The organism is Nocardioides zeicaulis (assembly GCF_042432345.1).
In the GTDB taxonomy this organism is placed as follows: domain Bacteria; phylum Actinomycetota; class Actinomycetes; order Propionibacteriales; family Nocardioidaceae; genus Nocardioides; species Nocardioides zeicaulis.
Window position 1 is genome coordinate 661,670 of sequence record NZ_JBHLXH010000002.1, and the last position, 41,834, is coordinate 703,503.

42 protein-coding genes and 1 pseudogene are annotated in these 41,834 nt (G+C 72.8%); 16 read left to right on the top strand and 27 right to left on the bottom strand.

Features of this window, described 5'->3' with window-relative positions; all coding sequences use genetic code 11:
- Positions 1 to 164: pseudogene (locus ACFFJG_RS17795) on the top strand (TIGR03089 family protein); the annotation flags it as partial.
- Positions 165 to 182: 18 nt separating this feature from the next.
- On the opposite strand, the gene ACFFJG_RS17800 reads toward ACFFJG_RS17795, so the two are convergent.
- The 10 genes from ACFFJG_RS17800 to ACFFJG_RS17845 all read right to left on the bottom strand — a co-directional run bounded on the left by ACFFJG_RS17800 (position 183) and on the right by ACFFJG_RS17845 (position 12,922).
- The gene (locus tag ACFFJG_RS17800) at positions 183 to 2,954 is read right to left on the bottom strand and encodes an FG-GAP-like repeat-containing protein (protein ID WP_378520114.1); all 2,772 of its coding nucleotides are present in this window, start codon (positions 2,952 to 2,954) and stop codon (positions 183 to 185) included.
- 251 nt (positions 2,955 to 3,205) lie between these two features.
- Positions 3,206 to 4,018, bottom strand: a complete 813-nt coding sequence (locus ACFFJG_RS17805; protein WP_378520115.1) for an ABC transporter ATP-binding protein — start codon at positions 4,016 to 4,018, stop codon at positions 3,206 to 3,208.
- On the bottom strand, positions 4,018 to 4,983 hold the full coding sequence (locus ACFFJG_RS17810; RefSeq protein WP_378520116.1) for an ABC transporter permease: 966 nt from the start codon (positions 4,981 to 4,983) through the stop codon (positions 4,018 to 4,020). Before ACFFJG_RS17810 ends, ACFFJG_RS17805 begins: the two co-directional genes overlap by 1 nt.
- A complete protein-coding gene (locus ACFFJG_RS17815) occupies positions 4,980 to 7,019 on the bottom strand; it encodes a glycosyltransferase (RefSeq protein WP_378520117.1) in 2,040 nt (679 codons plus the stop codon). Before ACFFJG_RS17815 ends, ACFFJG_RS17810 begins: the two co-directional genes overlap by 4 nt.
- Positions 7,016 to 8,197 (bottom strand): UDP-galactopyranose mutase, encoded by a 1,182-nt coding sequence (gene glf / locus ACFFJG_RS17820; RefSeq protein WP_378520118.1) that lies wholly within the window; start codon positions 8,195 to 8,197, stop codon positions 7,016 to 7,018. Before glf ends, ACFFJG_RS17815 begins: the two co-directional genes overlap by 4 nt.
- 35 nt (positions 8,198 to 8,232) lie before the next feature.
- The gene (locus ACFFJG_RS17825) at positions 8,233 to 9,183 is read right to left on the bottom strand and encodes a glycosyltransferase family 2 protein (RefSeq protein WP_378520119.1); all 951 of its coding nucleotides are present in this window, start codon (positions 9,181 to 9,183) and stop codon (positions 8,233 to 8,235) included.
- Positions 9,180 to 10,109, bottom strand: coding sequence for a glycosyltransferase family 2 protein (locus tag ACFFJG_RS17830; protein ID WP_378520120.1), 930 nt, complete (start codon positions 10,107 to 10,109; stop codon positions 9,180 to 9,182). Before ACFFJG_RS17830 ends, ACFFJG_RS17825 begins: the two co-directional genes overlap by 4 nt.
- A 46-nt stretch (positions 10,110 to 10,155) precedes the next feature.
- Positions 10,156 to 11,733 (bottom strand): LCP family protein, encoded by a 1,578-nt coding sequence (locus ACFFJG_RS17835; RefSeq protein ID WP_378520121.1) that lies wholly within the window; start codon positions 11,731 to 11,733, stop codon positions 10,156 to 10,158.
- Between the two features lie 86 nt (positions 11,734 to 11,819).
- The gene (locus ACFFJG_RS17840; RefSeq protein WP_378520122.1) at positions 11,820 to 12,428 is read right to left on the bottom strand and encodes a GNAT family N-acetyltransferase; all 609 of its coding nucleotides are present in this window, start codon (positions 12,426 to 12,428) and stop codon (positions 11,820 to 11,822) included.
- Positions 12,425 to 12,922, bottom strand: coding sequence for an acyl-CoA thioesterase (locus ACFFJG_RS17845; protein ID WP_378520123.1), 498 nt, complete (start codon positions 12,920 to 12,922; stop codon positions 12,425 to 12,427). The genes ACFFJG_RS17840 and ACFFJG_RS17845 overlap by 4 nt, the downstream gene beginning before the upstream one ends.
- Before the next feature lie 25 nt (positions 12,923 to 12,947).
- Here ACFFJG_RS17845 and ACFFJG_RS17850 point away from each other — a divergent pair, with 25 nt between their 5' ends.
- The 4 genes from ACFFJG_RS17850 to ACFFJG_RS17865 all read left to right on the top strand — a co-directional run bounded on the left by ACFFJG_RS17850 (position 12,948) and on the right by ACFFJG_RS17865 (position 17,162).
- Positions 12,948 to 14,216 carry an LCP family protein gene (locus tag ACFFJG_RS17850; protein ID WP_378520124.1) on the top strand — a complete coding sequence of 423 codons (1,269 nt, stop codon included), beginning with the start codon at positions 12,948 to 12,950 and terminating at the stop codon, positions 14,214 to 14,216.
- 131 nt (positions 14,217 to 14,347) lie between these two features.
- On the top strand, positions 14,348 to 15,037 hold the full coding sequence (locus ACFFJG_RS17855; protein WP_378520125.1) for a PadR family transcriptional regulator: 690 nt from the start codon (positions 14,348 to 14,350) through the stop codon (positions 15,035 to 15,037).
- Positions 15,034 to 15,459, top strand: a complete 426-nt coding sequence (locus ACFFJG_RS17860) for a DUF1707 SHOCT-like domain-containing protein (protein ID WP_378520126.1) — start codon at positions 15,034 to 15,036, stop codon at positions 15,457 to 15,459. The genes ACFFJG_RS17855 and ACFFJG_RS17860 overlap by 4 nt, the downstream gene beginning before the upstream one ends.
- Before the next feature lie 29 nt (positions 15,460 to 15,488).
- On the top strand, positions 15,489 to 17,162 hold the full coding sequence (locus ACFFJG_RS17865; protein WP_378520127.1) for a copper resistance CopC/CopD family protein: 1,674 nt from the start codon (positions 15,489 to 15,491) through the stop codon (positions 17,160 to 17,162).
- Here the strand turns inward: ACFFJG_RS17865 and ACFFJG_RS17870 are convergent.
- The 3 genes from ACFFJG_RS17870 to ACFFJG_RS17880 are packed head-to-tail and all read right to left on the bottom strand — an operon-like array spanning position 17,140 to position 19,918.
- Positions 17,140 to 17,967: a DUF8832 domain-containing protein gene (locus tag ACFFJG_RS17870; RefSeq protein ID WP_378520128.1), complete on the bottom strand. Its 828-nt coding sequence runs from the start codon at positions 17,965 to 17,967 to the stop codon at positions 17,140 to 17,142. The genes ACFFJG_RS17865 and ACFFJG_RS17870 overlap by 23 nt on opposite strands.
- Complete coding sequence (locus ACFFJG_RS17875; protein WP_378520129.1) at positions 17,964 to 18,707, bottom strand: dienelactone hydrolase family protein; 744 nt, start codon at positions 18,705 to 18,707, stop codon at positions 17,964 to 17,966. Before ACFFJG_RS17875 ends, ACFFJG_RS17870 begins: the two co-directional genes overlap by 4 nt.
- Positions 18,708 to 18,745: 38 nt before the next feature.
- Positions 18,746 to 19,918: an acyl-CoA dehydrogenase family protein gene (locus ACFFJG_RS17880; protein WP_378520130.1), complete on the bottom strand. Its 1,173-nt coding sequence runs from the start codon at positions 19,916 to 19,918 to the stop codon at positions 18,746 to 18,748.
- A 55-nt stretch (positions 19,919 to 19,973) separates the two neighbouring features.
- Here ACFFJG_RS17880 and ACFFJG_RS17885 point away from each other — a divergent pair, with 55 nt between their 5' ends.
- A complete protein-coding gene (locus tag ACFFJG_RS17885; RefSeq protein ID WP_378520131.1) occupies positions 19,974 to 20,438 on the top strand; it encodes a CoA-binding protein in 465 nt (154 codons plus the stop codon).
- On the opposite strand, the gene ACFFJG_RS17890 is transcribed toward ACFFJG_RS17885, so the two are convergent.
- Entirely contained in the window at positions 20,435 to 21,418 is a 984-nt protein-coding gene (locus ACFFJG_RS17890; RefSeq protein ID WP_378520132.1) for a Gfo/Idh/MocA family protein, read from the bottom strand. The genes ACFFJG_RS17885 and ACFFJG_RS17890 overlap by 4 nt on opposite strands.
- Before the next feature lie 9 nt (positions 21,419 to 21,427).
- A complete protein-coding gene (gene lhgD / locus ACFFJG_RS17895; RefSeq protein ID WP_378520133.1) occupies positions 21,428 to 22,630 on the bottom strand; it encodes an L-2-hydroxyglutarate dehydrogenase in 1,203 nt (400 codons plus the stop codon).
- Positions 22,631 to 22,664: 34 nt separating this feature from the next.
- Here lhgD and arfB point away from each other — a divergent pair, with 34 nt between their 5' ends.
- Positions 22,665 to 23,093: an alternative ribosome rescue aminoacyl-tRNA hydrolase ArfB gene (gene arfB, locus ACFFJG_RS17900; RefSeq protein ID WP_378520134.1), complete on the top strand. Its 429-nt coding sequence runs from the start codon at positions 22,665 to 22,667 to the stop codon at positions 23,091 to 23,093.
- Here the strand turns inward: arfB and purE are convergent.
- From purE to ACFFJG_RS17930, 6 genes are all read right to left on the bottom strand, one after another.
- Positions 23,090 to 23,629, bottom strand: coding sequence for a 5-(carboxyamino)imidazole ribonucleotide mutase (gene purE, locus ACFFJG_RS17905; protein ID WP_378520135.1), 540 nt, complete (start codon positions 23,627 to 23,629; stop codon positions 23,090 to 23,092). The two genes, arfB and purE, sit on opposite strands and share 4 nt — an antisense overlap.
- An 8-nt stretch (positions 23,630 to 23,637) precedes the next feature.
- Positions 23,638 to 24,807: a 5-(carboxyamino)imidazole ribonucleotide synthase gene (locus tag ACFFJG_RS17910; RefSeq protein WP_378520136.1), complete on the bottom strand. Its 1,170-nt coding sequence runs from the start codon at positions 24,805 to 24,807 to the stop codon at positions 23,638 to 23,640.
- Positions 24,808 to 24,850: 43 nt separating this feature from the next.
- The gene (locus ACFFJG_RS17915) at positions 24,851 to 25,177 is read right to left on the bottom strand and encodes a winged helix-turn-helix domain-containing protein (protein ID WP_378520137.1); all 327 of its coding nucleotides are present in this window, start codon (positions 25,175 to 25,177) and stop codon (positions 24,851 to 24,853) included.
- 98 nt (positions 25,178 to 25,275) lie between these two features.
- A complete protein-coding gene (locus ACFFJG_RS17920) occupies positions 25,276 to 26,283 on the bottom strand; it encodes an adenylate/guanylate cyclase domain-containing protein (protein ID WP_378520138.1) in 1,008 nt (335 codons plus the stop codon).
- Entirely contained in the window at positions 26,273 to 26,779 is a 507-nt protein-coding gene (locus tag ACFFJG_RS17925; protein WP_378520139.1) for a PH domain-containing protein, read from the bottom strand. Before ACFFJG_RS17925 ends, ACFFJG_RS17920 begins: the two co-directional genes overlap by 11 nt.
- A gap of 15 nt (positions 26,780 to 26,794) precedes the next feature.
- Complete coding sequence (locus tag ACFFJG_RS17930) at positions 26,795 to 27,595, bottom strand: biotin--[acetyl-CoA-carboxylase] ligase (protein ID WP_378520140.1); 801 nt, start codon at positions 27,593 to 27,595, stop codon at positions 26,795 to 26,797.
- 51 nt (positions 27,596 to 27,646) lie between these two features.
- Here ACFFJG_RS17930 and ACFFJG_RS17935 point away from each other — a divergent pair, with 51 nt between their 5' ends.
- The 7 genes from ACFFJG_RS17935 (at position 27,647) to ACFFJG_RS17965 (ending at position 34,114) form a co-directional block, all read left to right on the top strand.
- The gene (locus ACFFJG_RS17935) at positions 27,647 to 29,266 is read left to right on the top strand and encodes an acyl-CoA carboxylase subunit beta (protein WP_378520141.1); all 1,620 of its coding nucleotides are present in this window, start codon (positions 27,647 to 27,649) and stop codon (positions 29,264 to 29,266) included.
- Entirely contained in the window at positions 29,263 to 29,487 is a 225-nt protein-coding gene (locus tag ACFFJG_RS17940; protein WP_378520142.1) for an acyl-CoA carboxylase subunit epsilon, read from the top strand. The genes ACFFJG_RS17935 and ACFFJG_RS17940 overlap by 4 nt, the downstream gene beginning before the upstream one ends.
- A gap of 131 nt (positions 29,488 to 29,618) precedes the next feature.
- Positions 29,619 to 30,620, top strand: a complete 1,002-nt coding sequence (locus ACFFJG_RS17945; RefSeq protein ID WP_378520143.1) for a type IV toxin-antitoxin system AbiEi family antitoxin domain-containing protein — start codon at positions 29,619 to 29,621, stop codon at positions 30,618 to 30,620.
- 66 nt (positions 30,621 to 30,686) lie between these two features.
- Positions 30,687 to 32,393 (top strand): DUF885 domain-containing protein, encoded by a 1,707-nt coding sequence (locus ACFFJG_RS17950; protein ID WP_378520144.1) that lies wholly within the window; start codon positions 30,687 to 30,689, stop codon positions 32,391 to 32,393.
- On the top strand, positions 32,390 to 33,010 hold the full coding sequence (locus ACFFJG_RS17955) for a Maf family protein (RefSeq protein ID WP_378520145.1): 621 nt from the start codon (positions 32,390 to 32,392) through the stop codon (positions 33,008 to 33,010). The genes ACFFJG_RS17950 and ACFFJG_RS17955 overlap by 4 nt, the downstream gene beginning before the upstream one ends.
- 34 nt (positions 33,011 to 33,044) lie before the next feature.
- The gene (locus tag ACFFJG_RS17960) at positions 33,045 to 33,653 is read left to right on the top strand and encodes a CDP-alcohol phosphatidyltransferase family protein (RefSeq protein ID WP_378520146.1); all 609 of its coding nucleotides are present in this window, start codon (positions 33,045 to 33,047) and stop codon (positions 33,651 to 33,653) included.
- Positions 33,650 to 34,114, top strand: coding sequence for a YqaA family protein (locus tag ACFFJG_RS17965; protein WP_378520147.1), 465 nt, complete (start codon positions 33,650 to 33,652; stop codon positions 34,112 to 34,114). Before ACFFJG_RS17960 ends, ACFFJG_RS17965 begins: the two co-directional genes overlap by 4 nt.
- A 33-nt stretch (positions 34,115 to 34,147) precedes the next feature.
- Here the strand turns inward: ACFFJG_RS17965 and ACFFJG_RS17970 are convergent, their stop codons facing one another.
- Genes ACFFJG_RS17970 through ACFFJG_RS17990 form a run of 5 tightly spaced genes read right to left on the bottom strand, consistent with a single transcriptional unit; the run spans position 34,148 to position 39,322 of the window.
- On the bottom strand, positions 34,148 to 35,110 hold the full coding sequence (locus ACFFJG_RS17970) for a site-2 protease family protein (RefSeq protein ID WP_378520148.1): 963 nt from the start codon (positions 35,108 to 35,110) through the stop codon (positions 34,148 to 34,150).
- A gap of 44 nt (positions 35,111 to 35,154) precedes the next feature.
- Positions 35,155 to 36,387 (bottom strand): ABC transporter permease, encoded by a 1,233-nt coding sequence (locus ACFFJG_RS17975; RefSeq protein ID WP_378520149.1) that lies wholly within the window; start codon positions 36,385 to 36,387, stop codon positions 35,155 to 35,157.
- Positions 36,384 to 37,265, bottom strand: coding sequence for an ABC transporter ATP-binding protein (locus tag ACFFJG_RS17980; protein ID WP_378520150.1), 882 nt, complete (start codon positions 37,263 to 37,265; stop codon positions 36,384 to 36,386). Before ACFFJG_RS17980 ends, ACFFJG_RS17975 begins: the two co-directional genes overlap by 4 nt.
- A gap of 54 nt (positions 37,266 to 37,319) precedes the next feature.
- Positions 37,320 to 37,991 carry a response regulator gene (locus ACFFJG_RS17985; RefSeq protein ID WP_378520151.1) on the bottom strand — a complete coding sequence of 224 codons (672 nt, stop codon included), beginning with the start codon at positions 37,989 to 37,991 and terminating at the stop codon, positions 37,320 to 37,322.
- On the bottom strand, positions 37,988 to 39,322 hold the full coding sequence (locus ACFFJG_RS17990; RefSeq protein WP_378520152.1) for a sensor histidine kinase: 1,335 nt from the start codon (positions 39,320 to 39,322) through the stop codon (positions 37,988 to 37,990). Before ACFFJG_RS17990 ends, ACFFJG_RS17985 begins: the two co-directional genes overlap by 4 nt.
- 78 nt (positions 39,323 to 39,400) lie before the next feature.
- On the opposite strand from ACFFJG_RS17990, the gene ACFFJG_RS17995 reads away from it, so the two are divergent.
- Positions 39,401 to 39,736: a YnfA family protein gene (locus ACFFJG_RS17995; protein WP_378520153.1), complete on the top strand. Its 336-nt coding sequence runs from the start codon at positions 39,401 to 39,403 to the stop codon at positions 39,734 to 39,736.
- A 16-nt stretch (positions 39,737 to 39,752) separates the two neighbouring features.
- On the opposite strand, the gene ACFFJG_RS18000 is transcribed toward ACFFJG_RS17995, so the two are convergent.
- A complete protein-coding gene (locus ACFFJG_RS18000; protein ID WP_378520154.1) occupies positions 39,753 to 40,949 on the bottom strand; it encodes an acyl-CoA dehydrogenase family protein in 1,197 nt (398 codons plus the stop codon).
- A 122-nt stretch (positions 40,950 to 41,071) separates the two neighbouring features.
- Here ACFFJG_RS18000 and ACFFJG_RS18005 point away from each other — a divergent pair.
- Positions 41,072 to 41,834 (top strand): extracellular solute-binding protein (locus tag ACFFJG_RS18005; protein WP_378520155.1); only part of this gene is annotated, 763 nt, incomplete at its 3' end.

Sequence of the window (41,834 nt, forward strand, 5' to 3'; positions counted from 1 at the left end):
CCGGCGCCCGTCTTCTCACGGTGTCCGACCCGGCTTCCCCACCAGGTACGGCCACCTTCACCGAGCCCCTCAGACGAGGCGGCTCGCTGGTCCTCGTGCGCAACCCCGACCCCGGGCGCCTCGACTCCGTGTACGACGCGGAGCGGGCGACCGCGCGGGCGTGAGCGCGCGTCCCTCCTGACCTACCCGGCCAGGTCGTAGGCCCCCAGTCCCTCGCCGAGCACCCGGCGGTTGGAGACGCCGGACGAACGGCCCGCGTAGAGGTACACGGTGCCGGTGGCGCGGTCGCGGACCACGTAGTCGCCGGGGCCCTTGAGCTTCATGTCCTGGACCTCGATGACCCAGTCGAAGCCCGACAGGTCCGCGGGGAGCCCGGCCTGGGACGGCACGCTTCCCTTGACCGGGGCGGCCGCGGCGAAGCCGCTGCCGTTGCCCTGCCAGACCATGAGCTTGCCGCCCGCCGGGGTGCCGAGCAGGTCGGGCTTGCCGTCGCCGGTCACGTCGCCGACCGCGGAGAGGCCGCTGATGCCGGCCCAGCCGCCGCCGAGCGAGCGGCCGGGGGCCAGGCCGCCCGCGCCGTTGCCGGAGTAGAGGTACAGCTGGCCGTCGGTGCCGCGGGCCAGGACGTCGCCGCGACCGTCGCCGTCGACGTCACCGGCGTTGAGGAGCAGGTCGGTGCCGGCGAAGGAGACGCCCGTGTCGATCGGTGCGCCGAGCTCGAACGTGTCGCGGTTGCCCACGACGACCAGCTGCTCGCCCGCCACGCCGACCAGGTCCGCACCGGGGCCGCCGACCAGGTTCGCCGCGGTGATCCAGCGCATCGTCTTGAGGTTCGCCGCCGGACCGCGGGGGGCCCCGTAGGAGCCGTCGCCGCGACCGGGCAGGAGGACCATCTTGCCCTTGCCGGTGCGTCCGACCAGGTCGGGACGGCCGTCGCCGTTGAAGTCGCCGGCCACGAGCCGGTCGTAGGCACCCCATGAGCCCACCACCGGCGTGGGGGCTGCGAACCGCCCGGTGCCGTATCCGCGCTGCAGCAGGACCCGGTTCTTCGTGCGCAGGACGAGGTCGGGGCGGCCGTCGCCGTCGACGTCGCCGGCGCCGACGAGCTGCCGGTAGTTGCCGTAGCCCTTGCGGGTCGCCATCCGCTTGAAGCCGCCCTTCGACGTGCCGAGCAGGGCCACGAGGCGGCCCTTGTGGCGACCGACGAGGTCGTTGCGACCGTCGCCGTCGAGGTCTCCGACGGCGGTGAGCAGGGAGTATCCGCGCAGCGAGAGCTTGTGGACGGTGCTGCCGAACTTGCCGTTGACCTTGCCGGCGCGGATCCGCGTGACGCCCGAGCGGTCCACCGTGACCAGGTCGGCGACGCCGTCACCGGTGAGGTCGGGCGAGACCAGCACGTCGGCGCGCTGGTCCCATCCGGACCTGCCCACGACGATGCGCTGCTGGAACGAGGTGAGGCCGCCCGTCGGGATGACGAGCCCGCGGCCGTCGGAGGCGCGGCGCACCACCAGGTCGGGGTACGGCGAGGCGTCGAGGTTGTTCTGCGGGTTCGGCGCCGAGACCGCGACCGGGGCCGGAGTGGTGGGGGCGGGCGGGGTGCCCGTGCCCTGGGCGGCCTGGGTGGCATACGTGCGGATCAGCGGGATCTGGGCGTAGAGGTACTTGCCCGGGCAGGCCGTGGCCGCCGTGGGGCTGTCCCGGTGACCGTTGATGGCCGCCATCGTGGAGGGCCCGACCTTCTGCGACATCGAGGCGGGGTCGACGCCGGCGAGAGAGAGCTTCCAGGCGAACAGCTGGCCGTAGGCCCGCAGCATCGCGTCGCTCGGCGCCTGCACGTCGTAGTTGCCGATCGCGGACATCGCGAAGGCGTAGTCGTTGTAGTTGAGCGTGTGGGCGCCGACCACCGGCTTGTCGATGCCGCCGTAGCGGCCCTCCCAGATCCGGCCGAACCGGTCGACGAGGAAGTTGTAGCCGATGTCGCTCCAGCCGCGGGACTTCACGTGGTAGGCGTAGATGCTCCGGATGATCGCCGGGACCTGCGCCTCGGTGTAGTCGTTGGCGTTGACCGTGTGGTGCACGAAGCCGGCGCTGATGGTGCCGTAGCGCAGCGAGCCCTTGTTGCGGATGCTCTCGTCGGCGCCCCACTGGGCGCGCGAGTAGATGGTGGGCTGCGCGACGGCCTTCGCGGCCCTGGCGCTGGTGCTGGCCGACTGCAGCGCGATGCCGGAGCCGCCGCCCTCGAGCGCGCCCTCCTCGGCGTACTGCTGCTCGTAGGCGGTGGTGCCCGACGCGTCGGACCCGGTGGCGTCCGGCTGGTCGTCCGGCGTCTCGGTCTCGCTCCCCTTCGCCGAGCCCGGGTCGACGAGGGCGAGGGACAGGTCGTCGGGCAGCGAGGTGCCCTCGGTGCGCGCCTGCACCTGCACGTCGTCGACCTCGCCGACGAACATCGGCTCGGTGCCCGGTCGCGCGGAGGCGGCCTCGGCGCTGCCCGGGTCGGGACCGTGCTCGTCGTGGTACTCCAGGTCCTCCCAGGCGCTCCACTCGTCACCGATGCGGGTCCGCACGCGCAGGCTGATCTGGTCGTCGTCGAGGTCCTCGCCGTGCTTCCAGGTCACGCCGATGGCGGCGAAGCCGGTGACGGCCTGCGGCTTGCTCACCACGCGGGCGTCGGTGGCCCCGCCGGCAACCGTACGCCCCTGGAGGCCGGCGAACCCGCCGGTGGCCTGCGTCAGCGGCACCTCGGTCACGTGGGGGGTGACGGCTCCGGTCGGCACGGTGGCCGAGGTCAGCTCGGCGGGGGCCAGCCGACCGCCGGTGGCGCCGCCGGCCGAGCCGTGGTCACCGACGATGTCGAGCGAGACCACGCCGGAGGCGGGGGTCAGCACGACGAGCACGACGCCGAGCGCGAGGACCTGCTGGCAGAACGTGACGAGACGAGCCTGGAGAGGGCGCATGAGAAGAACCTGTTCCTGTGTGGGGGAAGGTCACACAAGGCAGAAGTTCACACCAGTCACACCAGTCACGGAAGAGGTTCCGAGTAACTACAACGGTGTAATTTCCAGTCGACACGCCGTCACATGGGTGTAATTCTGAACGATTCTCGTGGCCGCACTCCCCCGACACGCCGCGAGCGGTGCGTGAGGGGGGTTCCGGAGGTCCGGAACCCCCCTCACGCACCGCTCGGCGGTACGACGGGCGGGGCGCCTCAGATGTCGCTGGCGAGGGCCTCGTCGCGCTGGTCGACGTCGTCCTCGTCGTCGCCGTCCTCGTCACCGTCGTAGTGCAGGAACTTGATCGCCTCGTCGACGTCGCCGTCGAAGCCGACCCGGCCCTTCTCCAGCACGATCGCGCGGTCGCACATCTTCTGCACCGACCCGGCCGAGTGCGAGACGTAGAACATCGTGATGCCCGACTCGCGGATCTCCTTCATCCGCTTGAGGCACTTGCGCTTGAACGGCCGGTCCCCCACCGCGAGCACCTCGTCGGCGATGAAGATGTCGCAGTCGACGTGGACCGCCACGGCGAAGCCGAGACGGGCGAACTGGCCCGAGGAGTAGTTGCCGACCGGCATGTCGAGCTGGCGCCCCACGTCGGCGAAGGCGGCGATGTCGTCGAACTTGGAGTCGATCTCGTCCTTCGTCATGCCGAGCATGGCGGCGTTCATGTAGATGTTGTCGCGACCCGACAGCTCGTTGTGGAAGCCGGCGCCGGTGGCGATGAGGCCCGAGATCCGCCCGCGGGTGAGCACCTGTCCCTCGTCGGGCACCATCACGCCGCTGACGAGCTTGAGCAGGGTGGACTTGCCCGAGCCGTTGAGCCCCATCAGGCCGATGGACTCGCCCTGCTTCACCTCGAAGGAGACCCCGTCGAGGGCCTTGAAGGTGTCGCTGGGCGCCGGCCGGTCCTCCTCGCCGGGCAGGTGCTTGCGCCGGTCGGGGCGCAGCATCTGCTTGAGGGTGCGGTTGTACTGGTAGCGGAACGTCTTGGAGACGTTGTCCACCACGATCGAGGTCGTCATCAGAGGCGCTCCGTGATCGACTTCTCGAGGCGGGCGAAGACCAGCTGGCCGACGACGAGCAGCACCATGCCGACCGCGAGCATCACGAAGCCGCGGGTGTAGAGGTGGTCGGCGAACTCCGGCGCCGGGATCGAGGCGGTGTTGGTCGCGTTGGGCATCACCGCGCAGGGCCCGTCGCAGGTCGGGTACCAGAAGCCGCGCTGGATCAGCTGCACGGCCTCCGCCACCGGGTTGGCGAGGTAGAGCTCGTGCCAGAACCCGCCGCCGAACCGGTCGTAGCTGATCCAGTACGGGTACATCATCGGCGCGGTGAACGGCACCATGTTGATGAACGTCTGCACGATGCGCTGGAAGTCGCGGAACAGCACGTTGATGCACGAGAACATCAGGCCGAAGGCCGTGCCGTAGACCATCATCAGCAGGAAGCCGAGCAGGGCGGCCCCCATGCCGACGGCGTCGGGCACCCACAGCGGGCCGTCGCCCCAGTAGCCCACGGCCAGGCAGGCCGCGACCAGGATCACCAGCTGCGGGATCGCGTGCCACAGCGAGACCAGCATCGAGGCGACGGGGAACATCTCGCGCGGCATCGCCATCTTGGTGATGACGCCGCGGTTCGACAGCAGCGAGCGGGTGCCCGCGGTGACCGACTCGGTGAAGTAGTTGACCAGCACCATCCCCGAGAACAGGTGGATGGCGAAGTTCTGGATCCCGAGCCCGCGCCCGAGCAGCAGGCCGAAGACGAGGTAGAACGTCAGGAACCGCGTGAACGGGTTGATGTAGGACCACAGCAGGCCGAACGCCGTGCCGGCGTAGCGGGCCTGGATCTCGCGCCGGACCAGCAGGCGCAGCAGGTAGCGCCGGCGGAACACCTCGAGCACGCCCGAGGTGCGCGACGGCGGCGACAGCGGCACGTGCGCCAGGTCGTGGCGCACCTCGACCTGGTCGCCCGCGGTCGTGGTGGTCACCTGCGCTCCTCGGCGTCCGTCCAGGGCGCGAACGTCTTCTCCCACGCCTCCGGCGAGGTGATCTCGGCCAGGGCGTCGCGGTACTGCTGGGCCAGCTGCGGCCACTCGCGGTGGAAGCGGCGGTGGATGTCGAGCGTGCGCTTGAGCAGGTCGCGGTAGTGGGCGGGGTCGCGCTGGTAGAGCGCGACCGACGTGCCGTCGTTCATCGACACCACGGCGGAGTCGTACTTCACCAGGTTGTACCAGGAGGCGTCCATCGCGGGCAGCTCGGTCTCGGGGTACTGCTCGGCCATCGGGCGCACCGGGCGCAGCTGGCGCAGGGGCGCGAGCGCGGCCGCCACGAGCGTGGCCTTGCGACCCGGGATCTCGATGTCGGACTTGCCCTTCTTCGGCGGCTTCTTGCGGCGCACCTCGGGCAGGTCGTCCCGGTCGGCGTGCAGCTGCGCGTCGGACCACTGCTTGCGGAAGGCGTTGATCTCCGGGAGCTTGGTGGCCAGCTCGCCGTGCAGGGCGTGCGGACCGCGCAGCACGTCCTCCATCGCGAGGTGGCGCAGCTCGGCGGTGGAGTACTGCAGCGACGCGAGGTGCTTGATCTGGTGGTTGAGGCTCTCGCGCACCATGCGGCCGCCGCGCTCGTAGGGCGAGTGCAGCAGCGCGGCGATGATGCGGTTGCGGTGGTGGAAGTACGACTGCCAGTCGAGGCCGTCGTTCTTGTCGGTCCACGGGATGTGCCAGACCGCGGCGCCCGGGAAGGACACCGTCGGGTAGCCCGCCTGCTTGGCGCGCAGGCCGAACTCGGAGTCGTCCCACTTGATGAAGACCGGCAGCGAGAGCCCGACCTCCTCAAGCACCACCCGCGGGATCAGGCACATGAACCAGCCGTTGAAGTCGACGTCGGCGCGCTTGTGCAGCCAGCGCGAGGAGCGCAGGTTGCGGGCGCCGAAGTCCCACTGGGAGTAGCCGTCGAGCCGGGTCTGCCACCAGAAGCGCCACGGCTGGACGATCTCGCCGAAGGAGTGGAGCTGGGCACGGCTGTAGAGGTTGAACATGTGGCCGCCGACGATGGTCGGCCGCTTGGCCAGGTCGCCGAAGGTGACGGCGCGGATGATGCCCTCGGGCTCGCAGACGACGTCGTCGTCCATCATCATCGCGTAGGTCGCGGTGCCCTTGCGGACGCTCTCGAGCTGGCCGCGGGCGTACCCGCCGGAGCCGCCGAGGTTGCCCTGCACGATGACCCGCAGCTTGTCGCCGAGGCCCGCCTTCGCGGCCGGGAAGTACTCGCTCTCGGTGACCTTGTCCTTGCCCTGGTCCATCACCATGACGGTGTCGAGGTAGGGCTGGAGCTCCTCGGTGTCGCCGAGCTGGCCGAGCAGCCGGGCGCTCATGTCGGGCAGCATCGTGGTGATGCAGACGTCGACCGTGCCGTGCTCGGCCCGGTCGGCGGGGACCTCCGCGGTCCAGCGCGCCCCGTCGACGGTCGCGCCGTCGTCGCCGGCGACGACGTCGTACCAGTACCAGCCGCCGTCGACGAAGGGCTTGAGGTCGAGCGCGAACGTGAACGAGCCGCTGTCGCCCTCGACGGTCGCCGCGTCCACCCGCTGGGAGTGCCCGCGGGCCATCGACTTGTAGACCGTGACGACCGAGCCGGGACCGGTGACGTCGACGGTCAGCTCGACCGCGTCGACGACGGTGTGCCGGCGCCAGTAGGAGGCGGGGAAGGCGTTGAAGTAGGTGCCGAACGACAGCAGCTGCGAGGGCTCGAGCCGCAGCGCGGTGCGCGAGCGGATCTGGTCGGGGTGCAGCTTCCTGCCCGTCGAGGTCGACTGGCGGATGGCGGCGTTGTTGAGGTCCTTGGCGGCCTTGTCGCCACCGACGTCGTGCCGGTCGGTGTCGAGCTTGGCCTCCTCCAGGTCGACGTAGAGGGGGAAGACGTCCGTGTCGCGGTCGAGCGGCAGGATCTGCCGCTGCAGCAGCCGGGTGACGGTGCCGGTGGCGGTGTCGGTGCCGGCCGGGGTGGTGGCGGGGGTGGTGCTCATGCCTCGATGCCTCCGCTCTTGAGCTCGGCACCCTCGGTGAAGTGGGGCTTGAGCTTGTTGTCGAACATCGACAGCGCGGCGCCGATCGCCATGTGCATGTCGAGGTACTGGTAGGTGCCGAGGCGGCCGCCGAAGAGGACCATCGGCTCGGCCTGGGCCAGCTCGCGGTACTTCAGCAGCTTGGCGCGGTCCTCGGCGGTGTTGACCGGGTAGTAGGGCTCGTCGCCCTCCTCGGCGAAGCGGCTGTACTCGTGGACGATGACGCTCTTGCCGGGCAGGTGCGTCTTCTCCCGCTCGGGGTGGAAGTGCTTGAACTCGATGATCCGGGTGTAGGGCACGTCCTGGTCGTTGTAGTTGACCACGCCGGTGCCCTGGAAGTCGTCGGTCTCCACGACGCTCTCCTCGAGGTCGACCGTGCGCCACGACAGCCGGCCCTCCGAGCTGCCGAAGTACTCGTCGACGGGACCGGTGTAGACGATCGGGACCTTGCCCTTGTAGTTTTCGGCGACGTCGAAGAAGTCGGTCTCGAGGCGGACCTCGATGTTGGGGTGGTCGGCCATCCGGGTCAGCCACGCGGTGTAGCCGTCGACCGGCAGGCCCTCGTGGGTGTCGCTGAACCAGCCGTTCTGGAACGTGTAGCGCACCGGGAGCCGGGTGATGATGTCCGCGCTCAGCTCGGTGGGGTCGGTCTGCCACTGCTTGGCGGTGTAGCCCTTGATGAACGCCTCGTAGAGCGGGCGCCCGATCAGGCTGATCGCCTTCTCCTCGAGGTTGGTCGCGGAGGCCGTGTCGAACTCCGAGGCCTGCTCGGCGATCAGCGCGCGCGCCTCGTCGGGCGTGTGCGACCGGCCGAAGAACTGGTTGATCAGCGCCAGGTTGAGCGGGAGCGAGTAGACCTGCCCCTGGTACTTGCCGAACACCTTGTGGCGGTAGTCGGTGAACGCGGTGAAGCGGTTCGCGTACTCCCAGACCCGCTCGTTGGAGGTGTGGAAGAGGTGGGCGCCGTACTTGTGCACCTCGACGCCGGTCTCGGGGTCGCGCTCGCTGTAGGCGTTGCCGCCGAGGTGGTGGCGACGCTCGAGGACCAGCACGCGCAGTCCGAGCTCCTCGGCGCAGCGCTCCGCGACCGTGAGGCCGAAGAGGCCGGAGCCGACGATGACGATGTCGGGGTGGGACAAGGGATTGACTCCTGTGGGTGAGGGGCTGTGCGAGTCTACCGAGGCGGACGGGCCTCGTCGGCGAGGCGCCGCATGCCCCGCGCCGACGCCATGGCGCGGATCACGTTGCGTGCCTCGGCGCGCCCGCCGCGCAGCGGGCTGAGCGCGACGACGGCCAGGGTGATCAGCCACGGCTTGAGGCGGACCAGGGCGTTCTCCCCGTGGCGCAGGTGCACCACGAAGAGGTTGCGGTACATGTAGAACCCCTTCCAGCCCGAGAGGTCGTGCTGCTGGTTGAAGTCGAGCTGGCGCACCAGGACGGCGTCGCGGACCGCCCAGATCCGGCGGCCGGCGCGGCGGGCGCGCACGGCGTACTCGGCGTCGTCGTAGAAGATGAAGAACGTCGGGTCGGGGAAGCCGATCTCGGTGACCACCGAGCGGCGGGCCATGAACCCCTCGAAGGCGACGTTCTGCACCTCGACCATCGCGGGCATGGAGGCGCGGTCGGCCCAGACGGTGTCGACCGCCGAGCGCTTGGGCTTGATCGCGAGCGGGTTGCGCAGGTCGAAGTCGACCGCGGCCTTCTCCACCAGAGCGCCGGAGAGGTCCTCGCGCACCGAGGTCAGGCAGTCCTCGTCGACCGCCATCAGGGCGGCGAGGCAGCCGGGCGCGGGCACCACGTCGTCGTCGACGAGCCAGACCCGGTCCCAGCCGCCGTCGTAGGCCGCGCGCATGCCGAGGTGGAAGCCGCCGGCGCCGCCGAGGTTGGACTCCGTGGTGATGACCTGGAGCGGCAGGTCGGTGCGGGCGGCCAGCACGTCGGCGGTGTGGTCGGTGCTGAGGTTGTCGACCACGACGACGGCGTCCGGCGCCCGGGTCTGCGCGGCCAGGCCGTCGAGCAGCCGGGCGAGCAGGTCGGCGCGGTTGTACGTCACCACGACCACGGCGACGCTCTCCACGTCGTTCTCGGTGGTCGAGGTGCGAGCGGAGCGAGCCTCGAAGCTCACGCGAGGTACCTCCGGTGCCCCTCGAAGTCGCCGGCGATCCCGGCGCGCATCGCCCGGACGCTGAGCCGCAGCCGCGACAGGCTCGGACGGGTGAAGGTGTAGAACCACGCGGTCTTCACCACGAAGGCCAGGGCGTGCAGGGGGCCGCGGTAGTCGCGCAGGTTGACCAGGTTGTTGCGGGCCATGCAGTAGTGCTTGAGGTCGCTGGGCGAGTCGTTGTAGGTGGTGCGCCCGAACATCATGGGCGTCCCGAGGTTGCCGACGCTGGGGTGGCGCACGGTCGCGGTCACGACGGTCGCCACGTGTGCGCCGGCCTCCTCGGCGCGCAGCCGGTACTCGTGGTCGTCGCCCCAGATGAAGAACTCCTCGCGCGGCAGGCCGATCCGGTCGACGAGCTCCTTGGTCACGAGCACGCCGTTGAACGGGATCACGATGCCGTCGATGCGGTCGTCCCTCGCCGCGCGCCGTACGTCGTCGACGGCGTGCACCACCCGGGTGCTGCCGGGCAGGCGGATCGGGAAGACCAGCCGGCCGGGGTCGGCCTCGTCGACGACGAGCGGGCCCCAGAAGTCGAGGTGGTCGGTCTCGACCAGGAGGCGGTCCAGGCAGTCGACGTCGGGCAGGCCGTCGTCGTCCATCAGCCAGACCAGGTCGGCCTCGCGGTCGATGGCCCAGGCCAGGCCGTCGTGGAAGCCGCCGGCGCCGCCGCGGTTGGTGCTGAGCGTGCGCCCGCGCAGCGGGGTCTCGCCGGTGACCGACCGGCTGGCCAGCCACTCCCCCGTGCCGTCGGAGGAGGCGTTGTCGACCACCAGGACCTCGGCCAGCGCCTCCACCTCGCCGAGCCGGTCCACGAGCGTGCGGAGCAGGTCGAGGCGGTTGAAGGTGACCACGACCGCGACGATGCGGGGCAGCGGTCCGATGGTCACGGCGTACACCCTAGGGCCGCCCCGCGGGCGCCCCGCAAAGCCCGGGTCAGCACACCGCCCCGAGGTCCTCCGACTCGTTGGCGGCGTAGCCACCGGACAGCGAGCCGACCGACCCGCCGGTGACCGGCTCGGGCGTCTGCGGGGCCGCGGGCGGCGTGGTGGCCGGCGGGTCCGACGAGGTGCCGGTCGTGGGCGCCGACTCCGTGGAGGCGGTGTCCGTCGCGGCGTCGCTCCCGGCGTCCGTCGCGGCGTCGTTTGCGGCGTCGGTCGCCGGGGCTGCCTCCGCGGTGCGCTCCGGCGTACGTCCCTCGGCGCGGGCGATGGCGTCGGCCACCTTCTGCTGGACCAGCGCGATGTCGGGGTGGGCGGTGTCGATCATCGGGGGCACCAGCGACAGCGTCGCGATCTTCTGCCCCTTGGCCTTCAGCGCGAGGTCGACGAAGCGGTCGACCTCCCCGCGCGGGATGTCGGTGGAGACCATCGCCGAGCTCGCCTTGGCGATCTTCTGGAAGTTGCGGACCGCCGTCTGCGGGCTGACCTGGTCGAGCATCGCGTTCATCACGCACTTCTGGCGGGCCATGCGGGAGTAGTCGTCGGAGTCGTGGCGCGCCCGGGCGAACCACAGCGTGTCCATGCCGTCGAGGACCCGCTTGCCGGGCTCGATGTAGCGGAAGAAGGAGTCGGTCGGCAGGCCGACCGGGATCCGCTGGCGGACGTTGAGCTCGACCCCGCCGACGGCGTCGACGAGCTCGCGGAACCCCTGGAGGTTGACCATGGCCCAGTAGTTCATCTTCAGCCCGGTGATCCCCTCGACGCCCTGGATGGTCGCGTCGATGCCGGGGTTCTTCGAGCCCTCGAACAGCTCGGCGTGGTCGAGCGCCCAGGTGGACAGGCCGTTCAGGTACATGCCCTCGAGGTCGAAGCCGTCCGGGAACTGCTGGTCCATGACCGAGCCCTCGGGGAACGGGAAGTTCTGCATGTTGCGCGGCAGCGAGATCAGCACCGTCTTGCCGGTCTCGGCGTCGATGCTCGCGACCGTCATCGAGTCGGGCCGCAGGCCCCAGCGGCCGGCGCCGGAGTCGCCGCCCATGAGCAGCACGTTGTAGCGGCCGTGGTGGGCGCCGACGGCGTCGCCGTCGCCGAACATGGAGATCACGAAGTCGCGCTGCACGCCGACCACGTGGGCGCCGAAGAGCAGCGCGCCGGCGACGCTGAAGCACAGGAAGCCGTTGATGCCCACGACCGCGAGGCGGTGCTGGCGCTGGAGGGTCAGCGGCTGGCCGAGGCGCCAGGCGTCCACGAACAGGAAGGCCCACGCCACGGCGAGCGCCATCAGGCCCAGGCGCACGACCAGGAGCAGCGTGGGGTTGAACCCGGCCCAGAAGGCGACACCGTGCCAGAACCAGGACACGACCGCGGTCACGACGACGAGCACCAGCAGGCCGATCCACGTGCGCAGCGCGATCTTCCCGACGCGGCGGTTGCCCGCGACCAGCTGCGCCGATCCGGGCAGCACGAGGGTCATCAGCATCAGCGTCAGCGCACGGCGGAACCGCACGCGCTGGGCGCGGTGGAACGTGGTGAACCGCGGCTGGGGCGACCCTGGGGGCGGGACGGGCAGCATCGGGGGCCTCTCTTGCTGGGGGAAGTCAGCCCGCTCAGTATCACCAGTCACACCCGTCCCACCCGGTCACGACGCGCCGGGAGGCCTCAGACGAGGTGGGCGGGTCCCATCCCCTCGGCGTCGAGCGCGCGGACGAGGTCGTCGTCGGGGGCGCGGTCGAGGTAGACCAGCCGTACGGCGTCGGGGTCGGGGTTGCCGGCGTCCGGTCCGCGCCACACCAGGCGCAGGCCGAGCCGCTCGGCCGTGCGGCGCGAGGCGACGTTGTGCTCGAGGAGGTAGGCCAGCACCGGTCGCGCGGGCTCCACGTCGTGCGCGGCCGCGAGGGCCGCCTGCCCCATCTCGGTGGCGTACCCGCGCCCGAGCACGCGCTGGTCGAAGCGGTAGTAGAGGTTCCACCAGCCACGGCCCGTCACGTCGGCCGCGACCGCCTCGTCAGGGAGCGAGCACCCGCCGCGCCCGACGACCGGGCCGCCCTCGGCGTCGCGCACCGACCAGTACGCGAGCCCGTCGCGCGTGAAGCGGACCCGGCTCGCCTCGACCATCACCGCACCCGCGGCCGGGTCGGTGACGACGCCAGTGGGCAGGTGGCGCCAGGACGCGGGGTCGGCGTGGAGGGCGAACAGGTCCGCGGCGTCCGCGGCGACCGGCTCGTCGAGCAGCAGGCGCTCGGTGCGGACGTGGCGGTGGTCGCTCACTCCTCGCGGCCCCGGTCGATCTCGGCCTTGCGGGCCAGTCGGTGCGCCCGCCGGATCTCCGCCTCGCGCTGGCGGCGCACGTCGGACGGCGTCTCGGTCTCCAGCGGCGGCACCCGCCGCGGGCGGCCCTCCTCGTCGATGGCCACGAAGACGAAGTAGGCGCTCGCCACGTGGAGCGGCGCGTCGGCCGCGTCGCCCCACGGCTGCGCCTCGACCCGCACGCCGATCTCCATCGACGACGTGCCGGCCCAGTTGACCTGGGAGTAGGTCGTGATGATGTCGCCCACGTGCACCGGCTCGAGGAACGTCATCTCGTCCATGGCGGCCGTCACCGCCGGACCGCCGCTGTGGCGGTAGGCCACCGCACCCGCCGTGGAGTCGGCCAGCTTCATGATGTCGCCGCCGTGGACGTTGCCGAGCAGGTTGGCCTCGGTGGCCGAGGCGATGATCCCGAGGCTCACCTTGCTGTAGGACGTGGGGCGGGCTCGTGTCACGACGAGCACGGTAGCGTCCCTCCTCATGGCAGACCGTCCCAAGGGCTCCGGCGTCCCCGAGGAGGGGACCCCCGAGTACGACTGGCTCTACGGCCGCTCCTCTTCCTCTTCCTCGTCGTCCTCGGCGTCTTCCTCGGCGTCTTCCTCGGCGTCCTCGGCCTCCGACGCCACCCGGCAGGTGCCCGCCGCCCCGCGCCCCGACGAGACCCGCGTGATGCCCGCCGCCCGGCGCGACGCCCGCGGTCCCGGCGGATCGGGTGGGTCGGGCGGGTCGGGCGGGAGCGGTCGTCCGCCGTCGCGGCCCCAGCCCACCCCCGCCGGCGGCTCGCGTCCGCGCCGCCGCCGGCTCCCCCGCCTCGGCCTGCGCCTGGTGCCGCTGCTGCTCCTGCTCGTCGTGGTCTACCTCGTCGGCGTGCCGCTGTGGTTCTACGGCAAGATCGACCGGGTCGACGCCGAGCCGGGTGGTGACCGCCCGGCCGACCAGCCCGGCACCAACTACCTCATCGTCGGCTCCGACAAGGCCGACGACCTGACGCCCGCACAGCGCAAGGTGCTGCAGACCGGCGAGCGCGGCGGCACCAACACCGACACGATCATCGTGCTCCACACCGGCGCCGGTGGCCGCACGATGATGTCGATCCCGCGCGACACCCTCACCGAGGTGCCGGGCCACGGCACCCAGATGATCAACGCCGCCTTCGCCATCGACGGCGCGCCGCTGCTGGTCGCGAGCGTCGAGAAGCTCACCGGGATCCACATCGACCACTACGTCGAGCTCGGCTTCGGCTCGGTGATCAACACCGTCGACGCCTTCGGCGGCGTCGAGGTCTGCCCCAAGCAGGACATGGTCGACCCGCAGGCGCGCCTGGACATCAAGAAGGGCTGCCAGCAGGTCGACGGCCTCACCGCCCTGGCGTACAGCCGCTCGCGGCACGTCACGGCGCTCAGCGACCTCGACCGGGTGGCCCGCCAGCGCGAGGTGATCAGCGCCCTGGGCAGCGAGGCGAAGACGCCGTGGACCTTCGTGAACCCGGTGCGCTACTGGAAGCTCAACAAGGCTGCCTCAGCCGCGATCCGCATCGACGAGGGCATGGGCCCGCTCGACCTGGGGCGGTTCGCCCTGGCGATGACCGGCACGAGCCAGACCTGCACCATGCCCAACCTCAACGCGCCCAGCGACCCCAACCGGATCATCCCCGACCCCGACCGCGCGCCCGCGCTGTTCGAGGCGATCATCAAGGACCGCACCGTGCCGAAGAAGGCCTGCACCCCCACGGGTCGCGTCACCAGCTGACGCTCGGCTCGTCGTGGGGCCTGCCTCTTGAACCGGCGGGAGCGCGGGCGTACGCTCGCGATATATCGCGATAGTCGCCGATCGGTCGCCGACACATCGCGAACCCGATCCCGCGACCCGAGGAGCACGACATGGGACACCATTGGCCCGGCGCCGACTGGCCCGGCAACGACGACGACCGCGGTGAGAGCACCGGGGGCAGCTGGAGCGGCGTGTGGGGCGGTCCCCGCGGGCGGCGCGCCGGCGGGCCCCCGCCGTGGCTGGCCGAGATGCTCGGCTTCGCCACCCCGCCGCAGCGCCCGCAGCAGCGCTCGCCGCGGGTGCGACGTGGCGACGTGCGCACCGCGATCATCGACGTGCTGCACCGCGCGCGCACCGCCGACGAGCCGATCAACGGCTACCAGGTGATCCAGGAGATCGCCGAGATGAGCAACGGCGAGTGGCGCCCGTCCCCCGGCTCGGTCTACCCGACGATCCAGCAGCTGCAGGACGAGGGCCTCGTGGAGACCGACGACGAGCGGGGGCGCCGCACCATCCGCCTCACCGACGCCGGCGTCGAGTGGGCCGAGGCCAACACCGGCGAGCTGGCCGCGGTGTGGGCCCCGTTCACCCGCGCCGAGGTGCCCCCCGCCGACCGGTCGGCCGACCAGCCGTCCGGGCAGGCCGACCTCAAGAGCGAGGTCCCCCAGGTGCTGAGCGCGGTGTGGCAGCTGGCCACGCAGGGCTCGGACCAGCAGCGGCGCGCCGCGCTCGACGTGCTCGTCGACACGCGACGCCGGCTCTACGGCATCCTCGCCGACGGCCGGGACGGCGAGCGATGACCAGCGACCCGCGCCTGCGGGTCTCCGACGCCGATCGCGAGCGGGCGATGGCCGACCTGGCCACCCACTACGCCGAGGGCCGGCTCGACCACGAGGAGTACGACGAGCGGCTCGACGCGATCTGGACCGCGCGCACCCGCGCCGACCTGGCCGTGCTCTTCGGCGACCTGCCCCGCCTGGCGCCGACCCCGACGCCCACCCCGCCCGCCCGTGCGCCGCGGCAGCGCGCGCGCACCCGGGTGCCGCTGGTGCCGGTGCTGGCGCTCGTGATCGGGCTCGCGGTGCTGGCCAAGGCGCCGTGGCTCGTGCTCGTCCTCGGCCTGTGGATCATCCTGTCGCGACGTCGCTCCTGCGCGACCCCGACCGGTCGCCGTCACGGGCCCGCCGACTACCGGAGGCCGCGCCGCTCCCACGGCTGGTAGTCCGCCGCCCGTCTGGGACGATGGCCCGCATGAGGGCCGGGGCGCGACAGGTCGTCGCGCTCGCCCTGGCCGGGTCGCTGGCGCTGCTGGCGCTGCTCGCCACGGCGGCGCCGGCCTCCGCCCACGCCGCGCTGGTCGACACCGACCCCGACGAGGGCGCCGTGGTGTCCTCGGCGCCCGCGACGCTCACGCTGACCTTCAACGAGCCGGTCAGGCTGACCTCGCAGGAGATCACCGTCTACGACGCGGACGGTGACCCCGTCACGTCGTCGGCGCGCGCCGACGACACCGAGGTCTCGGTCGACCTGCCCGGGGCCGCCGCGCTCGCCGACGGCACCTACGTGGTGGCGTGGAACGTGCTGTCCGACGACGGGCACCCGCTGTCCGGTGCGCTCACCTTCTCGGTCGGGGCGCCCAGCGCGTCGCTGGTCGAGCCACCCGCACCCGAGACCAGCTCGCGCGCGGTCACGCTCGTCCGCGACCTGCTGAGCGCGCTGACCTACGTCGGGCTGCTGTTGGCGTGCGGCGTCGCGCTGTTCGTGGCCCAGGTCCTGCCGAGCTCGTGGCCGGGGCGCGACGTGCGACGCCGGCTCCGGCTGCTGACGCGGGCCGCCGCCGGCGCCGCGGTCGCCGGTGCGGTGCTGCAGGTGCCCGTCGCGTCGGTCTACGCCCAGGGGCGCGAGCTCGACGGCCTGCTGACCTCCTTCTCCCCCGGGCTGGTCGGCAGCGAGCTGGCCGCTGCGCTGCTCGTGCTGGTGGGGCTCGGCGTCGTGGTGCGCGCGACCACCGACCTCCGGCCGGACGCGCGGAGAGCCGGTCTGCAGACCGGTGGCGCACTGGTCGCGCTCGCCGGACCCGCGCTCGCCGGCCACACCCGGGCGTACGCACCCTGGCCGCTGCTCGTCGCCTCCGACGTCCTCCACCTCACCGCCGGCGCGACCTGGCTGGGCGGGCTCGCCGGTCTCGTCCTCGCCCTGCGGGCGCTGGCGGGGCGCGAGCAGCTGGCGGCCACCACGCTGGCCCGCTTCTCCACGCTCGCGGGAGGCCTGCTGCTCGCAGTGGCGGCGACCGGGTCGTTCCTCGGCTGGCGGATCGTCGGGTCGTGGGAGGCGCTGGTGTCCACGACGTACGGGTGGCTGCTGCTCGCCAAGGTCGCGCTCGCGCTGACGGTGGCGGCGATGGGCGGCTGGAACCGCTGGCGCACGCTGCCCGCGGTCCGCTCCGCCTCGGGGTTCGCCGACCGCGAGCGCACCGCCTCGCTGGTGGCGCGCACCGTGCGGGTCGAGGCGGTGCTGCTCGTCGCGCTCCTCGGCACGACCGGATTCCTGGTCAACCAGCCGCCCCGGCCGGAGCCGCTGACCGCGGCCTCGGGGACGACCGGCGCGTCGACCTCCACCGTCGCCACCGACTCCGGCGACCTTCGGGTCCTCGCGGTCCTCTCGCCGAACCGTCCCGGCGCCACCACGCTGCTCGTGCAGGTGCAGGACGGCGACGGCGGCCCCGTCGACGTCCGTGCGCCCGCGGTGCGGCTCGCCGCTGCCGGGCGGGAGCCGCAGGAGGTCGCGGTCGAGCCGGTCGCCGCCGGCACGTGGGCGGGCGACGTGGTGGTGCCGTCACCGGGCACGTGGGAGGTCCGGGTGCGGCTGCGGACGGGGACCGGCGAGCGGGCCGCGGCGACGGTCAGGCTGACGGTCGCACCGTGAGCGGCACCGGCACGGTGTGCAGGAAGCCGTCCACGCGGACCTGCACGAAGAGGCGGTAGTCGCCCGGCTCCTCGAAGTCGGAGTGGAACGACAGCGCCGTGCCGTCCTCGGTGACCTCCGGCGCGTCGAGCGGGTGCAGGTGGGCCATCGCACCGGTCGCGGTGTCGAACCCGGTCACGTGGCCGTAGGCGTCGAGCCACGTGCCGAGGGTGACCGGCCGCCCCGCGGCGTCACGCACCAGCAGCACGAGCCGCCCGTCCGGCCCCACGGCGGGCGCCTCCCCCACCGACACCTCGACCACGTCGTCGCCGCCGACCGTGTCCCCGGGGTCGCCGGGCGCCAGCGCCACCTCCTTGCCCAGCACGACGTGGTCGCCGTTGCCGCCCGGGTCGACGGCGACGAACTCAGCGACCACCCGGTACGCGCCCGCGTCGGGGACGTCGAGCGGTGCGGTCCACGTGCCGTCGGGCAGCATCGTGGGGTGGAGGTGGCGGAACACCTCGAGCCGGTCGTCGACGACGTAGAGGTGGAGCCGCTCGGCCTGCTCCTCGAGGAAGTCGGTGACCGCCCCGTCGGCGGTGTCGATCCGGAGCCGCAGCTCGCGGTCGCCGTCGCTGTCCTCGCGGACCTGCAACCCGTCGAGGGAGTAGCCCACCTCGGTCTGGTGCAGCCCGTCGCCCACCGCGAGCGACACCAGCCCGGCGCCGACGTGCGCGTGCCCGGGCTCGACGCGACCGGGGTCGCCGGAGCACCCGGCCGGCAGGCCGAGCAGGCCCACCGCCAGGAGCGCTCGGCGACGGGTCACGCGCGCAGCGTGGAGTCGAGCAGGGTCCTCAGGCTGTCGAAGTGGCGCTCGGCGGACTCCTCGTCGTACATCGAGGTGTCGGACATCGAGTACCCGTGGGGGCCGGGGAACACCTCGTTGGTGATGCCCAGGCCGGCCGCTGCGGCCGCCTCCCCGAGGGCGGTCACGGCCTCCGGGAGCATGGAGCCGTCGTTCGAGGCGTGGCCGAACGCGTAGGTCGCGTGCGCCGAGGCGATCGCCAGGTGCGGGCTGTCGGGGTCGTCGGTGACCAGCCCGCCGCCGTGCCAGCCGCCGACGGCGACGACGCCCGTGTCGAGCCCGGACGCGCGGATCGCGATGCGGGCGCCCATGCAGTAGCCGGTCACGCCCACCTCGTCCCCCGCCACCTCGGGCAGCGCGCGGAGCGCGGCGAGGTAGGCCGGCAGGTCGCGGGAGAGCTGGTCGGTCGTGAGGCGGCCGACGCGGCCCATCGCCTCGCCCATGAACTCCTCGCGGGCACCGGGCTCGCGCAGGTCGCGGGTCGGCGACGTCTCGGCGGCCGTGCCCTCGCGGAAGAACACGTTCGGCGCGAGGACGGTGTAGCCCCAGGAGGCAATCCGGTCGGCCATCTCCTCGATGCGCGGGCGCAGCCCGATCGCGTCGATGACGAACAGCACGCCCGGGGCGGGCTCGCCGCCGGGCGCGGGTGCGACGTACGCCTCGGCGTCGCCGTCGGGAAGGGTCAGCGTAGTCTTCGGCACGGGCCGAGGCTAGCGCCCGGTCCCTACCGACCCGCCGCTCAGAGCTGGGACTGCACGCCCGCGAGGAGCTGGCGGGCCATGACGATCCGCTGCACCTGGTTGGTGCCCTCGTAGATCTGGGTGATCTTGGCGTCGCGCATCATCCGCTCGACCGGGTAGTCGCGGGTGAAGCCGTAGCCGCCGAGCACCTGCACGGCGTTGACGGTCACCTCCATCGCGACGTCGGAGGCGAAGCACTTTGCCGCGGCGCCGAAGAAGGTCAGGTCGTCGTCGCCCCGCTCGGAGCGGCCGGCGGCGGCGTAGGTCATCTGGCGCGCGGCCTCCACCTTCATGCCCATGTCGGCGAGCATGAACTGCATGCCCTGGAAGTCGCTGATCGACTTCCCGAACTGCTGGCGCTCCTTGGCGTAGTCGAGGGCGTGGTCGAGGGCACCCTGGGCGACGCCCACGGCCTGCGCGGCGATGGTCACGCGGGTGTGGTCGAGGGTCTTCATGGCGGTCACGAAGCCGCTGCCCTCCTCGCCGATCATCCGGCTGGCGGGGATGCGGACCTTGTCGAGGTAGACCTCGCGGGTGGGCGAGCCCTTGATGCCGAGCTTCTTCTCGGGCGCACCGAAGGAGACGCCCTCGTCGGACTTCTCGACCACGAACGCCGAGATGCCGCCGCGGGTCTTCTTCTCCGGGTCGGTGACGGCCATGACGGTGTAGAACTCCGACTCGCCCGCGTTGGTGATCCAGCGCTTGACGCCGTCGAGCACCCACTCGTCGCCGTCGCGGACCGCGCGGGTCTTCATGCCGCCGGCGTCGGAGCCGGCGTCGGGCTCGGAGAGGCAGTAGGAGAAGCCGCCCTCGCCCCTGGCGAGCTTCGAGAGGTAGGTCTGCTTGAGCTCCTCGGAGCCCGCGACCTGCACGGGCAGCGAGCCGAGCTTGTTGACCGCGGGGATGAGGGAGGACGAGACGCAGGCACGCGCCACCTCCTCGATCACCAGCACCGTGGCCAGCGCATCGGCACCGGCGCCGCCGTACTGCTCGGGCACGTGGGGGGCGTGGAAGTCGGAGGCGAGCAACGCCTCGGCCGCCTCGTGGGGGTATCGGGCCTCCTCGTCGACGGCGGCGGCGAACGGCGCGATCTTGGCGTCGCACAGGGCGCGGACGGCCTCGCGGACCGCCTGGTGCTCCTCGGAGAGGGCGTAGAGGGGGAACTCGCTCATGACTCCCGATTGTAGGACGTCCAAGCTTCTTCGAGGAGGCGTCTACCGTGTGGTCATGGCCACGTCGGAGCACACCGCGCACGAGCAGCCCACCCCCTCCTGGCAGGACCCGGCGACCGTCGAGCGGATGCTCGACGAGCAGGAGACCTGGGCCGTCGTCGGCCTCTCGGGCGACCCGTCGCGCACCGCCTACAGCATCGCCGCGCTGCTCCAGCAGCGTGGCAAGAGGATCGTGCCGGTCCACCCGTCGTTCGCCGACCCGGCCACGCCCGCTGTCCTGGGCGAGCAGGGCTACGCCTCGCTCGCCGACATCCCGTTCGCGGTCGACGTCGTCGACGTCTTCCGCCGCTCGGACGCCGCCGGGCAGTTCGCCGACGAGGCCGTGGAGATCGGCGCGGGAGGCGTGTGGTTCCAGCTGGGCGTGGTCGACGAGGACGCGTTCGCGCGCACGACCGCCGCGGGCGTGCCGATGGTGATGGACACGTGCCCGGCGATCGAGTGGCGCAGGCGGGGCGCCTAGACCTCGACGGCCGCCTCGGCCATCGGGACGCCGAGCTGGCGCAGGCACTCCTCCAGCACCCACATCACGTCGAGGGTGTCCTCCAGCGGCATGACCGGGCTCTCGGTCAGCCCCGCCTCGAGGCAGCGGTGCACCTCGTCGGCCTGGTGGGTGTAGCCGCGCCCGGTGGCGGGGTGCTCGTGCACCTCCGGCCCCGCGTCGCCGCGTCGCAGGACGAGCTGCTCGGGGTGGTGGAACGGGGGGCGCAGCTCGAGCGAGCCCTCGGTGCCCACCACCACCGCCGCACCCGGCGTGGCCGCGGACAGGGAGCAGGCCAGCGCCGCGGCCCGGCCGTCGTCGTGCGCGAGGTGGATCGCGGCGGAGGCGTCGGCGCCGTTGGGGTAGGTCGTGCCGGTGGCCACGACCCGGTCGGGGCGACCGAGGAAGTGCTGGGCGAGCGAGATCGGGTACACGCCGAGGTCGAGCACCGAGCCGCCGCCGAGGGCGAGGTCGAAGAGCCGGCTGCTCGGGTCGAAGTCGCGGTGCGCCCCGAAGTCGGCCTGCACCAGGACCGGGTCGCCGATCGCGCCGGACGCGACGAGCTCGCGGGCGGCGACGAGGGCGGGCTGGAAGCGGGTCCACATCGCCTCCATGCAGAACACCTCGGCGGCCCGGGCGGCCTCCACCACCTCGTGGGCGCCGGCGAGGGTCGCGGTGAACGCCTTCTCGACCAGCAGCGGGGTGCCGCGCTCGATCGCCGCGAGCGCGAGGGCGTGGTGCTGCGGGTGCGGGGTGGCGACGTAGAGCACGTCGACCCCGGCGTCGAGCAGGTCGCGGTAGGTGCCGGAGCCGGCGGCACCGAACCGGCCGGCGAACTCGGCGGCGCGGTCGGCGTCGCGGCTGCCGACGAAGGCGAGCTCGGCCTCGGGCACGAGGGCGAGGTCGGAGGCGAAGGCGGCGGCCATCCGGCCGGTGGCGGCGATTCCCCAGCGCACGGTCATGGGCCCACCCTAGGCAACCGGCCACAGCCGGTCGACGACGTGCTCGGCGATGGCCAGGCTCGACGTGGCCGCCGGGGACGGGGCGTTGCGCACGCACGTGACGCCGTCCTCGGCGTCGATGCGGAAGTCGTCGACCAGGCTGCCGTCGCGGTCGACCGCCTGGGCGCGCACCCCGCTTCCCGCCCGCTGCACGTCGGCAGCGCCGATGTCGGGCACGTAGCGCGAGGCGCGCCTCATGAAGGCCCGCGTCGAGGCCGACCCGGCGACCTCGGCGATCCCGGTGCGCCAGTGGGCGCGGGCGAGCCGCCAGGAGCCCGGCCAGGCCAGCACCTCGCGCAGGTCGGCGGGCGAGACGTCGCGGCGCCGGTAGCCCTCGCGGCTGGTGGCCAGCACGGCGTTGGGACCGACCTCGAGGCCACCCCCCACCCGGCGGGTGAAGTGGACGCCGAGGAACGGGTAGCGCGGGTCCGGCACCGGGTAGACCATGCCGCGCACCAGGTCCTGCTTGGCCGGGCGCACGGCGAGGTACTCCCCGCGAAACGGCACGATCGCGGGCTGCGGGCCGCCCCCCGCGAGCCGGGCGACCCGGTCGGAGTGGAGCCCGGCGGCCACGACGAGGTGGTCGACCTCGACCGGCCCACCGGTGGCCACCTCCACCGTCGTGCGCGTCGCACGTCGTCGTACGCCGACCACCCGGGCGCCCAGCCGCACCTGACCGCCGGCGGCCACCACCTCGCCCGCCAACGCCTCGGCGACCGCGACGTAGTCGGTGATCGCGGTGGCGGGCGAGTGGAGGGCGGCCCGTCCGACCGCGTGGGGCTCGACCTCGGCGATCTCGCCGGCGCCGAGGCGTCGCAGTCCGGGCACGCCGTTGGCCCGGGCGGTCTGCTCGAGCCGGTCGAAGCGTCCCTGCTCCTCCGGGTCGACGGCGACCACGAGCTTGCCGCACGCCTCGTGGAAGATCGCGTGCTCCGCGCAGAAGTCGCGCAGGAGGCCGCGGCCGCGGGTGCAGAGCGCGGCCTTCAGGCTGCCGGGGGCGTAGTAGATCCCGGCGTGCACGACGCCGGAGTTGTGCCCGGTCTGGTGGGCGGCGACCCGGTCCTCCTTCTCCAGCACGACGACCTCGGTGCCGGGCCGGCGGCGCACCAGCTCGCGCGCGACGGCCAGGCCGACGATCCCCCCGCCGACCACGCCGATCCGCTGCTCCGCCATGTCGCGACCGTAGCGGCCGGTGCAGGATGGGGGCGTGCGCGACCTCCACGTCCCTGCGGGGCCCGGCCTGCCCGAGGGCCTGGTCGTGCCCGCCGCGGAGCTCGTCGAGCGGTTCTCGCGCTCGCCCGGTCCGGGCGGGCAGTCGGTGAACACGACCGACACCCGCGTCGAGCTGGAGTACGACGTCGCGGCGAGCACCGCGCTCACCGACACCCAGCGGGCCCGCGCGCTGCGGCGGTGGCCAGAGGGACGCATCGCCATCGCGGCGTCCGAGCACCGCTCGCAGCACCGCAACCGGGTCGCGGCCCGTGAGCGGCTGGCCGACCTGCTGCGCTCGGCGCTCGCTCCCCCGCCGCCGCCACGGCGACCGACGCGACCCAGCCGCGGCGCCAAGGAGCGCCGGCTCAAGGCCAAGAAGGAGCGCGCGCAGACCAAGTCGCTGCGCGGGCGGGTGCGCGACTAGAAGCCGACCCGGCGCGTCTGGCCGGCCGCCGCCTGCCGCACGACCTCGCCCTTCGCGTGGGCGCTCGCGGCCAGCGAGCCCTGGAAGTCGACCAGCCGCTGCTGCAGCTCGGGGTCTCCGGTGCCGAGGATGCGGGCGGCGAGGATGCCGGCGTTCCTGGCGTTGCCGATCGCGACCGTGGCGACCGGGATCCCGGCCGGCATCTGCACGATCGAGAGCAGCGAGTCCATCCCGTCGAGGTACTTCAACGGCACGGGCACGCCGATCACCGGCAGCGGCGTCAGCGAGGCCAGCATCCCGGGCAGGTGGGCCGCTCCCCCGGCACCCGCGATGACGACCGACAGGCCACGGGTGTGGGCCTGCTGGCCCCACGCCACCATCTCGGTCGGCATCCGGTGGGCCGAGACCACGTCGGCCTCCCAGGCCACGCCGAGCTCGGTGAGCACCTCACCCGCCGCCTGCATGACGGGCCAGTCGGAGTCCGACCCCATGACGATCCCGACCCGCACCTGCTGATCGTCCCGCTGCTCGTCCATCGTCGTCCTCACTCGCTCTCGTCGCCCAGGTCGCCGCGGAACCACGCCGCGGCGTGGCGGGCCCGCTCGAGGCAGTCCTCGAGGTCGTCGCCGTAGGCGTTGACGTGCCCGACCTTGCGGCCGGGCCGCAGGTCCTTGCCGTAGAGGTGGACCCGCAGCTGCGGGTCGCGGGCCATCGCGTGCGGCAGCCCGTCGTAGAGGTGTCCCGCGTCGGTCGGGCCGCCCAGGACGTTGACCATCACCGTCCAGCGCGCCCGCGGGGCGGGCGAGCCGAGCGGCAGGTCCATGACCGCGCGCAGGTGGTTCTCGAACTGCGAGGTCACCGCGCCGTCCTGGGTCCAGTGGCCGGTGTTGTGGGGACGCATGGCCAGCTCGTTGACCAGGATCCGCCCGTCGGTGGTCTCGAAGAGCTCGACCGCGAGGATGCCGGTGACGTCGAGCGCGCCGGCGACCCGCAGCGCGATCTCCTGCGCCTGCCCGGCCAGCGCAGGGTCGAGGTCGGGCGCCGGGGCGACGACCTCGTGGCAGATGCCGTCGAGCTGGGTGGAGGCGACGACGGGGTAGGCCGCCGCCTGCCCGCTGGGCGAGCGCGCGACGAGCGCCGACAGCTCACGGCGGAAGTCGACGAGCTCCTCGGCGAGGACCTCCACCCCCGCGGCGGCCGCGGCGTCGAACGCCGCCTGTGCGTCGGCGGGTTCGCGGACGACCCACACGCCCTTGCCGTCGTAGCCGCCGCGCGTGGTCTTGAGGACGCACGGCAGCCCGAACTCCTCGACCTCGGGAATCGAGGTGACCACGGCGTTGCGCGGGCACGGCACGTCGAGCTCGGCGAGGCGCCGGCGCATGACGGCCTTGTCCTGCGCGTGGACCAGCGCGTCCGGCCCGGGACGTACGGCGACGCCGTCGGCCTCGAGGGCGTGCAGGTGGTCGGTGGGGACGTGCTCGTGGTCGAAGGTGACCACGGCCGCGCCCTCGGTCACCCGGCGCAGGGTGGCGAGGTCGGTGTGGTCGCCGACGAGCTGGTCGGGGATGACCTGGGCGGCCGAGACGCCCTCCGCCTCGGCGAGCAGGCGCAGCGGGAGCCCGAGGGCGATGGCGGGCTGGGCCATCATCCGGGCCAGCTGCCCGCCTCCGATGACGGCGAGCGTGGGGGCACGGTGCGAGCCGGTCGAGGACACGGCGCGAGCCTATAGAAGCCCGGTCCGTGGCGGCAGCGCGGCCTCAGCCGGCGACGACGTCCGCGGGGGCGGCGGCGGTCTCGAAGCGCAGCCCGCGACCGCGGTGGGTGGTGATCAGCGTGGGGTTGCGCGGGTCGTCGCCGAGCTTGCGGCGCAACCAGCCCAGGTGCACGTCGATGGTCTTGGAGCTGGTGTAGAAGGTGGTCTGCCAGACCTCCGACATCAGCTCGCCGCGGGTCACGATGTGCCCCGGCCGCGACATGAGGGCGTGGAGCAGCTGGCGCTCCTTGCGAGAGAGCCGGATCTCGTCGTCGCCGCGCCAGACCTTCCCGCTCGCGGGGTCCAGGCGAACGTCTTGTACGGACAGCACGGGCCGAACCGTAGGGACGCCACACCGGGTCGCGGACCCTTTTGGCTGAACGGACCCCCACTGGTCTGGTCCAGGTCGGCCGCGCGGTCCGGGCGGCCTCAGCGACGCCGTACGGCGACCGGCTCCACCAGCCCGAAGCCGCGCACCGGGCGGGCCGGCAGCCGGCGGTGCTCCCACTCCTCGGGCGGCAGCAGGTCGGCGGTGTTCTGGTCGACGATGAGCCGGTTGCGCCGCGCCACCTGGGTGAGCCGGGCCGCCATGTTGACCGGCGGCCCGAAGATGTCGCCGAGGCGCAGGACGACCGGTCCGCTGGCCAGCCCGAGGCGCACGTCGGGCATCTTGGAGTCGCGGCCGATGACGTTGATGATCCCCTCGGCCACGCCGACCGCCTCCTCGGCGGTGTTGGTGACGAAGAGCACCGAGTCGCCGAGGCTCTTGATGATGCGTCCGCCGAAGCGCGCCACGACGTCCTGGCAGCGGCTCTCGAAGACCTCGACCAGGTCACCGATCTCGTCGCGGTCGAGGGTGTTGGACAGCGCGGTGAAGGACACCAGGTCGGCGAAGCCCACGCTGACGTCGATGGTGTGGAGGTCCTCGTCCTTGGCGCCCATCGCCTCGATCCGCCCGACGGCCGCCGCGAGGTGGCGCCGCCAGGCGTAGACGATGAGCCGCTCGAACGGCGGGTTGACCTCGTCGATGAGCCGCAGGGCCGAGCCGACCCGCGACCCGGTGGCCTCCTCGCCCGACTCCAGCTCCTCGACGCGGCTCACGAGGGTGGAGACCTCCCACTCGGCGAGGCGGGCCATGGTCTGGCCGACGCCGCGGGTGAGGTTGACCGCCATGTCGAAGTCGACCGCGCCGGAGTCGACGAAGCCCATCAGCGTGGCCACCGCCTCGACGTCGGCAGCGGTGTAGGCCTTCTCGCCGACGAACTCCGGGAAGCCCAGCGCGCGCCACAGCCGCCGCGCCTGGTCGACCGTCACGCCGGTGCGCCGGGCGACCTCGACGGCGTCGAACTCGGGCGAGGCGCGCAGGATCGCGGCGTCCAGCCGGTCGCCGGGAGCGCGGTCACCCGAGTCGCCGCGCGCGGAGCGGTCAGGAGCCATCGTCGTGGCGGTCGCCCCCGGTCGAGAGCCGGTGCAGCTCGTCGGACACCTTCAGCTGGACCTGCTCGACGTGCGGGATGTCGGAGAGCTCGACCCGGCCGTCGGTGCTGGCGTCGGAGACGACGAGCGTGCCGCAGCCGAAGACCCGGTCGATCACGCCGATCTCGAAGTCGACGCCGCTGATCCGGTTGAGCGGGATCGTGCGGCCCTCCTTGGAGATGAAGCCGGAGCGCTTGATGAAGCGGCGGTTGGTGAAGGTGTAGGTCGTGGTCCACCAGCGCAGGAACGGGCCGGCCAGGAACCACACCAGCGCCACGGCACCGACCACGCCGGCGACGACGCCTGCCGCGGTCGAGTCGGTCAGCGTGCTCAGCGCGATGATCGCCGCGGCCACCACCACGAGCACCAGCCCCGGGAGGATCAGCGCCTTGGGGTGCGTCCGCGTGGTGACGACGACGTGCTCACCCTGGTTGAGGAGCTTGCTCGGGAAGGACACCGGCCGATCATTGCATCAGGTCGGCCGCACGTGCACGACATCGCCGGCGGCGACCGCGAACGTGCCGTCGTCGGTGCCGACGACGAGCGCGCCGCTCGCGTCGACGTCGAGCGCCTCGCCGCGCCGCACCTCCCCGCCGGGCAGGTGCACGTCGACGGTGCGACCCAGCGTGAGGCACACGTCGGCGTACGCCGCGCGCAGCGCCTCGGTGTCGTCGAGCAGGCCCATCAGGCCGTGGAGCGAGCCCAGCACCTGGCCGAGCAGGCCGGTCCGCTCGACCGGCTCGCCGGTCTCCAGCGACACCGACGTGGCCTGCGCGATGGGCAGCTCGTCGAGGGTCTGGTCGACGTTGATGCCGATGCCGACGACCGCGACCGGGCCGGCCGGGGTGTCGATCCGCTCGACCAGGATCCCGGCGACCTTGCGGCCCGGCCCGTCGCCGCCGTCGGCGACCAGCACGTCGTTGGGCCACTTCAGCGCGATCTCGGGCAGCCGGTCGCCCAGCGCGGCCTGCACGGCGTACCCCGTGAGCAGCGGCAGCCAGGGCCACGCCTCGGCCGGCAGGTCGGGGCGCAGCAGCACCGAGAAGGTCAGCGAGGAGCGCGGCGGCGTCTCCCACACACGGTCCAGCCGGCCGCGCCCGGACGTCTGGTGCTCGGTCACCAGCACGAGTCCCGGCTCCTCGCCCGCACGGGCCCGCTCGGCGAGGGCGGCGTTGGTGGACGGCGTGGCCTCCTCCACCTCCACCCGCCAACCCGACGGCACCGCGAGCCGGTCGGGGTCGATCGGTGGGCGAGGTGCCGGTGCGCTGGTCATGGGCACTAGATTGCCGGATGGACCAGCCACGAACGACCAGGAGGCCACCGCGTGAGTGCACAGCCGGGTGAGGGCACCGACGTCCCCGCCGACCTCGATCTCCACACCACGGCGGGCAAGCTCGCCGACCTCGGGCGCCGCCTCGACGAGGCCGTGCACGCGGGCTCGGAGAAGGCCGTCGAGAAGCAGCACGCCAAGGGCCGCCGCACCGCCCGCGAGCGCATCGAGATGCTCTTCGACGAGGGCACGTTCGTCGAGCTCGACGAGCTCGCGCGACACCGCTCCACGGCGTTCGGGCTCGAGAGGACCCGGCCCTACGGCGACGGCGTGGTCACCGGCTACGGCGAGGTCAACGGCCGGATGGTGTGCGTGTTCAGCCAGGACTTCACGGTCTTCGGCGGCTCCCTGGGCGAGGTCTACGGCGAGAAGATCACCAAGGTCATGGACCTCGCCATCAAGACCGGCTGCCCCATCATCGGCATCAACGAGGGTGCCGGCGCCCGCATCCAGGAGGGCGTGGTCTCCCTCGGCCTCTACGGCGAGATCTTCCGCCGCAACGTCCACGCCTCCGGCGTGATCCCGCAGATCAGCCTGATCATGGGCAACTGCGCCGGCGGTCACGTCTACTCCCCCGCCGTCACCGACTTCACCGTCATGGTCGACCAGACCTCGGCGATGTTCATCACCGGGCCCGACGTCATCAAGACCGTCACCGGCGAGGACGTCACGATGGAGGACCTCGGTGGCGCCCGCACCCACAACACGAAGTCGGGCAACGCCCACTACATGGCCACGGACGAGGAGGACGCCATCGAGTACGTGAAGTCGATGCTGTCCTTCCTCCCCCAGAACAACCTGGACCCGGCGCCGTCCTACGACGAGGCGCCGGACATGGAGGTCACCGACCTCGACCGCACGCTCGACACGCTGATCCCCGACTCGCCGAACCAGCCCTACGACATGCACGACGTGATCACCGCCGTGCTCGACGACGAGGAGTTCCTCGAGGTCCAGGAGCTGTTCGCCCCCAACATCCTGATCGGCTTCGGCCGCGTGGAGGGCCAGTCGGTCGGCGTCGTGGCCAACCAGCCGATGCAGTTCGCCGGCACCCTCGACATCGACGCCAGCGAGAAGGCCGCCCGGTTCGTCCGGTTCTGCGACGCCTTCAACATCCCCGTCCTGACCTTCGTCGACGTGCCCGGCTTCCTGCCCGGCACCGACCAGGAGTGGGACGGCATCATCCGCCGCGGCGCGAAGCTCATCTACGCCTACGCCGAGGCCACCGTCCCGCTGGTCACCGTCATCACCCGCAAGGCCTACGGCGGCGCGTACGACGTGATGGGCTCCAAGCACCTCGGCGCCGACATCAACGTCGCCTGGCCGACCGCGCAGATCGCCGTCATGGGCGCCCAGGGCGCGGCCAACATCCTCCACCGCAAGACCCTCAAGCAGGTCGCCGACGAGGGTGGTGACGTCGAGGCCAGGCGTGCCGAGCTCATCGACGAGTACGAGACCACCCTCGCCAACCCCTACATCGCCGCCGAGCGGGGCTACGTCGACGCCGTCATCGCGCCCCACGAGACCCGCCTGGAGATCGTCCGCTCGCTGCGCCTCCTGCGCACCAAGCGCGAGACCCTCCCGGCCAAGAAGCACGGGAACATCCCGCTGTGAGCCCCGACGGCGAGCAGGACCACCCGGTGCTCCGGGTCGTCACCCCCGACGCCACGCCCGAGGAGGTCGCCGCACTGGTGGCGGTCCTCTCGGCCCTCGGCACGGCCGGCGGCGAGCCGCCGCGGCGCCCGCGCCCGTCGTGGAACCACCCGGCCCGCGCCGTCCGCCAGCCCCACCACGCCGGGCCCGGCGGCTGGCGCGCCAGCGGCCTGCCGCGCTGAGCAGGACCTCGGAGTCCTCGACGGTGGAGCGTGCGGCCCGTCCTAGCGGCCGCTCACTCCACCGTCCGGGTCGTCCACAGGCGTGACCGGGGCCGGTGGCGGTGCGGCCGGCCAGCCGCCATCGTCGTCGGGTGCCCGCCCGCGCACCCAGCGACCTCGACCCGGCTGCCGTCCGCCGCCTCCTGCGCGAGCAGGACGGCGTCGTGTCCCGCGCCCAGCTCGTCGACCTCGGCGCCTCGCGGGCCGACGTACGCCGCATGCTGGCGCGGCGTGAGCTCGTCGAGGTGCACCCGCGGGTCTACGTCTGCCACACCGGTCCGCCCAGCCGCCGTCAGCTCGAGTGGGCAGCCGTCCTCGCGTGCGCCCCGGCTGCTCTCCACCGCGAGTCCGCACTCGACGCGCACGGGATGACCCAGGACCGTCGCGGCCCGGCACGCCCGTCGCCGGTCCACGTCATGGTCGAGCGGGACCGCCGGATCTCGGTGCCGCAAGGCGTCGTCGTCGAGCGCGTGCTGGGCGCCGAGCGGTGGGTGCAGCAGCACCGACGCCCACCGCGTGCGACCTTCGACTTCGCGGTGCTGAAGACCGCCTCGGCCCGTGACGAGGCAGGTGCCGTCGCGCTCCTCTCCGACGCGGTCCACCAGGGACTCACGACCGCAGACCGACTGGCCGCCACCCTCGCCGACCTTCCTCGCCTGCCCCACCGAGCCCTGCTGGCGACCGTCCTCCACGATGTCGCGTCGGGGACGCGATCGGTCCTCGAACGTCGCTACCTCCGCGAGGTCGAGCGTGCGCACGCCTTGCCGCGCGGAGATCGCCAGGTGCGCGAGGGGACCCCGGCGGGCAGCGTGCACCGCGACGTCCACTATCCGGGCCAGCGCACGCTCGTCGAGCTCGACGGGGCCTTCGGTCACCGCGACGCCGTCGACCGCTGGGCCGACCTCCAGCGTGACCTCGAGGCGTCCGTGGACGGTCGGGCGACCCTGCGGCCCGGCTGGGCCCAGGTCCTCGAGCCGTGCCGGCTGGCGGCGGTCGTCGGGCACGTGCTCCGGGCCCGAGGGTGGTCCGGCAGCCCGCAGGCGTGCGGTCCCACGTGCGCACTCGGCGTCGGTGGAGCGAACAGCCCGTCCTAGCGGCCGGCCGCTCCACCGTCGCGACCGGGGTGCCGGATGTCGCCGGCCCGGTCTAGGGTCGCGCCCGTGACCCAGACCACCACGGACCAGACCCGCACCGTCGACGCGCTGTGCGAGGCCTACGTCGTCGACTACTGCGCGCTCGACCCCCTGACCGCCACCTCGATCGGCGTCGCGGGGCACGACCACGAGATGACCGACTACTCGCCGGCCGGCTTCGACGCCCGGCTCGCGCTGGCGCGCGAGGTGGTCGCGGCGGTAGAGGCGGCGACGCCGGTAGACGACCGCGAGTCGGCCGCGAAGGACGCGTTCCTGGAGCGCACCCGGCTCGAGATCGAGCTGGAGGAGGCCGGCGTCAACCGCTCGAGGATGTCGGTGCTGTGGAGCCCGCTGCACGAGGTCCGCGGCGTGTTCGACCTGATGCCGACCGAGGGCGAGGAGGCGGTCGCCGCCATCCGCGCCCGCCTCGAGGCGGTCCCGGCGGCGCTCGAGGGCCTGCGGGTCACGCTGTCCGACGAGGCGCGCCGGGGCCACGTCGTCGCCGCCCGGCAGTACGCCGAGGTGGCCGAGCAGGTGCGCCGCTGGACCGGGCAGGTCGGCGACGCCGGTGACTTCTACCTCGGGCTCGTCGACCGGCTGGGCCTCGCCGACGACAGCGCGATGCGCGCGGCCGCCGGCGCGGCCAGCGCCGCCACCGCGTCGTTCGGGCTCTTCCTCAGCGACGAGCTCGAGCCGCAGGGCCGCGAGAAGGAGGGCGTGGGTCGAGAGGTCTACGCGCTGGCCAGCCGCTACTTCCTCGGCGCCGAGGTCGACCTCGACGAGACCTACGCGTGGGGCTGGGCCGAGCTGCAGCGCCTCTCCGACCTCATGCAGGCCACTGCCGAGCGGATCCTCCCGGGCTCCGACGTCGACGGCGCCGTCGCCCACCTCGACTCCGACCCCGACCGCGTGGTCCACGGTCGCGAGGAGTTCCGGCAGTGGATGCAGGCGCTGGCCGACCGCACCATCGAGGCGATGGCCGACGTCCACTTCGACATCCCCGCACCCGTGCGCCGCATCGAGTGCATGCTCGCCCCCACCAACGACGGCGGCATCTACTACACCGGCCCGTCGGAGGACTTCGAGCGCCCGGGCCGCATGTGGTGGTCGGTGCCCGACGGCATCGAGGACTTCCACCCGTGGCGCGAGGTGACGACCGTCTTCCACGAGGGCGTGCCGGGCCACCACCTGCAGGTCGCCCAGACGGCCTACCGCAGCGACGCCCTGAACCGCTGGCAGCGGCTGATGTGCTGGTGCAGCGGCCACGGTGAGGGCTGGGCGCTCTACGCCGAGCGGCTGATGGAGGAGCTCGGGTTCCTCGACGACCCCGCCGACCTGCTCGGCATGCTCGACGGGCAGTCGATGCGCGCGGCGCGGGTCATCGTCGACATCGGCATGCACCTCGAGCTCACCATCCCCGAGGACAACCGCCTCGGCGCGGGCGGCACCGCGTTCCACCCCGGCGAGACCTGGACCCCCGACCTCGGGCTGGAGTTCATGCGGCTGCACTGCCGGATGGACGACGAGGTCATCCAGTTCGAGGTCAAGCGCTACCTCGGCCTCCCCGGCCAGGCCCCGTCCTACAAGGTCGGCGAGCGGATCTGGCTCGAGGCGCGCGCCGAGGTGCAGCAGCGCCAGGGCGACGACTTCGACCTCAAGGCCTTCCACCGCGCGGCCCTCGACCTCGGCTCGCTCGGGCTCGACCCGCTGCGCGCCGCCCTGGGGCGGCTGTGACGACGCCGCTGGTCCTCGGCTCGGCCTCGCCCGCGCGGCTGGCCGTCCTGCGCGCCGCGGGGGTGGAGCCGGTCGTGGTCGTGAGCGGGGTCGACGAGTCGCAGGTCGCCGAGCTGCCTCCGGTCGAGCTGGCGCTGCAGCTGGCCGAGCTGAAGTGCGCGGCGGTCGCCGGCCGCGAGGAGGTGCCCCCCGGCGCGCTCGTCCTGGGGTGCGACTCGGTGCTCGAGCTCGACGGCGAGGCGCTGGGCAAGCCCCACGAGGCCGACGAGGCGCGGGCGCGGTGGCGCGCCATGCGGGGCCGCTCGGGCGTGCTCCACACCGGTCACTGCCTGCGTGACGCCGCGACCGGGCGGGTCGCCGCCGCGACCGCCTCGACGACCGTGCACTTCGCCGACGTCACCGACGCCGAGATCGAGGCCTACGTCGCCACCGGCGAGCCCCTGGAGGTCGCGGGCGCGTTCACCATCGACGGGCTCGGAGCGGCGTTCGTCCGCGGGATCGAGGGCGACCACACCAACGTCATCGGGGTCAGCCTGCCGCTCCTGCGAGCGCTCGTCGGTGAGCTGGGCCACGCCTGGCCGGACCTGTGGACGGATCCCGGGGCGGTCACCCGCTAGCATCCTCACCGTGGGGAGCGGGCTGCGTGGAGGGGTGGAGGCACGACCTGTCACCGGCCTCGACGACCGGTACGGCGTGCGCGAGGAGCGCCTGCTGACCGGAGCGACGGTGATCACCGCCGTGCGCACGGTCGCCTCGGTGGTGCTCGCGGCCCTCGCGGCCCACGAGCAGAGCCTCCCGCTCCTGGTCGCCGCGCTGGTCGTCTACTGGGTGGGCGACATGGCCGACGGGGCCTACGCCCGGCTGCGCGACTGCGAGACGCGCATCGGGGCGGTCCTCGACATCATGTGCGACCGGATGAATGCCGCCGCGTTCTACATCGGCCTGGCCTGGCTCCAGCCCGACCTCTCGCCGGCGATCTTCGTCTACCTCGCCGAGTTCATGGTCATCGACTGCTTCCTGTCGATCGCCTTCCTGGCCTGGCCGGTGCGCAGCCCCAACTACTTCTTCGTCATCGACCGCCCGATCTGGCTGTGGAACTGGTCGAAGCCGGCCAAGGCCGTCAACAGCGCGCTCTTCGCCGTGCTGCTCCTGGTCACCGGCTGGATGTGGGTCGGCCTGGTGATCGCCTCGGCCCTGCTCGTCCTCAAGTGCGTCTCGCTCCACCGCCTGGTGCGCATCGGGATCCCGATCCCCGCATGACCTGGCTCCTGCTGAGCATCTTCGGTGCCTCCATGGCATCGGCGCTGGTCCCGCTGATCAACATCGAGGTGATCCTCGGGGCCACCGTGACGCAGCAGAGCCACCACGCGGTCGTGCTGGTCCTCGTCGCCACCGCCGGCCAGATGCTGGGCAAGATCCTCTGGTACTGGGGCGCCGTCGAGGTCGAGCGCGCGCCGTGGGTGCGGCGCCAGCTGGAGAAGCCCAAGGCGAAGGCCACCCTCGACCGGTGGAGCGCCCGCGCGGAGGGCCGGCCGTGGTTCACCGCCGCCCTGCTCTTCATCTCCGCGGCCACGGGCTTCCCGCCGTACGCCGTCACCGCCGTGCTCGCCGGCACGCTGCGGGTGAACTTCTGGACCTTCCTCGCCACCGGCTTCCTCGGTCGCGGGCTGCGGTTCTGGATCGTCGTGGCCAGCGTCAGCGCCGTCGTGCACCACACCTGAGGGCCGACACCGAGGGGTGGCGCACCCGGGAGGTCAGCGCAGGGTCGCGACCGCGGCGCCCACGCCGACGAGCGTGCGGTCGATCCCGAGCAGGTCGCCGACGGCGAAGCCGGCCTGCCACACGAAGTCGAGTCCGCCGGAGAACATCAGCACGACGAGCAGGACCAGCCCGTAGGGCCGGACGGCCTCGAGCGACGCGGCGAGCGGGCGCGGCAGGAACGGCTCCACCACGCCGTACCCGTCGAGGCCCGGCAGCGGCAGCAGGTTGAGCAGCACCAGCGTCACCTGGATGACGACGAGGTAGGACAGCAGCGACTGCAGCACGAGGCTGCCGTCGAGCACGCCGGTGGCCAGGACGGCGGCCAGCACGAGGGCGAACGCCGCGTTCGTCACCACGCCGGCCGCCGAGACGATGCTCGACCACGCGCGCGAGCGGAGCCGGTGCTGCTCGATGAGCACGGCCCCGCCGGGCAGCGGCAGCGCGCCGATCGCGAGGAACAGCACCGGCATGCCGACCGAGAGCAGCGGATGGGCGTAGCGGCGGAAGTCGAGCGTGAGGTAGCCCTTCGCCGCCACGCTGCGGTCACCTCCCCACCAGGCGGTGAGCGCGTGGGCGTACTCGTGCAGCGTCACCGAGAGCACCACGCCGCTGACGACGACCCCGACCGCCACCAGCCGGCCGACCGGCTCGGAGGTGAGAACGGGGACCTCAAGGGCCACCGCGCCCGCGCAGAGCCCGAGGAACACCGCGACGACGAGGTAGAACACCCAACCCGGCCGGCGCGACCCGGTCCGCGCCCGCTCCTCGCGGCGGCTCCGGGCGAGGAGCAGCCGGATGTCGGAGGCGGTGAGCGGCTGGTCGGCGGGCAGCCCCCGCACGCAGGCCGGGCAGTGGCGCCCGACCGGGGCGTCCTGCAGGCAGTCGGGGCACGCGCTGCGTCCGCAGCGCGTGCACCCGAGCAGGGTGTCGCGGTCGGGGTGGAAGGTGCACGTCACGGCCGGAGCCTAGGCGCGGGCCGGGCCGCCCGCGCCCGATCGGCTCACTCCGCGCTCGACCACGCCTGCCGCAGGGTGACCCGGCCGCCGGTCTGGAGCAGCGCGCGGCGGTAGAGCCGCTCCCCCGCCCACACGGTGAGCGCCGCGAACGCGGCGAGGAGGCCGAGCGCCAGCAGGGGCTCCCACCAGGCGACGCCGCCGGCGAGGATCCGCTTCGGCATCACGACCGCCGAGACGGGCGGGACGTACGACGCCACCACCTGCGCGCGACCGTCGAGGGAGAGCCCGCCGAAGAACATCACCAGCATCAGCATCGTCAGGGGCGTCGAGGTGGCCTGGAGGTCCTCGGTGCGCGAGGCCAGCGAGCCCGCCACCGCCCACAGGCAGGCGAGGGCGACGAAGCCGGCGACGAAGAAGGCGATGAACCACGCGGCCGGCCCCGAGAGGTCGGGGACGTAGGACTTGTAGGAGGTGAAGGACAGGCCGACGAGCCCGACCACGGCGTAGAGCAGGACCTGGATCAGCGCGAGGGCGGTGTTGCCGAGGACCTTGCCGGCCAGCAGGTGCCGCAGCGGGATGGCCGCGGCGATGATCTCCACGATGCGGCTCTGCTTCTCCTCGATGACCGAGGAGGCCAGCTGCATCCCGAAGACCAGGGCGGCGAAGTAGAACAGGAAGACGAACACGAAGCCGACGGCGTCGGCCACGGCCGCCTTCTCGGCGTCGCCCTGGAGGAAGCCGGTGTCGACGGTGCTGCCGGCCTCGAGCTGCTCGAGGGTCACGCCCGTGCCGGCGGCGTTCTCCGCGAGCACCTGCTGGCGCACCACCGCGCTCACGACCGAGGTCAGCGAGTCGTCCTCGCTCGACTTGGTGGTCAGCTGCCAGCCGCCGTCGACGGGGTGCAGCCACGCGTCGGCCTCGTCGTCGGTGAGCAGCCTCTCCGCGGCCGCCCGGTCGTCGACGTCGGTGAGGCTGACCTCGACCTGGTCGTCGACCTCCGGCCCGTCGTCGACGACGGCCTGGCCCATCGCGGCCGCGTCGGGCGTGACCGCCAGGGTGACCTGGTCGGTGCGCCCGTCCTGCCAGGCCGAGAACCCGATGAAGCCGGCGATCATCGCCACCATCAGCACGGTGCCGATGAGGAAGGACTTGTCGGTGATCCGCGAGACGACCTCGCGGCGGGTGACGAGCAGCCAGGCCGGCTCGTCGGAGCGGCGGTCGGCGGCCCGGTCGTCGGCCCGGTCGTCGGTGGGGCGCTGGTCGGTCTGGGTGCTCATGCGGTGGCCTCCCGGTAGATCTCGCTGAGTGCCGGGCGGACCCGGACGAACTCGTGGACGGCGCCCCGGCGGGTCGCCTCGGTGATGAGGTGCTGCTCGGCGCCCTCCTCGCGGACCTCGACGAGGGCCGAGGTGCCGTCGAGGTCGAGCACGTCGAGACCGGACTGGTCACGCACCCAACCGGCGTCGCCGCCGAGCACGAGCCGGAAGCGCGGCACCCCCGCGTCGCGCAGCTCCGAGACCGTGCCGGCGGCGACCCGGCGTCCGCGGGCCAGCACGACCAGGCGGTCGCACAGGCGCTCGACCAGGTCGAGCTGGTGGCTGGAGAACAGCACGGGCACCCCGTCGCGGGTGTACTCGCGCAGCAGGTCGACCATCGAGTCGACCGCCAGCGGGTCGAGACCGGAGAAGGGCTCGTCGAGCACCAGCGCGATCGGGCGCGGCAGCACGGAGGCGATGATCTGGACCCGCTGCTGGTTGCCCAGCGAGAGCTTCTCCAGGTGGTCCTTGCTCCGTTCCCCCAGTCCGAACCGCTCGAGCAGCTCAAGGACCGCGGTGCGGGCCGAGGACCGGTCCATGCCCTTGAGCTGGGCGACGTAGACGAGCTGGTCGAGGATGGGCTGCTTGGGGTAGAGGCCGCGCTCCTCGGGCATGTAGCCGAACGAGCGGCGGTCCAGCCGGCTGATCGGCCGGCCCTGCCACAGCACCTCCCCCTCGTCGATGCCGAGCACGCCCATCACCATCCGCATGGTGGTGGTCTTGCCGGCGCCGTTGGCGCCGACGAAGCCGGTCATCTGCCCGGCCGGCACCTCGAACGAGACGTGGTCGACGGCCGTGGCCTCGCCGAACCTGCGGGTGAGCTCCCTGATCTCCAACATGGCACCGACGCTAGGGCGGGCGGGCCCCCGTGGGATCCCCCGCAAGACGGAACCTCAGTCCTCCGCCGGGGGGACCAGGCCGGCCTCGTAGGCGTACACGACCGCCTGCACGCGGTCGCGCAGGTGCAGCTTCGCGAGCACGTTGGACACGTGGGTCTTCACCGTCGCCTCGCCGAGCACCAGCTCCGCGGCGATCTCGCCGTTCGACAGCCCGCGCGCCAGCATCACCAGCACCTCGCGCTCGCGGGCGGTCAGGTGGGCCAGCTCCGCCGGCTCCGCGACGGCAGGGCGTCCGGGGGGCGGGGACGCCATCCGGCCGATCACCCGGCGGGTCACCTCGGGTGCGAGGAGCGCGTGGCCCCGACCGGCCGCGCGCACCGCGTCGAGGAGCTGCTCGGGGCCGGCGTTCTTGAGCAGGAAGCCGCTGGCACCCGCCTCGAGGGCGGCGAACAGGTAGTCGTCGCTGTCGAAGGTCGTCACGATGACGACGTGGCCCAGGTCCTCGGCCACGAGGTGCCCGGTCGCCTCGATCCCGTCCATCCGGGGCATCTGCACGTCCATCAGCACCACGTCGGGAAGGGTCTCGCGGGCCCGCTCGAGCGCCTGCAGGCCGTCGGCGGCCTCGCCGACGACCTCGATGTCGTCCTCGACCGAGAGCACCATCGCGAAGCCCGAGCGGACCATCGCGTGGTCGTCGACGAGCAGGACCCGCAGCGGCTCGCTCACCGGGCCCCCAGCGGGTAGCGCACGCGCACGCGGTAGCCGCCGGTCACCCGGGGCCCGATCTCGACCTGGCCGCCGTGCGTGGCGGCGCGCTCGCGGATGCCGAGCTGGCCGAGGCCGCTGCCCGACGTGCCGTGGCGGGGCCGGCCGTTGTCGACGACCTCGACCTCGGCGTAGGAGGCCGCCTCGTCGATGCGCACCACGACCGACGCGCTGTCGGCCGTCGAGTGGCGGCGGACGTTGGCCAGCGCCTCCTGCACCGTCCGGTAGACCGCGAGCCCCACCCCGCGCGGCACGCTGGCGGCCGCGACCTCGCAGCTCGGGACCACGTCGAGGGACACGACGAGGCCCTGCCCACCCACCTCGGCGACCAGGTCGGGTAGGTCGGCGACCCCGGCCTCGGGCGTACGCGCGGTGCCGGCGTCGTCGGCCACGCCACGGTCGCCGACCCCCTCGCGCAGCGTGCCGAGGAGGCGGCGCATCTGGGTGACCGCGTCGCGGGAGGCCTGCTCGACGTGGGACAGCGCGGTGCGGGCGGCGTCGGGGTCGCGGTCGAGCACCCGTCGCGCCGCACCCGCCTGCACGCCCATCGCCGAGACGCCGTGGGCGACGACGTCGTGCAGCTCGCGGGCGATGCGCAGGCGCTCGTCGACGACCGCCTGCTCCCGCAGCCGGCCGGCCTGCGCGGCGATCGTGGTGGCCTGCTCCTGCAGGCGCACCCGCTGGCGCGCCGCACGCCAGGAGACGCCGCCCCCGGCGATCGCGCCGCCGAAGTAGATGATGTTGATCAGGAGGGTGATGCCGACCGCCGCGGGGATCGGGGCGAAGAGCCCGACCTGCTCGGTGAGGCCCTCGTCGTCGAGCCACTCCTGCGCCGAGGAGCCCAGTGCGAACTGCCAGGCGATCCAGGCGAACATGAACAGCACGATCGTGCCGACCACCACGACCATCGCCCGGCGGTCGCGGGCGTAGGCCACCCCCGACAGCAGCGCGACGAAGTAGACGATCTGCAGCGACACCTGGCCCATCACCTCGGGCATGGTCACGCCGGCGACGAACATGTGGACGGCCGCCAGGACGGCGACGGCCAGGGGCCACCGCCGGCGGCCCAGCAGCAGCGCGGCGCCGGTGGCGACCGCCAGCCACTGCGCCCACACCGCGGTGTCGGTGTGCTGGAACCCGCCCGCGCTGCGGACCAGCTCGAGCGCCAGCAGGCTGACGGCGGCGACGCCGACGGCCAGCACGACGTCCTGGCGGCCCACGGAGGGGCGCGGACGCTCCCACGGGTCGTCGACGCCGAACCAGTCGAGCAGGCGGGTCGTGGGGCTGGGCACGCGCCGAGGGTAGAGGGCGCGGGGACGACGCGGATCCGTCGGGAGGAGGAGATCGCGTCGGCTGACACACTCCACCCCATGACGGTCGCGAAGTCCCTCGCCCTGTTCGTCCTCGCCGCGCTCGCCGAGATCGGGGGCGCCTGGCTGGTGTGGCAGGGCATCCGCGAGCACCGCGGCTGGCTGTGGGTGGGCGCGGGGTTCGTCGCGCTCGGCCTCTACGGCCTCGTCGCCACGCTGCAGCCCGACGCCAGCTTCGGACGGATCCTGGCGGCGTACGGCGGGGTCTTCGTCGCCGGGTCCCTCGCGTGGGGCATGGTCGTCGACGGCTTCCGCCCCGACCGGTACGACGTCGCCGGTGCGCTGGTGTGCCTGGTCGGGGTCGCGGTGATCATGTACGCACCGCGACCCGCCTAGTCGACCTCGAGCCCGGTCACTCGACCGGCAGGCCCAGGCCGCGGGCGATGAGCATCCGCTGCACCTCCGAGGTGCCCTCGCCGATCTCGAGCACCTTGGCGTCGCGGTAGAACCGGACGACGGGGTACTCCTCCATGAAGCCGTAGCCACCGAACACCTGCGTGGCGATGCGGGTCGCGGTCACGGCCGACTCGGTGGCGTAGAGCTTGGCGACGGCGGCGGCCTGCTTGAAGGCGGCCATCGAGACGTCGTGGCCGGCGTCCATGGCGTCCTTCATGGCGGCGGCCTTGTAGGTCAGCAGGCGCGAGGCGTCGAGCATGACCTGCAGGTCGGAGACCTGGAAGGCCAGGCCCTGCTTGCGGCCGATGGGGCCGCCGAAGGTCTGGCGCTCGCCGGCGTACTGCAGCGACAGGTCGAGGCAGGCCTGGATGCAGCCGACCGCGAGCGCGGCGATGGCCACGCGCCCGTCGTCGAGCGTGGCGAGGAACTGGGCGTAGCCGCGGCCACGCTCGCCGAGGAGGTTCTCCTCCGGGACGCGGACGTCGGAGAAGGACAGCGGGTGGGTGTCGGAGGCGTGCCAGCCGAGCTTGTCGTAGGCCTTCTCGGCGGTGAAGCCGGGCGTGCCGGACGGCAGGATGATCGCGGAGATCTCGGGGCGGCCGTCGGGCCGCTCGCCGGTGCGCGCGGTCACCGTGACCACCGAGGTGATCGAGGAGCCGGAGTTGGTGATGAACTGCTTCGCGCCGTTGACGACCCACTCGCCGTCCTGCAGCACGGCCTTGGTCTTCGTCGCGCCGGCGTCCGAACCCGCACCGGGCTCGGTGAGGCCGAAGCCCGCGAGCCGCTCACCGGCGACGAGGTCGGGCAGCCAGGTCTTCTTCTGCTCGTCGGTGCCGAAGGTGAGGATCGGGTTGATGCCGAGGCCGACCGCGGCCTCGAGCGTGATGCCCATCGACTGGTCGACGCGGCCGACCTCCTCGATCGCCAGGCACAGCGACGTGAAGCCGCCGTCCTCGCCGGCCATCCCGGCGCCGCCGAACTCCTCGGGCGCGGTCAGGCCCATCAGCCCGAGGGCGCCCATCTTCTGGACGACGTCGGTCGGGAAGTGGTGGTCGCGGTCCCACTGGGCGGCGTGCGGCGCGATCTCGGCCTCGGCGAAGTCGCGGACGCTGCGGCGGAACTGCTCGTGCTCGGGGGACAGCTCGAAGGTCATGCACGTCACATTACCGCCCCAGGTTAGCGATCGCTAACCATGGATGTGACGCAGTCGATTCCCCGGCCCACCACCTTCCGCACTACCGTTAGGTGAGCCTAAGCAAAGTGAGGACCACCCCCGTGCAGACTTCCCCGCGCCGATCCGTGCGACGCGCCGCCGTCGCCCTGGCCAGCGTCGCCCTGACCGCCTCCACCCTCACCGGGTGCGGCGTGTTCGGCTCCCCCGACCTCGTCATCTACAACGCCCAGCACGAGCAGCTGCTCGACGAGCTGGTGCCGAAGTTCGAGGAGGAGACCGGCCTCGACGTCGAGCTGCGCAACGGCAAGGACCTCGAGATGGCCAACCAGATCGTCGAGGAGGGCAAGGACTCCCCCGCCGACGTCTTCCTGACCGAGAACTCGCCGGCCATGAGCATCGTCGACAACGCGGGCCTCTTCTCCGAGCTGCCCGAGTCGGCGACCGCCACGATCCCGGACCAGTACGTCCCGTCCGACCGGAGGTGGACCGGCTTCCTGGCCCGCTCGACCGTCGTGATGTACAACGACTCGCTCAACGAGGCCGACATGCCGGCCTCGATCCTCGACTTCGCCGAGCCCGAGTGGAAGGGCCGCGTCGCCTTCTCCCCCACCGGCGCCGACTTCCAGGCGATCGTCTCCGCCGTCCTCGCGCTCGAGGGCGAGCAGGCCACCGCCGACTGGCTCGCCGGGCTCAAGGCCAACGGCGTCATCGTGCAGAACAACCTCGTCGTGATGCAGTCGGTCGACTCCGGCGAGGTCGACGCCGGCATCGCCTACAGCTACTACTGGTACCGCGACCGCGCCGAGAACGGCTCGGACTCCGACAGCTCGCAGCTCTACTTCTTCGGCAACCAGGATCCCGGCG

Bases quoted from the DNA above. Each gene is read 5' to 3' on its own strand.
- ACFFJG_RS17975 (WP_378520149.1), bottom strand. From the start codon at position 36,387: ATGAGCACCCAGACCGACCAGCGCCCCACCGACGACCGGGCCGACGAC.
- ACFFJG_RS17930 (WP_378520140.1), bottom strand. From the start codon at position 27,595: ATGACCAGCGCACCGGCACCTCGCCCACCGATCGACCCCGACCGGCTC.
- ACFFJG_RS17890 (WP_378520132.1), bottom strand. From the start codon at position 21,418: ATGACCGTGCGCTGGGGAATCGCCGCCACCGGCCGGATGGCCGCCGCC.
- ACFFJG_RS17965 (WP_378520147.1), top strand. From the start codon at position 33,650: ATGACCTGGCTCCTGCTGAGCATCTTCGGTGCCTCCATGGCATCGGCG.
- ACFFJG_RS17880 (WP_378520130.1), bottom strand. From the start codon at position 19,918: ATGAGCGAGTTCCCCCTCTACGCCCTCTCCGAGGAGCACCAGGCGGTC.
- ACFFJG_RS18000 (WP_378520154.1), bottom strand. From the start codon at position 40,949: ATGACCTTCGAGCTGTCCCCCGAGCACGAGCAGTTCCGCCGCAGCGTC.
- ACFFJG_RS17885 (WP_378520131.1), top strand. From the start codon at position 19,974: ATGGCCACGTCGGAGCACACCGCGCACGAGCAGCCCACCCCCTCCTGG.
- purE (WP_378520135.1), bottom strand. From the start codon at position 23,629: ATGGACGAGCAGCGGGACGATCAGCAGGTGCGGGTCGGGATCGTCATG.
- ACFFJG_RS17860 (WP_378520126.1), top strand. From the start codon at position 15,034: ATGACCAGCGACCCGCGCCTGCGGGTCTCCGACGCCGATCGCGAGCGG.
- lhgD (WP_378520133.1), bottom strand. From the start codon at position 22,630: ATGGCGGAGCAGCGGATCGGCGTGGTCGGCGGGGGGATCGTCGGCCTG.
- ACFFJG_RS17850 (WP_378520124.1), top strand. From the start codon at position 12,948: ATGGCAGACCGTCCCAAGGGCTCCGGCGTCCCCGAGGAGGGGACCCCC.
- ACFFJG_RS17855 (WP_378520125.1), top strand. From the start codon at position 14,348: ATGGGACACCATTGGCCCGGCGCCGACTGGCCCGGCAACGACGACGAC.
- ACFFJG_RS17995 (WP_378520153.1), top strand. From the start codon at position 39,401: ATGACGGTCGCGAAGTCCCTCGCCCTGTTCGTCCTCGCCGCGCTCGCC.
- ACFFJG_RS17980 (WP_378520150.1), bottom strand. From the start codon at position 37,265: ATGTTGGAGATCAGGGAGCTCACCCGCAGGTTCGGCGAGGCCACGGCC.
- ACFFJG_RS17920 (WP_378520138.1), bottom strand. From the start codon at position 26,283: ATGGCTCCTGACCGCTCCGCGCGCGGCGACTCGGGTGACCGCGCTCCC.
- ACFFJG_RS17835 (WP_378520121.1), bottom strand. From the start codon at position 11,733: ATGCTGCCCGTCCCGCCCCCAGGGTCGCCCCAGCCGCGGTTCACCACG.
- ACFFJG_RS17800 (WP_378520114.1), bottom strand. From the start codon at position 2,954: ATGCGCCCTCTCCAGGCTCGTCTCGTCACGTTCTGCCAGCAGGTCCTC.
- ACFFJG_RS17805 (WP_378520115.1), bottom strand. From the start codon at position 4,018: ATGACGACCTCGATCGTGGTGGACAACGTCTCCAAGACGTTCCGCTAC.
- ACFFJG_RS17865 (WP_378520127.1), top strand. From the start codon at position 15,489: ATGAGGGCCGGGGCGCGACAGGTCGTCGCGCTCGCCCTGGCCGGGTCG.
- ACFFJG_RS17815 (WP_378520117.1), bottom strand. From the start codon at position 7,019: ATGAGCACCACCCCCGCCACCACCCCGGCCGGCACCGACACCGCCACC.